The sequence below is a fragment of the Streptomyces humidus genome (assembly GCF_014649655.1).
Classification (GTDB): Bacteria; Actinomycetota; Actinomycetes; order Streptomycetales; family Streptomycetaceae; genus Streptomyces; species Streptomyces humidus.
Genome location: NZ_BMTL01000004.1, coordinates 136,205 through 193,875, shown reverse-complemented (window position 1 = coordinate 193,875; position 57,671 = coordinate 136,205). Strand labels below are relative to the sequence as shown.

53 protein-coding genes and 3 tRNA genes (2 of these 56 running past the window's edge) are annotated in these 57,671 nt (G+C 69.6%); 29 read left to right on the top strand and 27 right to left on the bottom strand.

Features of this window, described 5'->3' with window-relative positions; genetic code table 11:
• Positions 1-548: the 3' portion of a thioredoxin-disulfide reductase gene (trxB, locus tag IE239_RS05990; protein WP_190148197.1), read on the top strand. 421 nt of this gene lie to the left of the window's left edge; only the last 548 of its 969 coding nucleotides appear in the window; the start codon falls outside the window, past its left edge; the stop codon is at positions 546-548.
• Positions 549-587: 39 nt separating this feature from the next.
• A complete protein-coding gene (trxA, locus tag IE239_RS05985; RefSeq protein ID WP_190148196.1) occupies positions 588-920 on the top strand; it encodes a thioredoxin in 333 nt (110 codons plus the stop codon).
• Between the two features lie 92 nt (positions 921-1,012).
• Here the strand turns inward: trxA and IE239_RS05980 are convergent, their stop codons facing one another.
• The 3 genes from IE239_RS05980 to IE239_RS05970 all read right to left on the bottom strand — a co-directional run bounded on the left by IE239_RS05980 (position 1,013) and on the right by IE239_RS05970 (position 4,131).
• Entirely contained in the window at positions 1,013-1,630 is a 618-nt protein-coding gene (locus IE239_RS05980; protein ID WP_190148195.1) for a GNAT family N-acetyltransferase, read from the bottom strand.
• Positions 1,631-1,957: 327 nt separating this feature from the next.
• Positions 1,958-3,058 (bottom strand): ParB/RepB/Spo0J family partition protein, encoded by a 1,101-nt coding sequence (locus tag IE239_RS05975; RefSeq protein WP_190148194.1) that lies wholly within the window; start codon positions 3,056-3,058, stop codon positions 1,958-1,960.
• The gene (locus IE239_RS05970; protein WP_190148316.1) at positions 3,055-4,131 is read right to left on the bottom strand and encodes a ParA family protein; all 1,077 of its coding nucleotides are present in this window, start codon (positions 4,129-4,131) and stop codon (positions 3,055-3,057) included. Before IE239_RS05970 ends, IE239_RS05975 begins: the two co-directional genes overlap by 4 nt.
• Before the next feature lie 385 nt (positions 4,132-4,516).
• On the opposite strand from IE239_RS05970, the gene IE239_RS05965 reads away from it, so the two are divergent.
• On the top strand, positions 4,517-4,672 hold the full coding sequence (locus tag IE239_RS05965) for a hypothetical protein (RefSeq protein WP_190148193.1): 156 nt from the start codon (positions 4,517-4,519) through the stop codon (positions 4,670-4,672).
• Between the two features lie 31 nt (positions 4,673-4,703).
• Here the strand turns inward: IE239_RS05965 and IE239_RS05960 are convergent, their stop codons facing one another.
• The 7 genes from IE239_RS05960 to rpmH all read right to left on the bottom strand — a co-directional run bounded on the left by IE239_RS05960 (position 4,704) and on the right by rpmH (position 8,973).
• Positions 4,704-4,904, bottom strand: coding sequence for a hypothetical protein (locus IE239_RS05960; protein WP_190148192.1), 201 nt, complete (start codon positions 4,902-4,904; stop codon positions 4,704-4,706).
• Positions 4,905-5,425: 521 nt separating this feature from the next.
• On the bottom strand, positions 5,426-6,142 hold the full coding sequence (rsmG, locus tag IE239_RS05955; protein ID WP_190148191.1) for a 16S rRNA (guanine(527)-N(7))-methyltransferase RsmG: 717 nt from the start codon (positions 6,140-6,142) through the stop codon (positions 5,426-5,428).
• A 121-nt stretch (positions 6,143-6,263) separates the two neighbouring features.
• A complete protein-coding gene (locus IE239_RS05950) occupies positions 6,264-6,776 on the bottom strand; it encodes a Jag family protein (protein ID WP_190148190.1) in 513 nt (170 codons plus the stop codon).
• 29 nt (positions 6,777-6,805) lie between these two features.
• Entirely contained in the window at positions 6,806-8,089 is a 1,284-nt protein-coding gene (yidC, locus tag IE239_RS05945) for a membrane protein insertase YidC (RefSeq protein ID WP_190148189.1), read from the bottom strand.
• 3 nt (positions 8,090-8,092) lie between these two features.
• Complete coding sequence (gene yidD, locus IE239_RS05940) at positions 8,093-8,446, bottom strand: membrane protein insertion efficiency factor YidD (RefSeq protein ID WP_190148188.1); 354 nt, start codon at positions 8,444-8,446, stop codon at positions 8,093-8,095.
• Positions 8,443-8,814 (bottom strand): ribonuclease P protein component, encoded by a 372-nt coding sequence (rnpA, locus tag IE239_RS05935; RefSeq protein ID WP_190148187.1) that lies wholly within the window; start codon positions 8,812-8,814, stop codon positions 8,443-8,445. Before rnpA ends, yidD begins: the two co-directional genes overlap by 4 nt.
• Positions 8,815-8,835: 21 nt before the next feature.
• Positions 8,836-8,973, bottom strand: coding sequence for a 50S ribosomal protein L34 (rpmH, locus tag IE239_RS05930; protein ID WP_018846094.1), 138 nt, complete (start codon positions 8,971-8,973; stop codon positions 8,836-8,838).
• A 377-nt stretch (positions 8,974-9,350) separates the two neighbouring features.
• On the opposite strand from rpmH, the gene dnaA reads away from it, so the two are divergent.
• From dnaA to IE239_RS05885, 9 genes are all read left to right on the top strand, one after another.
• Positions 9,351-11,306: a chromosomal replication initiator protein DnaA gene (gene dnaA, locus IE239_RS05925; protein ID WP_190148186.1), complete on the top strand. Its 1,956-nt coding sequence runs from the start codon at positions 9,351-9,353 to the stop codon at positions 11,304-11,306.
• A 1,154-nt stretch (positions 11,307-12,460) separates the two neighbouring features.
• Positions 12,461-13,591 (top strand): DNA polymerase III subunit beta, encoded by a 1,131-nt coding sequence (dnaN, locus tag IE239_RS05920; protein ID WP_109004585.1) that lies wholly within the window; start codon positions 12,461-12,463, stop codon positions 13,589-13,591.
• Between the two features lie 201 nt (positions 13,592-13,792).
• Positions 13,793-14,668 carry a phosphogluconate dehydrogenase (NAD(+)-dependent, decarboxylating) gene (gnd, locus tag IE239_RS05915; RefSeq protein ID WP_190148185.1) on the top strand — a complete coding sequence of 292 codons (876 nt, stop codon included), beginning with the start codon at positions 13,793-13,795 and terminating at the stop codon, positions 14,666-14,668.
• Between the two features lie 51 nt (positions 14,669-14,719).
• On the top strand, positions 14,720-15,841 hold the full coding sequence (recF, locus tag IE239_RS05910) for a DNA replication/repair protein RecF (RefSeq protein ID WP_190148184.1): 1,122 nt from the start codon (positions 14,720-14,722) through the stop codon (positions 15,839-15,841).
• Positions 15,838-16,374: a DciA family protein gene (locus tag IE239_RS05905; protein WP_190148183.1), complete on the top strand. Its 537-nt coding sequence runs from the start codon at positions 15,838-15,840 to the stop codon at positions 16,372-16,374. The genes recF and IE239_RS05905 overlap by 4 nt, the downstream gene beginning before the upstream one ends.
• A gap of 374 nt (positions 16,375-16,748) precedes the next feature.
• Positions 16,749-18,836, top strand: coding sequence for a DNA topoisomerase (ATP-hydrolyzing) subunit B (gyrB, locus tag IE239_RS05900; protein WP_190148182.1), 2,088 nt, complete (start codon positions 16,749-16,751; stop codon positions 18,834-18,836).
• A 42-nt stretch (positions 18,837-18,878) separates the two neighbouring features.
• Positions 18,879-21,473, top strand: a complete 2,595-nt coding sequence (gyrA, locus tag IE239_RS05895; RefSeq protein ID WP_190148181.1) for a DNA gyrase subunit A — start codon at positions 18,879-18,881, stop codon at positions 21,471-21,473.
• Positions 21,474-21,491: 18 nt separating this feature from the next.
• The gene (locus IE239_RS05890) at positions 21,492-22,280 is read left to right on the top strand and encodes a DUF3566 domain-containing protein (protein ID WP_190148180.1); all 789 of its coding nucleotides are present in this window, start codon (positions 21,492-21,494) and stop codon (positions 22,278-22,280) included.
• A 123-nt stretch (positions 22,281-22,403) separates the two neighbouring features.
• A tRNA-Ile gene (locus IE239_RS05885) sits at positions 22,404-22,480 on the top strand.
• A gap of 472 nt (positions 22,481-22,952) precedes the next feature.
• On the opposite strand, the gene IE239_RS05880 is transcribed toward IE239_RS05885, so the two are convergent.
• Positions 22,953-23,336: a DUF6344 domain-containing protein gene (locus IE239_RS05880; protein WP_190148179.1), complete on the bottom strand. Its 384-nt coding sequence runs from the start codon at positions 23,334-23,336 to the stop codon at positions 22,953-22,955.
• 348 nt (positions 23,337-23,684) lie between these two features.
• On the opposite strand from IE239_RS05880, the gene IE239_RS05875 reads away from it, so the two are divergent.
• Both IE239_RS05875 and IE239_RS05870 read left to right on the top strand, forming a co-directional pair.
• Positions 23,685-23,813: a DLW-39 family protein gene (locus IE239_RS05875; RefSeq protein ID WP_003999697.1), complete on the top strand. Its 129-nt coding sequence runs from the start codon at positions 23,685-23,687 to the stop codon at positions 23,811-23,813.
• Positions 23,814-24,069: 256 nt separating this feature from the next.
• Positions 24,070-25,503: a hypothetical protein gene (locus IE239_RS05870; RefSeq protein ID WP_229877832.1), complete on the top strand. Its 1,434-nt coding sequence runs from the start codon at positions 24,070-24,072 to the stop codon at positions 25,501-25,503.
• On the opposite strand, the gene IE239_RS05865 is transcribed toward IE239_RS05870, so the two are convergent.
• Together IE239_RS05865 and IE239_RS05860 are read right to left on the bottom strand one after the other, a co-directional pair.
• The gene (locus IE239_RS05865; protein WP_190148177.1) at positions 25,467-27,185 is read right to left on the bottom strand and encodes a serine/threonine-protein kinase; all 1,719 of its coding nucleotides are present in this window, start codon (positions 27,183-27,185) and stop codon (positions 25,467-25,469) included. The two genes, IE239_RS05870 and IE239_RS05865, sit on opposite strands and share 37 nt — an antisense overlap.
• Before the next feature lie 282 nt (positions 27,186-27,467).
• Positions 27,468-28,016, bottom strand: a complete 549-nt coding sequence (locus tag IE239_RS05860) for a helix-turn-helix domain-containing protein (protein ID WP_190148176.1) — start codon at positions 28,014-28,016, stop codon at positions 27,468-27,470.
• A gap of 182 nt (positions 28,017-28,198) precedes the next feature.
• Here IE239_RS05860 and IE239_RS05855 point away from each other — a divergent pair.
• Positions 28,199-28,271 (top strand) — tRNA-Ala (locus tag IE239_RS05855).
• 135 nt (positions 28,272-28,406) lie between these two features.
• Here IE239_RS05855 and IE239_RS05850 read toward each other — a convergent pair.
• Positions 28,407-29,111 carry a DUF5324 family protein gene (locus tag IE239_RS05850; RefSeq protein ID WP_190148175.1) on the bottom strand — a complete coding sequence of 235 codons (705 nt, stop codon included), beginning with the start codon at positions 29,109-29,111 and terminating at the stop codon, positions 28,407-28,409.
• Positions 29,112-29,453: 342 nt separating this feature from the next.
• Between IE239_RS05850 and IE239_RS05845 the strand changes: the two genes are divergently transcribed.
• On the top strand, positions 29,454-29,987 hold the full coding sequence (locus IE239_RS05845) for a peptidylprolyl isomerase (RefSeq protein WP_190148174.1): 534 nt from the start codon (positions 29,454-29,456) through the stop codon (positions 29,985-29,987).
• Positions 29,988-30,254: 267 nt separating this feature from the next.
• A complete protein-coding gene (locus IE239_RS05840; protein ID WP_190148173.1) occupies positions 30,255-31,154 on the top strand; it encodes a rhomboid family intramembrane serine protease in 900 nt (299 codons plus the stop codon).
• Between the two features lie 251 nt (positions 31,155-31,405).
• Here the strand turns inward: IE239_RS05840 and crgA are convergent, their stop codons facing one another.
• A complete protein-coding gene (crgA, locus tag IE239_RS05835; RefSeq protein WP_190148172.1) occupies positions 31,406-31,660 on the bottom strand; it encodes a cell division protein CrgA in 255 nt (84 codons plus the stop codon).
• 140 nt (positions 31,661-31,800) lie between these two features.
• Between crgA and IE239_RS05830 the strand changes: the two genes are divergently transcribed.
• The 6 genes from IE239_RS05830 to IE239_RS05805 are packed head-to-tail and all read left to right on the top strand — an operon-like array spanning position 31,801 to position 36,154.
• A complete protein-coding gene (locus IE239_RS05830) occupies positions 31,801-32,637 on the top strand; it encodes a DUF881 domain-containing protein (protein ID WP_190148171.1) in 837 nt (278 codons plus the stop codon).
• Positions 32,638-32,669: 32 nt separating this feature from the next.
• Positions 32,670-33,371 (top strand): class E sortase, encoded by a 702-nt coding sequence (locus tag IE239_RS05825; RefSeq protein WP_190148170.1) that lies wholly within the window; start codon positions 32,670-32,672, stop codon positions 33,369-33,371.
• Positions 33,372-33,387: 16 nt separating this feature from the next.
• Positions 33,388-33,585: a hypothetical protein gene (locus tag IE239_RS05820; RefSeq protein WP_176741366.1), complete on the top strand. Its 198-nt coding sequence runs from the start codon at positions 33,388-33,390 to the stop codon at positions 33,583-33,585.
• Positions 33,582-34,220: an aminodeoxychorismate/anthranilate synthase component II gene (locus IE239_RS05815; protein ID WP_190148169.1), complete on the top strand. Its 639-nt coding sequence runs from the start codon at positions 33,582-33,584 to the stop codon at positions 34,218-34,220. The genes IE239_RS05820 and IE239_RS05815 overlap by 4 nt, the downstream gene beginning before the upstream one ends.
• Positions 34,217-35,338: a class E sortase gene (locus tag IE239_RS05810; RefSeq protein WP_190148168.1), complete on the top strand. Its 1,122-nt coding sequence runs from the start codon at positions 34,217-34,219 to the stop codon at positions 35,336-35,338. The genes IE239_RS05815 and IE239_RS05810 overlap by 4 nt, the downstream gene beginning before the upstream one ends.
• A 33-nt stretch (positions 35,339-35,371) precedes the next feature.
• A complete protein-coding gene (locus tag IE239_RS05805; RefSeq protein WP_190148167.1) occupies positions 35,372-36,154 on the top strand; it encodes a class E sortase in 783 nt (260 codons plus the stop codon).
• Between the two features lie 100 nt (positions 36,155-36,254).
• Here IE239_RS05805 and IE239_RS05800 read toward each other — a convergent pair whose 3' ends face one another.
• From IE239_RS05800 to IE239_RS05765, 8 genes are all read right to left on the bottom strand, one after another.
• The gene (locus tag IE239_RS05800) at positions 36,255-37,304 is read right to left on the bottom strand and encodes a restriction endonuclease (protein WP_190148166.1); all 1,050 of its coding nucleotides are present in this window, start codon (positions 37,302-37,304) and stop codon (positions 36,255-36,257) included.
• 295 nt (positions 37,305-37,599) lie between these two features.
• Positions 37,600-37,989, bottom strand: a complete 390-nt coding sequence (locus tag IE239_RS05795) for a hypothetical protein (RefSeq protein ID WP_190148165.1) — start codon at positions 37,987-37,989, stop codon at positions 37,600-37,602.
• Between the two features lie 204 nt (positions 37,990-38,193).
• Complete coding sequence (gene pknB, locus IE239_RS05790; protein ID WP_190148164.1) at positions 38,194-40,185, bottom strand: Stk1 family PASTA domain-containing Ser/Thr kinase; 1,992 nt, start codon at positions 40,183-40,185, stop codon at positions 38,194-38,196.
• 169 nt (positions 40,186-40,354) lie between these two features.
• Complete coding sequence (locus IE239_RS05785; RefSeq protein ID WP_190148163.1) at positions 40,355-41,824, bottom strand: peptidoglycan D,D-transpeptidase FtsI family protein; 1,470 nt, start codon at positions 41,822-41,824, stop codon at positions 40,355-40,357.
• Positions 41,821-43,263: an FtsW/RodA/SpoVE family cell cycle protein gene (locus tag IE239_RS05780; RefSeq protein WP_190148162.1), complete on the bottom strand. Its 1,443-nt coding sequence runs from the start codon at positions 43,261-43,263 to the stop codon at positions 41,821-41,823. Before IE239_RS05780 ends, IE239_RS05785 begins: the two co-directional genes overlap by 4 nt.
• 27 nt (positions 43,264-43,290) lie before the next feature.
• Positions 43,291-44,850 carry a Stp1/IreP family PP2C-type Ser/Thr phosphatase gene (locus tag IE239_RS05775; protein WP_190148161.1) on the bottom strand — a complete coding sequence of 520 codons (1,560 nt, stop codon included), beginning with the start codon at positions 44,848-44,850 and terminating at the stop codon, positions 43,291-43,293.
• Positions 44,851-44,990: 140 nt separating this feature from the next.
• Positions 44,991-45,509, bottom strand: a complete 519-nt coding sequence (locus IE239_RS05770; RefSeq protein ID WP_069769333.1) for an FHA domain-containing protein FhaB/FipA — start codon at positions 45,507-45,509, stop codon at positions 44,991-44,993.
• A gap of 10 nt (positions 45,510-45,519) precedes the next feature.
• Positions 45,520-46,404, bottom strand: a complete 885-nt coding sequence (locus tag IE239_RS05765; RefSeq protein WP_190148160.1) for an FHA domain-containing protein — start codon at positions 46,402-46,404, stop codon at positions 45,520-45,522.
• Between the two features lie 423 nt (positions 46,405-46,827).
• On the opposite strand from IE239_RS05765, the gene IE239_RS05760 reads away from it, so the two are divergent.
• From IE239_RS05760 to IE239_RS05735, 6 genes are all read left to right on the top strand, one after another.
• Positions 46,828-46,914: transfer RNA gene (locus IE239_RS05760), tRNA-Leu, on the top strand.
• A gap of 1,569 nt (positions 46,915-48,483) precedes the next feature.
• Positions 48,484-49,029, top strand: coding sequence for a hypothetical protein (locus IE239_RS05755; RefSeq protein ID WP_190148159.1), 546 nt, complete (start codon positions 48,484-48,486; stop codon positions 49,027-49,029).
• 96 nt (positions 49,030-49,125) lie between these two features.
• Positions 49,126-50,667: an FG-GAP-like repeat-containing protein gene (locus IE239_RS05750; protein ID WP_190148158.1), complete on the top strand. Its 1,542-nt coding sequence runs from the start codon at positions 49,126-49,128 to the stop codon at positions 50,665-50,667.
• Between the two features lie 252 nt (positions 50,668-50,919).
• A complete protein-coding gene (locus tag IE239_RS05745; protein ID WP_190148157.1) occupies positions 50,920-52,380 on the top strand; it encodes a DUF2252 domain-containing protein in 1,461 nt (486 codons plus the stop codon).
• Between the two features lie 201 nt (positions 52,381-52,581).
• On the top strand, positions 52,582-53,379 hold the full coding sequence (locus tag IE239_RS05740; RefSeq protein ID WP_190148156.1) for a hypothetical protein: 798 nt from the start codon (positions 52,582-52,584) through the stop codon (positions 53,377-53,379).
• 84 nt (positions 53,380-53,463) lie between these two features.
• Positions 53,464-53,793, top strand: coding sequence for a rhodanese-like domain-containing protein (locus IE239_RS05735; RefSeq protein WP_190148315.1), 330 nt, complete (start codon positions 53,464-53,466; stop codon positions 53,791-53,793).
• Between the two features lie 270 nt (positions 53,794-54,063).
• Here IE239_RS05735 and IE239_RS05730 read toward each other — a convergent pair whose 3' ends face one another.
• From IE239_RS05730 to paaC, 4 genes are all read right to left on the bottom strand, one after another.
• On the bottom strand, positions 54,064-55,272 hold the full coding sequence (locus tag IE239_RS05730) for an acyl-CoA dehydrogenase family protein (protein WP_190148155.1): 1,209 nt from the start codon (positions 55,270-55,272) through the stop codon (positions 54,064-54,066).
• Positions 55,273-55,353: 81 nt separating this feature from the next.
• A complete protein-coding gene (locus IE239_RS05725) occupies positions 55,354-56,571 on the bottom strand; it encodes a 2Fe-2S iron-sulfur cluster-binding protein (protein WP_229877829.1) in 1,218 nt (405 codons plus the stop codon).
• Positions 56,571-57,158, bottom strand: a complete 588-nt coding sequence (paaD, locus tag IE239_RS05715; RefSeq protein WP_190148154.1) for a 1,2-phenylacetyl-CoA epoxidase subunit PaaD — start codon at positions 57,156-57,158, stop codon at positions 56,571-56,573. The genes IE239_RS05725 and paaD overlap by 1 nt, the downstream gene beginning before the upstream one ends.
• A protein-coding gene (gene paaC, locus IE239_RS05710) for a 1,2-phenylacetyl-CoA epoxidase subunit PaaC (RefSeq protein ID WP_190148153.1) crosses the window boundary here: on the bottom strand, positions 57,152-57,671 show its 3' portion. The gene runs 221 nt beyond the window's last position; 520 of the gene's 741 nt are visible here — the last part of the coding sequence; its start codon lies beyond the right edge, outside the window — the gene reads right to left on this strand; the stop codon is at positions 57,152-57,154. The genes paaD and paaC overlap by 7 nt, the downstream gene beginning before the upstream one ends.

The following is a 57,671-nucleotide window of genomic DNA, read 5'->3' as shown; positions in this document are numbered from 1 at the left end:
GCTTCTTCTTCAAGGACCAGGACATCGCCGTCATCGGCGGCGGCGACACCGCGATGGAGGAAGCAACCTTCCTCTCCCGGTTCGCCAAGTCCGTGACGATCGTCCACCGCCGGGACACCCTGCGCGCTTCCAAGGCGATGCAGGAGCGTGCCTTCGCCGACCCGAAGATCAAGTTCGTCTGGGACAGCGAGGTCGCCGAGATCCAGGGCGACCCGAAGCTGGCCGGACTGAAGCTGCGCAACCTCAAGACCGGCGAGCTCTCGGACCTGCCGGTGACCGGACTGTTCATCGCGATCGGCCACGACCCGCGCACCGAGCTCTTCAAGGGACAGCTCGACCTCGACGAGGAGGGGTACCTGAAGGTCGCCGCGCCCTCCACCCGGACGAATGTGACCGGCGTCTTCGCCGCCGGCGACGTCGTGGACCACACGTACCGTCAGGCGATCACCGCGGCCGGCACCGGCTGCTCCTCCGCTCTCGACGCCGAGCGCTACCTCGCCGCCCTCGCGGACGAGGAGCAGGCCGAGCCCGAGAAGACCTCCGTCTGATCCCCTCCCGCCCCCCGCACAAGAACTAAGGAGCCCCCTGTGGCCGGCACCCTGAAGAATGTGACCGACGCCGACTTCGAAGAGGTCGTCCTCAAGAGCGACAAGCCCGTGCTGGTGGACTTCTGGGCCGAGTGGTGCGGCCCGTGCCGTCAGATCGCGCCCTCCCTCGAGGCCATCGCCGCCGAGCACGGCGAGAAGATCGAGATCGTCAAGCTCAACATCGACGAGAACCCGAACACGGCCGCCAAGTACGGCGTCATGTCCATCCCGACCCTGAACGTGTACCAGGGTGGCGAGGTCGCCAAGACCATCGTCGGCGCCAAGCCGAAGGCCGCGCTCGTCCGCGACCTGGAGGCCTTCATCTCCGAGTGACACAGAAAGCCGTCACGCCGACGGTCAATGTTTCACGTGAAACAGCGAAGGGCCGGTCCGTGGGGACCGGCCCTTCGCTGTGTCGAAGTCTCCTACAGCGGGCGCAACACCGGCTCCTTCTGGACTGCTCCCAGCAACCGGTCCAATGCCATCTCCACATCTTCCTTCCACGAGAGGGTGCTCCGCAGCTCCAGTCTCAGCCGAGGGTGGGCCGGATGAGGACGGACGGTCTTGAAGCCCACTGCCAGCAGGTGATCGGCCGGGAGCAGACAGGCCGGTTCCTTCCAGCGGGTGTCGCCGAACGCCTCGATGGCCCTGAAGCCCCGCCTCAGCAGATCCTTGGCGACCGTCTGAACCATCACACGGCCCAGCCCCTGCCCCTGGTAGCCCGGCATGATGAACGCCGTAATGAGCTGCACGGCGTCCGGGGACACCGGGCTGGTGGGGAACGCCGTCGAGCGGGGGACATAGGCGGGAGGCGCGTACAGCACAAAGCCCACGGGGACGTCATCCACATAGACGACCCGGCCGCACGACCCCCAGTCCAGCAGGACGGCGGAGATCCAGGCCTCCTTCTCCAGAGCTGTTGTCCCCGACTTCAGCGCGGCTTCGCCGCTGACGGGATCGAGCTCCCAGAAGACGCAGGAGCGGCAGCGCTGGGGAAGGTCCTGAAGGTTGTCCAGCGTGAGCGGTACGAGCCGACGCCCCATGAAGGCTGTTCCTCGCTTCCTTCGCCCGCTTCCTCGCGAGCTGCCGTCAGAGCGCTCCGTTCCCTGAGCAGACTGCCGACGAACCCGCCGAGCGCGCCCAGCCCCAGTCCGGCGCTCACCAGTCCGGTCCGGCTCATTGTTCGCATGGCCCCCGCCTCCCGCTCCGAGGTACTGCCAGGTGGATGCGTCCAAGCCCTCTCGCATCGTATCCACGATGCGATTGCCTCGACAGCGCCTGCAAGCAAAGAGCGAGCCGTGTCCGGTACCCACCGGACACGGCTCGCTCCGTACCGCTCACCAACGGTGCTGTCGCTGCCGAGCCTGGGCTCAGCCTTCCGCTTCCTCGGCGTCGCCCTCCATCAGACCCTTCGGCAGGACAGGTCCCTCACCGGGAGCAAGGCTGCCGAGAATACGCTCGAGGTCCTCCATCGAAGCGAACTCGACGGTGATCTTGCCCTTCTTCTGGCCGAGGTCGACCTTCACTCGCGTTTCGAAACGGTCCGAGAGCCGCGTCGCGAGGTCGGTCAACGCCGGGGAGACCCGGCCGCCGGCACGCGGCCCCTTGGCCCGCTGAGCCGCCTGCGGACGCGATCCCATGAGGGTCACGATCTCCTCGACGGCCCGCACCGAGAGCCCCTCGGCGACGATGCGGTGGGCCAGACGATCCTGCTCCTCCGAGTCGTCGACGGAGAGCAGCGCCCGTGCGTGCCCGGCGGAGAGCACACCCGCGGCGACCCTGCGCTGAACCGCAGGCGAAAGCTTCAGCAGCCTCAACGTGTTGGAGACCTGCGGACGGGATCGACCGATGCGGTCCGCCAGCTGGTCATGCGTGCAGTTGAAGTCCTTCAGCAACTGGTCGTAGGCGGCTGCCTCTTCCAGCGGGTTGAGCTGGGCCCGGTGGAGGTTCTCCAGAAGAGCGTCCAGGAGAAGCTTCTCGTCGTCCGTGGCTCGCACGATCGCCGGGATCGCCTCCAGGCCCGCCTTGCGACACGCCCGCCACCGCCGCTCACCCATGATGAGCTCGTAGCGTGCGGTGTCGATCTGACGCACCACGACCGGCTGCAGGAGACCGACCTCCTTGATGGAGGTGATCAGCTCGTGCAATGCATCGTCGTCGAAGACCTCACGCGGCTGGCGCGGGTTCGGCGTGATCTGGTCGAGGGGAATCTCCGCGAAGTGAGCGCCGATGGGCGGTGCCGGCACCTCCAGGAGGTCACTCGCCGACAGTTCCTCTGTTTCACGTGAAACAGACGGCAGCGTGGCGACCTTCGCCGCGGCCACCCCTCTGTCCGCCGTCAGTACCGGGACGGCGGCGGGGGAAGCAGAGCCCCCGCCTCCCACCGCGGCCTGCGCCGGGGTCTTCTCCGTGGGGGCAGCCGGGATCAGTGCCCCAAGGCCCCGGCCCAACCCCCTCCGTCGCTCACTCACTGGATCCCCTCCACCATGTTCGGGTTGTTCTGGGCGCCGTTATGGGCGTGTGTCGCGTCATAGCTGACACCGACGCCTTTCAGCGCAAGTTCTCGTGCAGCCTCAAGGTAGGAGAGGGCACCGCTCGATCCCGGATCGTAGGTCAGCACCGTCTGCCCGTAGCTCGGCGCCTCGGAGATGCGGACCGAGCGGGGAATGCTCGTCCGTAGCACCTCTTCGCCGAAGTGGGTGCGCACCTCCTCCGCGACCTGTGACGCGAGCCGCGTCCGGCCGTCGTACATGGTGAGCAGGATCGTCGACACATGGAGGTCGGGGTTGAGGTGCCCCCGCACCAGGTCGACATTGCGCAGCAGTTGCCCCAGTCCTTCCAGCGCGTAGTACTCGCACTGGATCGGGATAAGGACCTCGGCACCGGCCACCAGAGCATTGACCGTCAACAGGCCGAGCGACGGCGGGCAGTCGATCAGGATGTAGTCCAGCGGCTGTTCGTAGGCCTGAATCGCTCTCTGCAAACGGCTCTCTCGCGCCACCAGGGACACCAGCTCGATCTCCGCACCGGCGAGATCGATGGTGGCAGGAGCACAGAAGAGGCCTTCTACATCAGGGACAGGCTGTACGACTTCGGCGAGGGGACGACTGTCGACCAATACGTCATAGATGGACGGCACCTCGGCGTGATGGTCGATCCCCAGCGCGGTGGACGCGTTGCCCTGGGGGTCGAGGTCGACCACCAGGACACGGCCGCCATGCAGGGCCAAGGACGCGGCGAGGTTGACCGTCGTCGTCGTCTTACCCACCCCGCCCTTCTGGTTGGCGACCACGATCACACGGGTGTGCTCGGGACGTGGCAGGCCCTCGCCGGCGCGGCCCAGAGCCTCCACCGCGAGTTGGGCAGCACGACCGATCGGAGTGTCGTCCATCGGGGGCGGTGTTTCACGTGAAACATCCTCCCCAAACGACGACTCGGCACGGGGACCGGGGACCGGATCGGTCATCGGTCCCGCGATGTTGGCGTCGGACCGCAAGGATTCACTCTCCTCGACTTCAGGCTCGCAATGCACAGAGCCTCCCATGCCTTCGGGGTGGTGAACCAGTGAGGCCTGTCGTTCTGTGGAGAAATCCACCTCTGTGGACAACTCCCGTGCCTCATCGAGTGAACCGAGAGGCTTGCGGTCGCGCGGTTCGGCAGCGGCGCGGCCGCGGCTGATGATGCCGTGGAGCAGGGAGCGACGTTTCACGTGAAACACGATGCACGGCGGCCAGGTTGCCGTCTGCGCGACACCCCGATATGCGCACGTTTGGCTTCTACAGCGGGATATGCCCTCAGCGGGCCATCCGCGAGCAGCAGGTCCGCTGCTTCTGCCCGCATGGCTGTGCTGCCAGCGGCTGTGCCTCTGGGGGTGGGCCACGCGCCAAGACGGCACCGACCCGGAGAACGGCCGCCGTGGGAGGGACGGCGTGCGAACCCGGTCGGCCGGTGGCGAAGCAGCGCGGCGCTCTCTGGTGGGCGCTGTCCTCGCCGCTCTGCCGGTCACCGCGGCCCTGCCGTGGGACATCCGCCTGCCCTTCACCGACTATCTGCTCTCCTCCGCCGACCTGCGCACCGACGGGTGACTGCTCGCTCTCGGACCGGTGGTCGCAGTGATCACCTTGCGTGTGTCGCCATCCCGGCCTCCCCGATCCCGACCCGCACGGCGAGTACGACCCAGCGGCCTTGGTCCAGGTTGGGCACGTCGGCTGTGGCGAGCAGGGTGAGAGCGGTACCGATCACGCACGCACAGACGAAGCCCATGCGCAGTCGCGGGACGGAGACGAGTTCCGGTTCGCGCAGAGTCAGCACGATCACCAGCGGGCACCGCCCCGCCCGGTGGACCACCCGCTCGCCCAGCCAGGAGCGGAGCCGCTGAGCGGCGGGTGCCCTGCGGGGCGCGGCATGTGGACAGTACCGGTCCCTCTCTCGCCACTGTCGGGCTCACCAGCCCGCGTGGGGCCTGGCTGGCTCACGGCACCTGTCGGCGACGGCTGCCCGCTCTATGTCACCACCGGGCTGCTCGTGCGGCGGCGTCATCGTGGCCGTGGCGCTCCTGGCGGGGCTGTACGTGACGCTGATCGTCACACCCACACGCCAGGCGCACGCATGGGCCGAGGCAGCCCACGAGCACCCCTCTGGAGGGCGGACCGCCGACTAACCGCCCCACCGACGAACCGACCCTCGAAGGGTCGGCCCACGGCGGGCAGCTTGCGGACGAGCAGGCCTCCGACGGGCTCCCCGACGGAAAAACCCCGTCGGGGAGCCGACCGCACGGTGGCGGAGCGGTCGGACGGCCGGATCAGCGGCGCGGGGCCGGGACAGGCCACCCGGCAGGATCAGCGGCGACGCCGGGTCCGGCCGGTCCGCGCCGCCTTGGCGCGCTTGGCCGCGAAGCGCACACCGCCGGGGCTCTCGCCGACCTCGACCCGCACCACCGTGGACAGGGGATCGACGACGCCCTCCCCGACATGGAGGATCGAGGTGCCCACCGCGCCGAGCTTGCTCAGTGCCGTACCGGCGCTCTTCAGCTCCTCCTCGGCGGCGTCACCCTTGAGGGCGAGCATCTCGCCATAGGGGCGCAGCAGCGGAATCCCCCACGTGGCCAGGCGGTCCAACGGTGCCACGGCACGGGCGGTCACCACGTGGACCGGTGGAATCTTGCCCATGACCTCTTCCGCGCGGCCTCGCGCGACGGTCACATGGTCCAGGCCGAGAAGCTCGACGACCTCGGCAAGGAAGTTGGTGCGGCGCAGCAGCGGCTCCAACAGAGTGATCTTGAGATCCTCCCGGACGAGCGCAAGGGGGATGCCGGGAAGACCGGCACCGGAACCGACGTCGCACACCGTCACGCCCTCGGGCACGACCTCGGAGAGCACCGCACAGTTCAGGATGTGCCGCTCCCACAGGCGGGGCACCTCGCGCGGGCCGATGAGCCCACGCTGCACACCTGCCTCGGCCAGGAGCTCGGCGTACCGGACCGCATCGCCGTAGCGATCGCCGAACACCTCGCGTGCCACTTCGGGCGCGGGGGGGAGCTCCGCTGCCTCCGTCACGGGGACCGTCCTTCCGTACCGCATCAGCGCTGCTTCGAGCGCCGGCCACCAGAACTACCAGGCTGACAAAGACCGGCCCCGTCTGCGCAACAGACGGGGCCGGGGACGCGTGTATACCGAATCAGTTGGGCAGCACGACGACGAAGCGCTGCGGCTCCTCGCCCTCGGACTCGCTGCGCAGGCCGGCCGCCTTCACCGCGTCGTGGACGACCTTGCGCTCGAAGGGCGTCATCGGCTTCAGCCGGACCGGCTCGCCGTTGTTCTTCGCGTCGGCCGCGGCCTTCGCACCCAGCTCGGAGAGCTCGGCACGCTTGCCGGCCCGGTAGCCCGCGATGTCCAGCATCAGCCGGCTGCGGTCGCCGGTCTCCCGGTGCACGGCAAGGCGCGTGAGCTCCTGCAACGCCTCCAGCACCTCGCCGTCCCGGCCGACCAGCTTCTGCAGGTCACGGGGGCCCGCGTCGCTGATGATCGACACGGCTGCGCGGTCGGCCTCGACGTCCATGTCGATGTCACCGTCGAGGTCGGCGATGTCCAGCAGACCCTCGAGGTAGTCCGCCGCGATCTCGCCCTCCTGCTCGAGGCGGGTCAGGGTGTCTGCACCCTCGGCGGCGGCGGAGGTGGTGCCTTCCGTCACGGGATGGGCTCCTTCTGCTTCTTGGACGGCTACTTCTTGGACGGGGACTTGGGGCGCTGCGGGCCGCCCTTGCGCTGCCCGGACTGGGCCTTGCTGCGGCCCGCGGAACCGGGCTTCGCCGAAGGCTGGGTCCTGGCGGCGCCGGCGGCCCCGGAGGGCTTGTCGTCCTCCGGCTCGTCGGACTTGATCAGCGAGGTGGTCTCGCCGGCCGCCTTCGGCGCCGCGGACTGGCGCTGGGACTTCGACTGCCGCTTGGGCTGCTGGCGCTTCGCGGCGGCCGCGCTCGTGGGCGTGCCGTCCTCGGCCTGGGCGACAGCCTGTGCCTCGCCCCTGATCACGGCGCCGTCGGTCTGGGCCGCGAAACCCGCCTTCGTCAGACCGTTGATGAACTTGCGCTCGGCCTCGTTGCGGTCCCGGCCCTTGGCCACGATGGCCTTGACGATGGCCTTCTCACTGCGCCGACGCGTCTTGCCGTGGTGCGTGACGTGCTTGTACAGGCGATCCAGGTAGGCGGCCTGGGCCTTGGAACCCGGGGTCGGGTTGTTGCGGATGACGTACATCTGCTGGCCCATGGTCCACACGTTGGTGGTCAGCCAGTAGACGAGGACACCCACCGGGAAGTTGATGCCGAAGACGGCGAACATGACCGGGAAGACGTACATCAGCATCTTCTGCTGCTGCATGAACGGCGTCTTCACCGAGGTGTCGACGTTCTTCGTCATCAGCTGGCGCTGCGTGAAGAACTGCGAGGCCGACATCAGGACGATCATGACCGCGGTGACCACGCGGACGTCGGTCAGCGAGGCGCCGAGCGCCTCCACCTTTACCGAGCCGTCGGTGAACTTCGCCGCCAGCGGAGCACCGAAGATGTGCGCCTTGCGCGCGCTCTCCAGCAGCTGCTCGTTGATGACGCCGATCTTGTCGCCCGTCGCGATGCCGTTGAGCACGTGGTACAGGGCGAAGAAGAACGGGGACTGCGCCAGGATGGGAAGGCACGAGGAGAGCGGGTTGGTGCCCGTCTCCTTGTACAGCTTCATCATCTCTTCGGACTGACGCTGTTTGTCGTTCTTGTAGCGCTCCTGGATCTTCTTCATCTCGGGCTGCAGCGTCTGCATGGCCCGGGTCGACTTGATCTGCTTCACGAAGAGCGGGATCAGGCAGATTCGGATCAGGATCACCAGAGACACGATCGACAGGCCCCAGGCCCACCCGGTGTCGGGGCCGAAGATCGACCCGTACACCGCGTGGAACTGGACGATGACCCAGGAGACAGGTGTCGTGATGAAGCTGAAGAGGCTGGCAATCGTGTCCACTAATCATGCTCCTTGGGCATGGGACGGTGTCTCTGCGGCCGGGCTCGAAGAGAGGTCCTCGTCGGTGGCCGTTTCGGCGGCGGAGGTCCCGCCCTTGCGTGCACGCCAGGCGTCACGCAGCATTTCGTGCCACCGCGGGCGCTTGCGCGGCGGGACATGGTCCACGCCACCCAGCGACCACGGATTGCAGCGCAGGACGCGCCAGGCGGTGAGTGCCGTTCCCTTGATCGCGCCGTGCCGGTCGATGGCCGTGTAGCCGTAGTGGGAGCACGACGGGTAGTACTTGCACACCGGCCCGAGCAGCGGACTGATCGTCCACTGGTAGAGCTTGATGAGAGCCAGCAGCGGGTACTTCATCGCGCGCCCCCTCCCAGTAGCCGTTGAACGGCGGCGTCCAGGTCTTGGGCCAGCTGTGCGTGGTCGGCGTCGCCCGCCCCGGGCAGCGCCCGTACGACTACCAGGCTACCGGGGGGGAACAGGGTGACTCGATCGCGCATCAGGTGACGCAGTCTGCGCTTCACCTTGTTGCGCACGACCGCACCGCCCACAGCCTTGCTGACGACGAAACCCGCACGCGTCGGGGGAGCGCTCTCCCCAGGCGCGTGCGGGTCCGTGGCACCGCTTCGAAGGTGGACGACGAGAGTCGGGCGTCCGGCCCGACGGCCCCGTCGTACCGCGGTCGCGAAGTCCTCGCGCCGCCTCAGCCGATGCTCGGTAGGCAGCACGACGTCATGACCTGATCAGGCTCAGGCGGACAGATTGGCGCGACCCTTGCTGCGGCGGTTCGCAAGAATCGCGCGGCCGGCACGGGTGCGCATCCGCAGGCGGAAGCCGTGGGTCTTGGCGCGACGACGGTTGTTCGGCTGGAAGGTGCGCTTGCTCACTCGGGGGCTCCAGAAATCAATCGGTGGTGGCGGGGTGCCGTCCTGGCTGTCACCGTGCGCCCACGAGGTAGCTCGCGGTCAACGCCCGAGTGCACCGCTTCCCGATCACCTGACGCGATCTGTGCCCATCGGAGGCAGGCGGCAGCAGCCATCGACAACTCGACCTGGTTACGGTACGCGCGGCTACGCCATCCGGTCAAACCGGCGGTCACGGGGAGACACTGTCCACAGGCTGGGGACAACAACTTGAACCGTACCCGCCGCCCTGACTACCGTGGCCGGACTCCGATTCGTTCCTTTGTCCCTGCCCCCGCCCGATATGAATCCCCACCGTCCCACCACCACACGAACGTGGGACCCACGAGAGAGCGTGCCCTGTGGCTGACGTGCCTGCCGATCTTGCCGCAGTGTGGCCACGAGTACTGGAACAGCTCCTCGGTGAGGGCCGTGGCCAGGGCGTCGAGGTGAAGGACGAACACTGGATCCGGCGCTGCCAGCCGCTCGCGCTGGTGGCGGACACCGCCCTTCTCGCCGTCCCGAACGAATTCGCGAAGAACGTGCTCGAAGGACGCCTCGCCCCGATCGTCAGCGAGACGCTGAGCCGCGAGTGCGGCCGTCCGATCCGTATCGCGATCACCGTCGACGACTCGGCGGGCGAGCCCGCCCCGACGTCGAACGCCGTCCGCCAGCAACCGCGCTACGAGGAGCCCGAGCTCCCCGCCGGCCCCTACGAAGGACAGGACGGCCGGTACGACGCCCCGTACGAAAGCCAGTACGAGGGCTACGGCCGGCACCGCGCCGACCAGCTGCCCCCGACGCCGGGCGACCAGCTCCCCGGCTCGCGTGCGGACCAACTGCCCGCCGCGCGGCCCGCGTACCCCTCGGAGTACCAGCGCCCGGAGCCCGGCGCCTGGCCGCGTCCCCAGCAGGACGAGTACAGCTGGCAGCAGCAGCGGCTCGGCTTCCCCGAGCGGGACCCCTACGCGTCGCCGTCGTCGCAGGACTCCTACGGCGGGCCCGGCGCCCAGGACCCGTACGCGTCCCCGTCACAGGACTACCGCCCGCAGTCGGCGGAGCGGCCCCCCTACGACCCCTCGCCGTACGAGCAGAAACGCCCGGAGTACGACAAGCCCCGCTCCGACTACGACCAGCGCGACGGAGGCCGCCGGGAGCTGTCCGACCCGTCGCCCGGGCCTGGCCGTCCGCACCGCGGCGGTCCGGGAGGCCCGGGCCAGCCCGGCATGGGCGGCCCCGGACCGTCGGCCACCCAGTCGTCGCCGACGCCCGGGCCGGGTGAACCGACCGCGCGGCTGAACCCGAAGTACCTGTTCGACACCTTCGTCATCGGCGCCTCCAACCGGTTCGCGCACGCGGCCGCCGTGGCCGTCGCCGAGGCGCCCGCCAAGGCGTACAACCCCCTCTTCATCTACGGGGAGTCGGGTCTCGGCAAGACGCACCTGCTGCACGCCATCGGGCACTACGCGCGAAGCCTCTACCCGGGCACGCGGGTGCGCTACGTGAGCTCGGAGGAGTTCACCAACGAGTTCATCAACTCCATCCGTGACGGCAAGGGCGACAGCTTCCGCAAGCGGTACCGCGAGATGGACATCCTGCTCGTCGACGACATCCAGTTCCTCGCGGACAAGGAGTCGACGCAGGAGGAGTTCTTCCACACCTTCAACACGCTCCACAACGCGAACAAGCAGATCGTGCTGTCCAGCGACCGGCCGCCGAAGCAGCTGGTCACGCTGGAGGACCGGCTGCGGAACCGTTTCGAGTGGGGCCTGATCACCGACGTCCAGCCGCCCGAGCTGGAGACGCGTATCGCCATCCTGCGCAAGAAGGCGGTGCAGGAGCAGCTCAACGCCCCGCCGGAGGTACTGGAGTTCATCGCCTCGCGGATCTCGCGCAACATCCGTGAACTGGAGGGCGCGCTGATCCGGGTGACGGCGTTCGCGTCGCTCAACCGGCAGCCCGTCGACCTGGGCCTGACGGAGATCGTCCTGAAGGACCTGATCCCCGGCGGCGACGACTCCACGCCGGAGATCACCTCGACCGCCATCATGAGCGCGACCGCCGACTACTTCGGCCTCACCATCGAGGACCTGTGCGGCAGCTCGCGGGGCCGCCAGCTCGTCACGGCCCGGCAGATCGCCATGTACCTGTGCCGTGAGCTGACGGACCTCTCGCTGCCGAAGATCGGCGCGCTGTTCGGCGGACGGGACCACACGACGGTCATGCACGCGGACCGCAAGATCCGCAATCTGATGGCCGAGCGGCGTTCCATCTACAACCAGGTGACCGAGCTGACCAACCGCATCAAGAACGGCTGACGGCGCGCGGCGGCGCACGGAGCGCGGCGCACGGAGGCCCGGACGTCGGCTGAGGGCGTCCCCGGAGGAGTTCCGGGGACGCCCTTCGCCGTTCCCGCGACCGCCGCCGCAGGCCCACACGACGGCCCGCCCCAGGCCGCTACGGACCACCACTGACCACGAACGGCCACGCCGGCCACGACGGCCGTGACGGACCCGTCACGGCACGGGAAGCCGGTGGAAGGGGCCGGCCCGCAGAAGAGCCCTCCTGCGGGCCTTCCGGAGGGCCCACCAGGGGCCTGTGCGAGGGGTCCGGGGGGTCTTTCGTGGCCCGAAGGGGCCCGGCGCGGGCCACGAGGCATTCGTACAGCGGTCGCTCACCGCTCACCGGGTGTTCGAGCAACGGCCGGGGTTACGGCCGCCCTCCACAGATTCGGTGACTTTTTCCCGTCCACACCCTGGGGACTGCGAAGTTGTCCAGACTGTGTCCACAGGGGTCTTCGGTGCGGGACGATCTGAGCAGGTCACCTGGCTGTGGATTCGTGGACAAAGGTTATCCACAGCCTGTGGACGAAGAAGTGATCCACAGGCTGTGCGCGAAGTTGTCCACCGGCAACCCACAGGCTGAGCCCAGTTGTCCCCAGCGATCCCCGGCTTCTCCACATGTCTGTCCACTGTTCGGCAACAAGACGCGCCACCTCAGCACGTCGAGTGAAAGGCGTCACACGAAGTTGCCGAGGTGGCCTGTGGGTAAGACGGCGAAACCTGGGGACGACGCTGGGGACAAGTCGCCCCTCCCTGTGCACGGAGTGTGCAGAACTTTCCGTTCTCCACAGAAGGGCCTGGTTATCCACCGGCTCCGCCCACAGGGTCGGTGGATAAAAAATCGCCTCTGAGCTGGGAAAACGGGGTTATCCACGGTATCCACAGGCCCTACTACTACTGACAACTAGAGAGAGCGAGGAATCCGTTTCGAAGTGGGTCCTGTGCACAACTCGCTGTTCGGCGTCCGGCTGCCCCTCGTCACGACTTGACCCCGAGGGGCACCGACTGTCAGTGCGGTGCGTCAGACTGGTCCCCGATGGTTCTTCCCCTCACCGGGGCCGACCACACCGAGACAGACGACGAAGGCCAGGCAGGGCGAGAAGCGCCGGCAACAGCAGGAGGCGGCAAGAGTGAAGATCCGGGTGGAACGCGACGTACTCGCGGAGGCCGTGGCCTGGGCGGCGCGCAGCCTCCCGGCCCGTCCGCCGGCGCCTGTCCTCGCCGGCCTGCTGCTGAAGGCCGAGGACGGCCAGCTGAGCCTGTCGAGCTTCGACTACGAGGTCTCCGCGCGCGTCTCCGTGGAGACCGAGGTCGAGGAGGAGGGCACCGTCCTCGTCTCGGGCCGCCTGCTCGCGGACATCTGCCGCGCACTGCCCAACCGCCCGGTCGAGATCTCCACAGACGGTGTACGGGCGACGGTGGTCTGCGGCTCCTCGCGCTTCACCCTCCACACCCTGCCCGTGGAGGAGTACCCGTCCCTGCCGCAGATGCCGAACGCGACGGGCACGGTCCCCGGCGACGTCTTCGCCTCCGCGGCCGCCCAGGTCGCCATCGCCGCCGGCCGTGACGACACGCTGCCCGTGCTCACCGGCGTGCGCATCGAGATCGAGGGCGACACCGTCACGCTGGCCTCCACCGACCGCTACCGCTTCGCGGTCCGCGAGTTCCTGTGGAAGCCGGAGAACCCGGAGGCCTCCGCGGTCGCCCTGGTGCCCGCCAAGACGCTCCTGGACACCGCCAAGGCGCTCACGAGCGGCGACAGCGTCACCCTGGCGCTGTCCGGCGGCGGCTCGGGCGAGGGCCTGATCGGCTTCGAGGGCGCCGGCCGTCGTACGACGACCCGGCTCCTGGAGGGCGACCTCCCGAAGTACCGCACGCTGTTCCCGACCGAGTTCAACTCCGTCGCCGTGATCGAGACCGCCCCCTTCGTGGAGGCCGTCAAGCGCGTGGCCCTGGTCGCCGAGCGCAACACCCCGGTGCGGCTCAGCTTCGAGCAGGGCGTGCTCATCCTGGAGGCCGGCTCCAGTGACGACGCACAGGCTGTGGAGAGGGTCGACGCGCAGCTGGAGGGCGACGACATCTCGATCGCCTTCAACCCGACCTTCCTGCTGGACGGCCTGAGCGCCATCGACTCGCCCGTGGCCCAGCTGTCCTTCACGACGTCCACCAAGCCCGCGCTGCTCAGCGGCAAGCCCGCCCTGGACGCGGAGGCGGACGACGCCTACAAGTACCTGATCATGCCGGTGCGGCTCAGCGGCTGACCGGTCCCGGCGCCGGAGTCGGAGGTCGTCCACAGGCTGTGGTCGAGCGGGCCCCCGTCTGTGGACGAAGCCGCAGGTGAGCGGCGGGATGGGCGCCACGTTTGAGCGCCTGTGCCCACAGGTGTGCGTGACGGTCCGGGTTTAGGCTCGGAGGTGGGCACGAGGTGCCCCGCACGCACACAGCGACCTAAGGAACAACTGATGGAGCTCGGTCTCGTCGGCCTCGGCAAGATGGGCGGCAACATGCGCGAGCGGATCCGCCGCGCCGGCCACACCGTCGTCGGATACGACCGCAACCCGGACCTCGCCGACGTCCACAGCCTCGAAGAGCTGGTGGGCAAGCTCAAGGGCCCACGCGTGGTCTGGGTGATGGTCCCGGCCGGCGCCGCCACCCAGTCGACCGTCGACGAGCTCGCGGAGCTGCTGGAGCCCGGCGACGTCGTGGTCGACGGCGGCAACTCCCGCTGGACGGACGACGAGAAGCACGCCGGGGAACTCGCCGCCAAGGGCATAGGCTTCGTCGACTGCGGAGTCTCCGGCGGCGTCTGGGGCCTGGAGAACGGCTACGCGCTGATGTACGGCGGCGAGGCGGAGCACGTCGCCACGGTGCAGCCGGTCTTCGACGCTCTCAAGCCCGAGGGCGACTTCGGCGCGGTGCACGCCGGCAAGGTCGGCGCCGGCCACTTCGCCAAGATGGTCCACAATGGCATCGAGTACGCCATGATGCAGGCCTACGCCGAGGGCTGGGAGCTGCTGGAGAAGGTCGACTCGGTCACGGACGTACGCGAGGTCTTCCGCTCCTGGCAGGAGGGCACGGTCATCCGGTCCTGGCTGCTGGACCTGGCCGTCAACGCCCTCGACGAGGACGAGCACCTCGACAGGCTGCGCGGCTTCGCCCAGGACTCCGGCGAGGGCCGGTGGACCGTGGAGGCGGCCATCGACAACGCCGTGCCGCTGCCGGCGATCACGGCCTCCCTGTTCGCGCGGTTCGCCTCCCGTCAGGACGACTCGCCGCAGATGAAGATGATCGCGGCGCTGCGCAACCAGTTCGGCGGCCACGCGGTCGAGAAGAAGTAATCCACAGGGTCGCCCCGCGATCCACAACCCTGGGGGAGGTCGGCGACGACCATGCACGTCACGCATCTGTCGCTGGCCGACTTCCGCTCGTACGCCCGGGTCGAAGTCCCGCTCGACCCGGGCGTCACCGCGTTCGTGGGACCCAACGGGCAGGGCAAGACCAACCTCGTCGAGGCCGTGGGGTATCTCGCCACCCTCGGCAGTCACCGGGTCGCCTCGGACGCGCCCCTGGTGCGGATGGGCGCCGACCGCGCGATCGTGCGGGCGCAGGTCAGGCAGGGCGAGCGGCAGCAGCTGGTCGAGCTGGAGCTGAACCCGGGCCGGGCCAACCGGGCGCGCATCAACCGGTCTTCGCAGGTCAAACCGCGTGACGTGCTGGGCATCGTGCGGACGGTGCTGTTCGCGCCCGAGGACCTCGCGCTGGTCAAGGGCGATCCCGGAGAGCGCCGCCGGTTCCTCGACGAGCTGATCACCGCGCGCTCCCCGCGGATGGCGGGGGTGCGCTCGGACTACGAGCGGGTGCTCAAGCAGCGCAACACGCTGCTCAAGTCGGCGGCGCTGGCCCGTCGGCACGGCGGCCGTTCCATGGACCTGTCCACGCTGGACGTGTGGGACCAGCATCTCGCGCGCGTGGGCGCGGAGTTGCTCGCCCAGCGGCTCGACCTGGTGGCCGCGGTCCAGCCGCTCGCCGACAAGGCGTACGAGCAGCTCGCGCCCGGAGGCGGCCCCGTGACCCTGGAGTACAAGCCGTCCGCGCCGGGCGAGGCGCACACGCGTGAGGACCTCTACGGGCAGTTGACGCAGGCGCTCGCGGAGGCGCGCAAGCAGGAGATCGAGCGGGGCGTCACCCTCGTCGGGCCGCACCGGGACGATCTGACGCTCAAGCTGGGGCAGCTGCCCGCCAAGGGGTACGCCTCGCACGGGGAGTCCTGGTCGTACGCGCTGGCGCTGCGGCTGGCCTCGTACGACCTGCTGCGGGCGGAGGGCAACGAGCCGGTGCTGGTGCTGGACGACGTCTTCGCCGAGCTGGACGCCCGGCGGCGGGAGCGGCTGGCGGAGCTGGTGGCGCCCGGCGAGCAGGTGCTGGTGACGGCGGCGGTCGACGACGACGTGCCGGGGGTGCTCGCGGGGGCGCGGTACGCCGTGTCCGAGGGGGCGGTGGAGCGCGTATGAGCGGCGACGAGCCTGCCGCGAAGCGGGCGACGGAGCCGTCCGGCGTCGATCTCGCGCGCGTGGCGCTCAGGGCGGCGCGGGAGCAGGCACGCGCGCGGGGGGACGCGGCGCAGCAGAGGAAGCAGGCCCGGCGCGGGGGCGGACTGCGCTCCGGGGCGGGGGCGGACGGCCGGGACCCGATGGCGCTGGGCGCCGCGATCAACCGGCTTCTCACCGAGCGGGGCTGGGAGGCGCCGGCGGCGGTGGGCGGGGTGATGGGCCGGTGGCCGCAGATCGTCGGCGAGGACGTGGCCAAGCACTGTGAGCCGGAGAGGTACGACGAGGAGGAGCGGGCGCTGATCGTGCGCTGCGACTCCACGGCGTGGGCGACGAACCTGCGGCTGCTCGCCCCGACGCTCGTGGCGCGCCTGAACGAGGATCTGGGCCATGGCACGGTCCGGCTGATCAAGGTTCTCGGTCCCGGGGGCCCCACGCGTCGCTACGGCCCTCTGAGGGCCCCTGGAAGCACCGGTCCCGGCGATACCTACGGGTGACGTGCATCACGTCTTCGCTCGGCCGGGCGGTCCTGTCGGGACCGCCCGGCCTTCTTTTCGCGCGCCTGCGTGCGAGTGCGAATCGGGACCTGACTCCCAAGTAGCCAAGGGTTGACACCTGGAAGCGCTGAGTGCCTCCGTGAGCCTCTTGGAGCCCCCTTCCGTATATCGGGACCCGGAAGAGACCGGTTGAGGGCGGCACATGCGGACTCAGGTACCGGCAAACCCCCATCAGTGTCAGTGCTACCGGTAGACTGGAAGCCAATCCCGCCCCGAACGTGGGGACCGCCCGGGAAAAGCTGAGCAACGCTGATCAAGGCTTACCAACGCAACATGCCGCAGCCGCTCCGGCAACCCGCCGACGAGCCTGGCTGGTGCTGTGCCAGAAAGGGCGCTTCGTGGCCGATTCCGGCAACCCCAACGAGAACATCCCGTCCACCGACGCCGGCGCGAACAGCGAGGCACCCGCCTCGTCTGGCCACGAGGTCACCGCCTCGTACGACGCCAGTGCCATTACCGTCCTCGAGGGCCTGGACGCAGTCCGCAAGCGACCCGGTATGTACATCGGTTCGACCGGTGAGCGCGGTCTGCACCACCTCGTCTACGAGGTCGTCGACAACTCGGTCGACGAGGCGCTGGCCGGTCACGCGGACACCATCGACGTGACGATCCTGGCCGACGGCGGCGTACGGGTCACCGACAACGGCCGTGGCATCCCCGTGGGCATCGTCGCCTCCGAGGGCAAGCCGGCCCTCGAGGTCGTGCTGACCGTGCTGCACGCGGGCGGCAAGTTCGGCGGCGGCGGCTACGCGGTCTCCGGCGGTCTGCACGGCGTCGGCGTCTCCGTCGTCAACGCGCTGTCGAGCAAGGTCGCGGTCGAGGTCAGGACCGACGGCCACCGCTGGACGCAGGACTACAAGATGGGCGTCCCCACGGCGCCGCTGGCCAAGCACGAGGCCATCGAGGACACCGGCACGTCGGTCACCTTCTGGGCCGACGCCGACATCTTCGAGACGACCGAGTACTCCTTCGAGACGCTGTCGCGGCGCTTCCAGGAGATGGCGTTCCTCAACAAGGGCCTGACGATCAAGCTCACCGACGAGCGCGAGTCGGCGAAGGCCACCGCCGGGGCGGACGAGGCGGGTGCGGACGAGAAGGACGAGGTCAAGACCGTCACGTACCACTACGAGGGCGGCATCGTCGACTTCGTGAAGTACCTCAACTCCCGCAAGGGCGAAGCGGTGCACCCGACGGTCATCGACCTGGAGGCGGAGGACAGGGACAAGAGCCTGTCCCTCGAGGTCGCCATGCAGTGGAACAGCGGTTACAGCGAGGGCGTGTACTCCTTCGCCAACATCATCCACACGCACGAGGGCGGCACCCACGAGGAGGGCTTCCGCGCGGCGTTGACGAACCTGGTCAACAAGTACGCGCGCGACAAGAAGCTGCTGCGCGAGAAGGACGACAACCTCACGGGCGACGACATCCGCGAGGGTCTGACGGCGATCATCTCGGTCAAGCTGAGCGAGCCGCAGTTCGAGGGCCAGACCAAGACCAAGCTGGGCAACACGGAGGCCAAGACCTTCGTGCAGAAGGCGGTCTACGAACACCTCAACGACTGGCTGGACCGCAACCCGGTCGAGGCGGCGGACATCGTCCGCAAGGGCATCCAGGCTGCCACCGCGCGCGTGGCGGCCCGCAAGGCCCGCGACCTGACGCGCCGCAAGGGTCTGCTGGAGTCGGCGTCCCTGCCGGGCAAGCTCTCCGACTGCCAGTCGAACGACCCCACCAAGTGCGAGATCTTCATCGTCGAGGGAGACTCCGCCGGCGGTTCGGCCAAGTCCGGCCGCAACCCGCAGTACCAGGCGATCCTCCCGATCCGGGGCAAGATCCTCAACGTCGAGAAGGCGCGGATCGACAAGATCCTGCAGAACCAGGAGATCCAGGCGCTGATCTCCGCCTTCGGCACGGGCGTGCACGAGGACTTCGACATCGAGAAGCTGCGGTATCACAAGATCATCCTGATGGCGGACGCCGACGTCGACGGCCAGCACATCAGCACCCTGCTGCTGACCTTCCTGTTCCGCTTCATGCGGCCGCTGGTCGAGGCCGGGCACGTGTACCTCTCCCGCCCGCCGCTCTACAAGATCAAGTGGGGCCGGGACGACATCGAGTACGCGTACTCCGACCGCGAGCGCGACGCGCTGATCGAGATGGGCCGTCAGCGCGGCAAGCGGGTGCGCGAGGACTCGATCCAGCGCTTCAAGGGCCTCGGAGAGATGAACGCCGAGGAGCTGCGCATCACGACGATGGACCAGGAGCACCGTGTCCTCGGCCAGGTCACCCTCGACGACGCCGCCCAGGCCGACGACCTGTTCTCGGTCCTCATGGGCGAGGACGTCGAGGCGCGGCGCGCCTTCATCCAGCGCAACGCCAAGGACGTCCGCTTCCTCGACATCTGAGTCGGTCTCAGCTGACCGCACCAGGAAGGATCCCCACCAGCAATGACCGACGAGAACACTCCCCTCACGCCTGAAGAGGGCGGCGACATCGCCATGCGCATCGAGCCCGTCGGGCTCGAGACGGAGATGCAGCGCTCGTACCTCGACTACGCGATGTCCGTCATCGTCTCCCGCGCGCTGCCGGACGTCCGCGACGGCCTCAAGCCCGTCCACCGCCGGGTGCTGTACGCGATGTACGACGGCGGCTACCGGCCCGAGCGCGGCTTCTACAAGTGCGCCCGAGTCGTCGGCGACGTCATGGGCAACTACCACCCGCACGGCGACAGTTCGATCTACGACGCGCTGGTGCGCCTCGCCCAGCCGTGGTCGATGCGCATGCCGCTCGTGGACTCCAACGGCAACTTCGGATCGCCGGGCAACGACCCGGCGGCGGCCATGCGGTACACCGAGTGCAAGATGGCGCCGCTGTCGATGGAGATGGTCCGCGACATCGACGAGGAGACCGTCGACTTCACGGACAACTACGACGGCCGCTCCCAGGAGCCGACCGTCCTGCCGGCCCGTTTCCCGAACCTGCTGATCAACGGCTCGGCCGGCATCGCCGTCGGCATGGCGACCAACATCCCCTCGCACAACCTGCGCGAGGTCGCGTCCGGCGCCCAGTGGTACCTGGAGAACCCGGAGGCCTCGCACGAGGAGCTCCTGGACGCGCTGATGGAGCGCATCAAGGGCCCCGACTTCCCGACCGGCGCGCTCGTCGTGGGCCGCAAGGGCATCGAGGAGGCGTACCGCACCGGCCGCGGCTCGATCACCATGCGGGCGGTCGTCGAGGTCGAGGAGATCCAGAACCGCCAGTGCCTGGTGGTCACCGAACTGCCCTACCAGGTCAACCCGGACAACCTCGCGCAGAAGATCGCCGACCTGGTGAAGGACGGCAAGATCGGCGGCATCGCGGACGTCCGCGACGAGACGTCGTCGCGCACGGGCCAGCGTCTGGTCATCGTGCTCAAGAGGGACGCCGTCGCCAAGGTCGTCCTGAACAACCTGTACAAGCACACGGATCTGCAGACGAACTTCGGCGCCAACATGCTGGCGCTCGTCGACGGCGTTCCGCGCACCCTGTCCCTCGACGCGTTCATCCGCCACTGGGTGACGCACCAGATCGAGGTCATCGTCCGCCGTACGCGCTTCCGGCTGCGCAAGGCCGAGGAGCGGGCGCACATCCTGCGCGGCCTGCTGAAGGCCCTGGACGCCATCGACGAGGTCATCGCGCTGATCCGGCGCAGCGACACCGTCGACATCGCGCGCACGGGCCTGATGCAGCTCCTGGAGATCGACGAGATCCAGGCCAACGCCATCCTCGAGATGCAGCTGCGCCGACTGGCCGCCCTGGAGCGGCAGAAGATCATCCAGGAGCACGACGAACTCCAGGCGAAGATCACCGAGTACAACGCGATCCTCGCGTCCCCGGTGCGTCAGCGCGGCATCGTCAGCGCCGAACTCGCCGCGATCGTCGAGAAGTACGGCGAAGACCGCAAGACGATGCTGGTGCCCTACGACGGCGACATGTCCATCGAGGACCTCATCGCCGAGGAGGACATCGTCGTCACCGTCACGCGCGGGGGCTACGTCAAGCGCACCAAGACCGACGACTACCGCGCCCAGAAGCGTGGCGGCAAGGGCGTGCGCGGCGCGAAGCTGAAGGAAGACGACATCGTCGACCACTTCTTCGTCTCCACCACGCACCACTGGCTGCTGTTCTTCACCAACAAGGGCCGCGTCTACCGGGCGAAGGCGTACGAGCTGCCCGACGCCGGGCGGGACGCGCGCGGTCAGCACGTCGCGAACCTGCTGGCCTTCCAGCCGGACGAGGCGATCGCCGAGATCCTCGCGATCCGCACCTACGAGGTGGCGCCGTACCTGGTCCTGGCCACCAAGGGCGGACTGGTCAAGAAGACGCCTCTGAAGGATTACGATTCGCCGCGTTCCGGTGGCGTCATCGCGATCAACCTCCGTGAGACGGAGGACGGTTCCGACGACGAACTGATCGGAGCCGAACTCGTGTCGGCCGACGATGATCTGCTTCTGATCAGCAAGAAGGCGCAGTCGATCAGGTTCACCGCCACGGACGAAAGCCTGCGGCCCATGGGCCGTGCGACCTCGGGCGTCAAGGGCATGAGCTTCCGCGAGGGAGACCAGCTGCTCTCGATGAATGTTGTTCGACCCGGTACGTTCGTGTTCACTGCCACAGACGGCGGGTACGCGAAGCGGACCGCCGTCGACGAGTACCGCGTCCAGGGTCGCGGCGGTCTCGGCATCAAGGCCGCCAAGATCGTCGAGGACCGTGGTTCCCTCGTCGGCGCGCTGGTGGTCGAGGAGACGGACGAGATCCTCGCCATCACGCTGGGCGGCGGTGTGATTCGTACGCGAGTCAACGAGATCAGGGAGACGGGCCGTGACACCATGGGCGTCCAACTGATCAACCTGGGCAAGCGCGATGCCGTCGTCGGCATCGCACGTAACGCCGAGGCGGGGCGCGAGGCGGAGGAGGTCGACGGCGACATCGCCGTCGACGAGACCGCCGACGGCGCCACGACCGCCGGCACGGACGAGGGTGAGGCGCCCTCGGACGAGTAGCACGAGGAGTGAGTCATCGTGAGCGGAGCCACGGGCGCCGGTACGTCTGCCGGTACGGACAAGAGCGGCGGCGGCCGTGGCTCCGCCTCGCCCGAGAGGGACGCGCGTACGACCGACGCGCGGGGCGCCGGGGGCGTCGAGGGGGGTGCGGCGGACACCCACACCACGCAGCTGAAGGCCATCAAGGCGCCCGTGGCCGGCTCGCCCTCCTCGCCCTCGACCGACACGCAAGGCTCGAAGGGATCCCAGGGGGGAACCGTGACGGACACCCGAGGCTCACAGGCCAAGCAGCCCGAGGCGTCGCCGCTCCCCGGTGAGCGGCAGCCGCAGCAGCCCGCCGGGCCCTACCACCCGCCGCAGGCCTACCCGCCGCAGGCGGCCCCGGCGACCGCCGGCGCGGTACGAAGGCCTCGGACCGGCGTCCGCACCGCGCCCCGCGTACGCAAGGCGCGTCTGCGCGTGGCCAAGGCCGACCCGTGGTCGGTGATGAAGGTCAGCTTCCTGCTCTCCATCGCGCTGGGCATCTGCACGATCGTGGCGGCGGCCGTGCTGTGGATGGTCATGGACGCGATGGGCGTCTTCTCGACGGTCGGCGGCACGATCTCGGAGGCGACCGGCTCCAACGAGTCGAACGGCTTCGACCTCCAGTCGTTCCTGTCGCTCCCCCACGTCCTGATGTTCACGGCGATCATCGCGGTCATCGACGTCGTCCTCGCGACGGCCCTGGCGACCCTCGGCGCGTTCATCTACAACCTCTCCGCGGGCTTCGTCGGCGGCGTGGAACTGACGCTGGCCGAGGACGAGTGACCTGGCCCTCCTGGCGGCCCCGCACCCGCGCCGAGAGCCCCGCGACTATCGATTTTGGGACTGCCCAGGTCGTGCGCTAATCTTCAGGAGTCAGCGCGCGGGACACACACCGCACAGCGCGGCGGGGCTATAGCTCAGTTGGTTAGAGCGCATCCCTGATAAGGATGAGGCCACAGGTTCAAATCCTGTTAGCCCCACCAGCCAGAAGACCCCCGGACCATCGGTCCGGGGGTCTTTTGACACCGTCAGCCGACACCAACGGGGCTCGGACGGCTGCGATCAACCGACGAGCGGGCCTTCCCGGCAGCTCTGCGGCGTAGCCAGGGCCTGCCGCTAGCTGTCCCCCAAAGACGTGGCGGGCGAGCCGGACCGTGATGCGGCGGACGCCGGCCTGCCTCACGAGGCGATCGAAGGTCGGGCGCAGCCCGACGCCACTTCTGAGCTCCTGCCGATGATTCCGTTCGGCAGGCCCTCGGCGAAGAACGGACATCGCGTCGTCCGTCTGCGGGCTCGGTGTGGGGCGGGGAGTCCGGAGTGTGGATATGGCGAAGGCCCGGGGGCTCCTGGGGGAGCTGCCGGGCCTGTCCATGCGGGCTGTACGCAAGTTCGCCGTTACGTCTACGTCTACGTCGGTGCCGGGGTCTGTTTCGGCGTCGGGAAGACGCCGGGGGATCAGCGCTGGAGAGGGATGGCCGGTTCGGCGAGGTCGGCCGACTCGCAGGAGGCCTCGTTCTGCTCGGCCTGTTCCGTGTCGGGGAGACCGCGGTGGCGACAGCTGGGGGACTTCCCGTGGGCCTCGGCGCGAATGCGCTGCTTCATCGTCGGGGGAAGAGAGCGGGCCTGGGACCAGAGCCAGGGCGACGAGGCCGTCGGCCAGGCCGGCGTGTGCACGGTGGCGGTCCCGCTTCCGCTGGTGTGCGCCGGCTCGCTCTGCGTCGGCTCGGTCCTCGCCGTCGCCGTGGCGGCGGTCGTCGTGATCAGTCCGAGCGCCGTGCACAGTGCCAGAACGGCGGTGACGACGGCGGTCCACAGCTTCATGACCCGGTTCTCGGTCATGGCCCCTCACTTTCGGGTTGGTCGATTTGCGTACTTTCCTCATGATGTGTATGGACGCCGTGAAGTGGTGGACCGACGCTCGCGGCGTGGCGTTGTTCTGATGAACACCACTCGGATGGCCGCAAGAGGGCAGAAAAGGGGAGGAGGCGGGTCTTCGAGGGTGATGTCGGGCGAAAATCACCGTCCGTGGAGGTGTGATCACCCTCCGATCGGAGCGGCGCCGCCTGCGTCTACTGAGCTGCCGAAAGCGGGAGTTGAGGGCGGGACGCAGGTCACCGATCGGTATCGGCCGGTGTGTATAGTCGGGCGCCAGAGGTCCCCAACGTCAAGGAAAGACGAGGTCGCGCGGTGAAGAAGCTTCTCCTGGTCGCACTGGCCGCTATCGGCGGGCTCCTCGTGTACCGCCAGATCCAGGCGGATCGCGCCGAGCAGGATCTGTGGACGGAGGCGACTGACTCCGTGCCCACGGGTTCGTGAGTATCGATACCGAAAACTGAGCAGACCCCGGCCGCCGTAGCGGTCGGGGTTTTGTGTTGCACGAGCGCCCGAGCGGAGTTAGAAGCGGGCTTTTCGGACGCCTGTCCGCAATGCACGGGTGCCGTGGATGCGGGCGGGGCAGGATGGCCCACGTTCGGTCGAAGACGAGGGGGCGGGGTCGATGGACCGGCGTGCGGGGCGGCGGAGCGGGCGACGCGGGGCTGCCGGGTGGCGGACCGTCGTACGGATCACGGCCGTGGGCGCAGCGCTCTGCGCGTCGTCGGCGCCGCTGCCCGGACCGGCCGCCGTGGCCGCGCCGGACGTCACGGCATACGCCTACTCCGACGACGCCCGCACCGTCCAGGCCGCCACGGGCACCACCGGCGCCGCAGGGCTGGAACCCGGCGCGACCTACCGGAGTTCCCTCTCCCTCTCCTCCCCGGCCGGAAATCAGGGCCGGAGCCCGGACGAGAGTCAGGGGCAGGGCCACGGGCAGGGGGAGAATCAAGGGAGAGGGACGGGGGGAGAGGCCGCGAAGGCCTACTTCCGGCTCGAGCTCGACGACGTCTCGAACGTCTATGTCGCCGTCACGGCCATCCCGCGCGCGGGATCCGAGCTCGCCGTCGGCGACGGGATCAGCGTCTCCGTGCAGGACGCCGACAGCACCGCCTGCTCCCGCGACTCGGCGATCATCGGGGCGTCCAAGAGCCCGCAGCCGATCACGGCATGGGGGGCACGCGAGCTTCTGCCGGGCAGGGGGTCGTGCCACGGGGCCGGGACGTACTACGTCGTCGTCGAACGCACCAGAACCAGAGCCGGAGCGAGTGCCGGTACCGGTGCGAGCGCCCGTGAGGAACCGTGGGAGCTGGAGATCGCGCCCGTCTCCGAGCCGGCGCTCAGGACGGCCGTCGCCACGAGCGTGCCCGAGGAGTGGGACTCCGCCACCCCCACGCCGCCCACCGGTGCGCCGGTGACCGTCCGGGGCGGGGCCGGCTTCGCCAAGGCGACCGCCGTGGAACAGGGCGTCTGGCGCGACGAGATCGTCCCCGGACAGACCCTGTTCTACAAGGTCCCCGTCGACTGGGGCCGTCAGATGTCCGCCTCCGTCGACCTGGGCAGCGCGGACAAGGACTCCGGCTATGTGGTCGACGCCCTGGACATGACGCTCTACAACCCGGTGCGAGCCGAGGTCAAGGACGTGAGCGTCGGCTACGGCGGCCGCCAGAAGTCGGCGGCACTGGCGCCGGTACCGCCGGTCCGGTACGTCAACCGGTACGCGTCCGCGAGCGCGACGAAGGCACTGCGGTTCGCCGGCTCCTACTACCTGGTGGTGCACCTCGCCGCCCAGGTCGACGACCGTTTCGGAGCGGGCCCCTACGGGCTGACCCTGCGCGTGCGGGTCGGCGGGAGCACACAGGCCGCGCCGGGCTACGCCGGGCGGTCGGCGCCGCGAGGGTTCTTCGACGTCGGCGCACGCGATCCCGAGCTCTCGGCGGGTCCGGGGCTGACGAGCGGTAACGCCTCCGGAGGCGCCGGCGCGTCGGACGGCGAACCCGCGATGAAGGCGGTCGCCGTGGGCGGCATCGGTGCCGGAAGCGTGCTGCTGGCGGTGCTCGGAGCCTGGACGCTGACCGCTCGGCGCAGGGCCGCGGCTCAGATGCGCGCCAACGCCCAGAACCCCACGGCGTAGCAGACCAGCGCGAGGAGCAGCATCGGCACCGCGATCTTCGCAGGCGGGCCGGGACGCCCACGACGCACCGCGCGGTGCCCTCGCCGACGTCCGCCGTACTGCGAGGCCTGTGGGGCTGGTGGGACCGGTGGGGCTTGAAGGGGCTGTGGGGACTGGCCGGACTGGGGGCTTCCGGGGTCCTGCGCGGTGTACGAGGCGGTGGAGGAGTCCGGGTGGGGGCCGCCGCGCGAGGGCGGCGCGAACGGCGGCTCCGGCGTGTAGGAGGGCGCGGGGGAGCCGAGGGGGGCCTGGTGCGGTGGGGTCGGCAGGGACGCGGGCGGGGGTGCGTAGGCGGGTGGACGAGGGGCGGGGGGCAGCGTTGGCGTGGGCGACTGCACGGGCGTGGGGGAGGAGGTTCCCGTCGGTTGCGGCGGCGGCAGGTGGAAGCTCCCGGTGTCCGACATGGAGGGATGCGCGGCCCGCCGTGGATCGATCGGCACGGAGTCGGTGCCGGGCCACGCCGATTCGGAACCGCTGCCGGTGCCGGTGCCGCTTCCGGTGCCTGGGGCTGTGCCGTTGCCGGTACCGGGAGCGGCGCCGAACCCGAACCCGGGGCCGGGGCCGACGTCGGCAACGGCCGGAGCACTGGTTCCGGGCCACGCCGCACCGGACGGAAGGGATCCGCTGCCCGCAGGGGCCGACTCGGGGGCGATCATCTCCGGCCGCGAGGGCAGAGATCCGGCGTCCGGACGGGCCGCACCGGAGGAGGCGCCGGAAGCGAGGCCCGGCCGGGCGGGCGCAGAGCCGACGCCCCGCGCGGGAGCCGAGGGGCCCTCGGGTCCGAACCCCATGGGAAGAGGCCCCAGTTGGTCGAAGATCTCGATCGTCTCGTCGTCCGGGCCCGGCTCGGGCAGCAGCTCGACGGCGGCGGCGAGCGCCTTGCGCGCCCCCGTGGCCGAGCGGAAACGTGCCTGCGGATCCGGTTGCAGCAGAGTCGCCACGACCTGCCACAGCGGTTCCGGAACGGTCTTGGGGGCGCTCGGAGTCCCGTGTTCCGTGAAGTACTCGACGAGCGCCTTGGCGTCCGGCTTGGCGCCTTCCAGCAGATACAGCGCCACCAGACCGACGGCGAACAGGTCGGCGGGGAAGTCCGGATCGGCGCCCAGCATCTGCTCGGGCGCGAGGTAACCGGGCGTCCCCACCACGAGGTTGGTGTCCGTCAGGCGCGGCTCGCCCAGCCGCATCGCGATGCCGAAGTCGGAGAGCCGCAGGCGCGGCCGTCCGGTGCCGGTGGCCTCCAGCAGGATGTTGGCCGGTTTGATGTCGCGGTGCACGACCCCTTCCGCGTGAACCGCCGTGAGCCCGGCGAGCAACTGGTCGAGCAGGGTGCACACGAACAGCGGTGCCAACGGCCCGTAGTCGTTGACGAGATGGACCAGCGAACCCCCCGAGACCAGGTCCATCGTGAACAGGACCTTGTCGTCGTCGGCGGCCCAGCTCGCGGGGGCCAGCACATGGGGATGGTCGATCCGCAACGCCTGTTCGCGCACGAAGCGCAGCAGCGCGTGCGCGTCGCTCTGCTGGAGCACCTTGGCGGCCACGTAGCGGCGTCGGCGGTGGTCCCAGGCGCGCCAGACCGCGCCGACCCCTCCTCGACCGATCGGATCGGCCAGTTCGTACCGTGCGGCGAAGACCTCACCCATGGCAGTGCGTCGCTCCTCCCCCTCGGTGCCCCTCGGTCCCCCTCATACCCCTGACCCGCTCACCCCCTGGCCGCACCGGCCCCTCTTCGAGGAGCCCCTCTTCTGCGACTTCCCCCGTGAGCAGCGATACGACCCCCCGTGGCGAGCTGCACGACCCCCCGTGCCTGCTGCCGTGCGTGCCGCGTCGCACCTTCCCCCGACCGCTCGTCCCCCGCTGCTGGTCCCCCGACTGCTCGTCGCCCGCCCGGCTGCCGAACCCCCTTCGGCGACCGGGCCGAGGGCTCAGTTCTGGTGGGACTGGTAGTGCGCGACCGCGTCAGAGGTCCGGCCGGCGCCGTACACCCGGAGGAACTCTGCCAGTTCCGGGTGGGTCGGGGCGAGGGTGTCGGCGGCCTCGATGATGTCGCCCGCGGCGGCCACCGAGCGCAGCAGGGACTGGATCTCGCGGACCACCCGCTTGACCGTGGGCGCCCCCGAACTGTTCGTCGTGTGTGTGGTGTTGCTGAGCACCGAACCCCCTTGGGACCGCTTGATCTCGTCCATGCGCTCGGTCGCCTCGGCGGCGCTGACGCTGCCGTCCGCGACCTGCGCCGCCAACTCCTGCAGCAGCTGCACCCGTTGCACCACGGCCGGGTTGCCGATCTTCGCCCGCTGACCGCTCATCAGCTGCGACAGCATCGGCGCCGACAGTCCCAGCACCCCCGCGAGACGAGCCTGGTTGAGACCAAGATCGTCGATGAGCTTACGGAAGAGCGCCCCCAGCGGCTCCCCGTACCAGTTCCGCTGCAGTTCCCGCGCTCTCGCGGTCGCTTCCTGCTGTGCGGCGTCCATTTGCGTCTCCCCATCGCTTCCCCAGAAACGCGGTTCGCTGTAGCGAACCGCGTTTCTGCATCCTACGGAGAGTGGTCATCCGCGGGGACCCCCCATCTTTTTGCGAGATACCCGGGGTGACCCGGTACTCTGGTCTGCGACGCCCGCCGGTACGAGGTCTGCACCGGCCGGACGTCTGTCGAGGGGCCTTAGCTCAGTTGGTAGAGCGCTGTCTTTGCATGGCAGATGTCAGGGGTTCGACTCCCCTAGGCTCCACACGAAGAAGACCCCTCCTGCCTGCGTCTACGCAGGTGGGAGGGGTCTTTTCGTCGTAGCAGGGGCCGGTGCGGCAGGGGAGGCGTGCGCGAGCCGCTTCGCCGTCCGCGCCGCGCAGTGCCCGGCGGCGGCCGCTCAGCTGCGGTCGTCGCGATTCGCGGCCTCCTCCTCGTTCTGCTTGGCCTGCACATCCGGGTCCAGGACGGCGGGGTTCTCGCTGCCGTCGACGGCGGTCAGGCCGCCCGAAGCGGGAACCTCCGTGGCCGCGGGCGGCTCGACGAGCCAGTCCGGGTTGGCCTGCTTGTCCCACCACTTCCAGGCCGCGAAGGCACCGCCGCCGATCACGCCGAGCACGGCGAGGGCCTTGGCGAGCTTGCCCGCCTTGGCGCGACGCCGGTGCTTGCGCACCAGCTTCTCGATCTCCTTCGGCGTCACCTGACCGCGCAGGGCGGCCAGCGCGGCGACGCCACGGGCGGCGGCCTCTTCCTTCACGGGTCCGGCCGCGGCGACGGCCTGCTCGATCCGCGGCCGGGAGTACTCGGCGGCCTGCCGTGCGGCCAGGCGGGTGCGGGCGGCCGCTTCCTGTGCGACATGGTCGACCTTCGGCGGGACATGCGTCTTCGCCTGCTCCAGGCGCGGGGCGACGTGGGCGCCATACTGCACGCGGGCCTGTTCGGCGGCCTGCGACACCTTGGGCGCCAGCCGTACGCGGGCCTCATGCGCGTAAAGCGCGGCCCGCTCCTTGGCCGTGTCGGCGTAGGGCGCCACCACTTCCGCGGCGTGCAGCACGCTGTCCTTCGCCGAGCCGGTCGCGGCGCGCACGCTCTCGATGCGGGTCACGTGTTCCTCCTCCTCGGTGGCGTACGGTATTTCGACTTTCCACCCTTTTACGGATCATGCCTGCCGAGGGCCTTCTCGGCATGTGCGGACACGCATCCGGGTGCTCATACCGGGCAATGGCATACGCATTCGGGTCAGGTTCCGGGCAATGGCAACAGAGCGTCGACAGAACGACAAATCCGACGATGCCACGGATCGGCCCCGACCGCTCCCGGCCCGGGCGACCCGGACGCGATGTGCGTACCCGATCCGTCGGTTCCGGTTCCGGAACGAGCCGTCCGGCGTCGCCTGCCCCGGACCGTGCGAGGATCGGGGCGTCACAGGAACAACGGAAGGCAGATCGTGGCCGAACAGCTGTACGCCACCCTGAAGACCAACCACGGCGACATCCAGATCCGGCTCTTCCCGGACCACACCCCGAAGACGGTCAGGAACTTCGTCGAACTCGCCACCGGTGAGCGGGCGTGGGTCAACCCCGAGACGGGTGCGAAGTCCACGGACAAGCTGTACGACGGCACGGTCTTCCACCGGGTGATCAGCGGATTCATGATCCAGGGCGGTGATCCGCTCGGCAACGGCACCGGCGGTCCCGGCTACCAGTTCGAGGACGAGTTCCACCCCGATCTGCGCTTCGACCGGCCCTACCTGCTGGCCATGGCCAACGCCGGTCCGGCCACCAACGGCTCGCAGTTCTTCATCACCGTCTCGCCCACGGCCTGGCTGACCCGTAAGCACACCATCTTCGGCGAGGTCACCGACCCGGCGAGCCGGAAGGTAGTGGACGCCATCGCCGCCACCCCGACCAACCCGCGCACCGACCGCCCGCTGACAGACGTCGTCATCGAGTCGGTCGTCGTCGAGACCCGCCAGGTCTGAGCGGGCCCAAGCGCTGATCCGAGGCCCAGGGGCTGGTCAGGGCCGGTCCGAGCGCCCAGGCGCCGGGTCCGGCGGGCCGAGCCGCCGGGGCCGAGGCCGGGACCGGCGTCCCGCGCGGAACCCGCCGGCCCGCCCGGCCCTCCGCCCCCGGGAACGCCGCCCGGGAACATCCCCACCCCCGGGAACCATGCGCCCTGCTCGTCCGTAAGGATGGGCAGGGCGGTTCCTTTCCGACCCCGCCCTCGCACGACTCATCTGGGGGAGCCCATGGACCAGGCGCCTGGCAGCCGGCAGAACGACGCCCACAACGGCCTGCCCGTCTGCTACCGGCACCCCGACCGGGAGACCGGCGTCCGCTGCACCCGTTGCGAGCGCCCGATCTGTCCGGCCTGCATGGTCAGCGCCTCCGTCGGCTTCCAGTGCCCGACCTGCGTCCGCGAGGGCTCCGGCACCGGGCACGCGCCCGACGCCTCGCGGCCCCGCACCCTCGCGGGCGGCACGATCGCCGCCGACCCCCACCTCGTCACCAAGGTCCTCATCGGCCTCAACCTCGCACTGTTCCTGGTCCAGCAGGCCGTCGGCGACAACTTCACCGACCGCTTCGACCTGATCGGCCGCGCGATCATGCCCGCTCTCGGGTACGGCACGCTGCAGGGCGTGGCCGAGGGTCAGTGGTACCGGCTGCTGACCTCGATGTTCCTGCACCTGAGCTACATCCACATCCTGTCCAACATGCTCAGCCTGTGGTGGATCGGCGGTCCGCTCGAAAAGGCCCTCGGCCGGGCCCGCTACATCACGCTGTACCTGGTGTCCGGCCTGGCCGGCGGCGCGCTGACGTATCTGATCGCCGCTCCCAACGAGGCCTCGCTCGGCGCGTCCGGCGCCATCTTCGGTCTCTTCGGGGCGCTCGCCGTGCTGGTGCGCCGGCAGCGCTATGACATGCGGCCGGTCATCGCCCTGCTGGTGATCAACCTGGTCATCACGTTCGGCTGGGCGGGAATCGCCTGGCAGGCGCACATCGGCGGCCTGGCCGCCGGTCTGGTCGTCGGCACCGCCATGGTCTACGCCCCGCGTGAGCGCCGTGCCCTCATCCAGTACGGGGCCTGCGCGCTGATGCTCGCGGCGGTCCTGGTCGTGACGCTCCTGAGGACTGCTCAGCTCACCTGAGCGGTTCGTTGTCCACAGACTGTGCCGAATCTTGTGCACAACGTGCGGGAACAACTGTGCCCCCTGACACTGACCGATGTTCATGCAGGTCAGGCAGGGGGCGAACAGTCTTTCGAGTGAGGGTGGCGGCCAGTACTTCTGTCACACCGGCGTCAACCTCCGATGAGTTATCCACAGATCGTCTTTCTTTTCCCCATGTGGAAAACTGCTGTGGATAACTCAGTGGATAGCCCTGGGCAGAGCTGCTCGCACTACTTCCACTGGGTGGAGACGCCGAAGCCGGCGGCGATGAACCCGAAGCCCACGACGATGTTCCAGTTGTCCAGCTGGTCGATGGGCAGCGAGCCGTCGGTGACGTAGAAGACCACGATCCAGGCCAGTCCGATGAGGAACATGGCCAGCATCACGGGTGCGACCCAGGCGCTGCTGTTCAGCTTGATCGCGGTCGCCTGCTTCGCGGGAGGCGGCGTGTAGTCGGCCTTCTTGCGGATACGTGACTTCGGCACGAGGGTCTCTCCTGTCGATGCGCTGCGTGGCCGCGCAGGTGCTGGGTCGGGCTCGGGGGCTGCGTACTAGGGGACTGAGGGGCTCCCCCGGGCGTCCGTTAGCGTAGTGCTTCTACGGCGCTGAAGGAGATAAGGGTACGTTGAGCAATTCTGCCGACTCCCCCCGGACGGGATCAACGGGTTCCACCCCGGATCCCACCCCCGTTTCCCCTCCCGTCCCCTCCCGCGCCCCCTCGGCCGACCGCAGGGGCGGCTTCCGGCCCGTGCGCGTGCTCACCGTGGGCGTCTTCGCGCTCGCCGGACTGCTCTTCTTCACCAGCTTCACCACCGCCAAGGGCACCAACATCCGCACGGACGCCTCCCTGCTGAAGCTGTCCGACCTGATCCAGGAGCGCAGCAAGAAGAACGGCGAGCTGGACGAGACCAACGGCGCCCTGCGTGACGAGGTGGAATCGCTCGCCGAAGCCGACGACGGCAGCACGAAGGCCCAGGACGACAAGCTCGCCGGACTGGAGAAGAGCGCGGGCACCCAGAAGCTCCGGGGCGAGGCGATCACCGTGACGCTCAACGACGCCCCGCCGAACGCCACCGCCAAACTCCCGGGCTATCCGGAGCCGCAGCCCGACTACCTGGTCATCCACCAGCAGGACCTGCAGGCCGTGGTGAACGCGCTGTGGCAGGGCGGCGCCCAGGGCATCAAGGTCATGGACCAGCGGTTGATCTCCACCAGTGCGGTCCGCTGCGTCGGCAACACCCTGATCCTCCAGGGCCGTGTCTACTCGCCGCCGTACAAGATCCAGGCGGTCGGCGACCCGCGGAAGCTGCAGCAGGCGCTCGCGGACGCCCCGTCGATCCAGAACTACATGGTGTACGTGAACGTCTACGGCCTCGGCTGGAAAGTCACGGAGGACGGGACGGTGACTCTGCCGGGTTACTCGGGCACAGTGGATCTGCACTATGCCAAGCCTGTGGAGTAGTCGAGCGACGGCCGCCGGGGGCGCCTGTGTCGGTGCGGGTCATCGTCAGGACGTTCAGCGAGCTGTGCATCACGGCCGGAGCGGTCATCGTCCTGTTCGTCGCCTACGTGCTGTTCTGGACCGGCGTGCGGGCCGACCTGGCCATGGACGACCAGATCGACGCCCTGCACGACCAGTGGGCCCGGCAGGCGCCGCGAGCAGCCCCGAGCACGAGCCCGGCCGCCGGCGCCGGCAGCGGGAAGGCAGCCCCGGCGGCGCCGTACCGTGACGGCCGGCCCTTCGCGGTGGTGTACATCCCGCGTCTTGGTTTCACGTGGAACAAGCCGGTGCTGGAGGGCACGGCGACCGGCACCCTGAAGAAGGGGCTGGGGCACTACAGCGGGACCGCCCGGCTCGGGCAGACCGGGAACTTCTCGGTCGCGGGCCATCGCCGGACCTACGGCGACCCCTTCAAGGACTTCCCCGAGCTCAGGCGGGGGGACGCGGTGGTGCTGACGGACGGGACCACCTGGTTCACGTATCGGATCGACAAAGGCCCTGACAAAACCGTGCCCTCGGACGTCGAGGTGATCGACGCTGTGCCACGTAAGTCGGGGTATACGCGTCCGGGCCGGTATCTGACGTTGACCACGTGCGATCCGGAATGGGGGCACAGTCACCGGCTGATCGTCTGGGCGCACCTGGACTCCACACAGCCCGTGGAGGCAGGCGAACCGGAGGCCTTGCGCCGTTAGTCTGGTGGCGTACGGCGTGAGTCAGGTGCCGTGGTGCGACGGAAGGGACGGCATGTACGGCTGGATCTGGCGGCATCTGCCGGGAAACGCGTGGGTGAAGGCGCTGATCTCGATCATGCTGATCGTGGCCGTGGTGTACACGCTCTTCCAGTACGTCTTCCCGTGGGCCGAACCGCTGCTTCCCTTCAACGATGTGACGGTGGACAACCAGTGAGCGCGCGCATTCTCGTCGTCGACAACTACGACAGCTTCGTCTTCAACCTGGTCCAGTACCTGTACCAGCTGGGCGCCGAGTGCGAGGTTCTGCGCAACGACGAGGTCTCCACTTCCCATGCCCAGGACGGGTTCGACGGCGTTCTGCTCTCGCCCGGTCCGGGCACGCCCGAGGAGGCCGGTGTCTGTGTCGAGATGGTCCGCCACTGCGCGGCCACCGGGGTGCCCGTTTTCGGCGTCTGTCTGGGCATGCAGTCGATGCAGGTGGCGTACGGCGGGGTCGTGGACCGGGCGCCGGAGCTGCTGCACGGCAAGACCTCGCCGGTGGAGCACGAGGGCAAGGGCGTCTTCGCGGGTCTGCCCAGCCCCTTCACCGCGACCCGCTACCACTCGCTGGCCGCCGAGCCGGGGACTGTGCCGGCCGAGCTCGAGGTGACCGCCCGTACGCACGACGGGATCATCATGGGTCTGCGCCATCGTGAACTGCTCGTCGAGGGCGTCCAGTTCCACCCGGAGTCGGTGCTGACCGAGCACGGGCACCGGATGCTGGCCAACTGGCTGGAGGAGTGCGGCGACCAGGGCGCGGTGGCGAGGTCGGCGGGGCTCGCCCCGGTGGTGGGCAGGGCCACGGCGTGACCGCGCTGCGCCCCGAGCGCAAGGACTCGTACGGCGCCGCGCCGTACGAGTCCTTCGGCGGTGACCCTTACGGAGGATCCGGAGCCGCGGGCGGGGCCGGGCCCGAGGCCGGCCTCGGGCCCGGGGCCGACCCCCGTGCGGGGGAGCCGTACCGGCCGCCGCTCGACGACGAGACGGTGGCGCTGCGCATCCCGCCGGCGCCGGCGTTCGGCGGTGGCCCCATATCCGCCTCTGGCGCGCCCGTGGCCTCTCCGGTCCCTGGAACCCCGGCGGGCGGACGTGCGGCCCGCAGGAAGGCAGCCAAGGGCCGTCATGGGCGTCATGGCGTGCATGGCGGCCACGGCCATGGTGAGGTCTCCGAGGCATACGACGGGCCCGACGCGCCGTCCCAGGACGAGCGGCCCCTGTCCCGCGTCGAGGCCCGGCGCCGGCAGCGGGCCCGCAAGCCGAGCGCGGCGGTCGTCGCCAGCCGGGCGGTCGGCGAGGTGTTCATCACCACGGGTGTGCTGATGCTGCTGTTCGTCACGTACCAGCTGTGGTGGACGAACGTGCGGGCCCACGCGCAGGCGGACAAGGAGGCCAGTAGCCTCCAGGACGACTGGGCGAGCGGCACGCGGGCCCCGGGGGCCTTCTCGCCGGGGCAGGGCTTCGCCATCCTGCACATCCCCACGCTGGACGTGGTGGTGCCGATCGCTGAGGGCGTGAGCAACAAGAAGGTGCTCGACAAGGGAATGGTGGGGCACTACGGAGAGGGCCCGCTGACGACGGCGATGCCGGAGGCGAAGACGGGAAACTTCGGGCTCGCGGGCCACCGCAACACGCACGGCGAGCCGTTCCGGTACATCAACCGGCTGCAGGCGGGCGACGACATCGTCGTCGAGACCCAGGACGAGTACTTCGTCTACAAGATGACGTCCTTGCTGCCGGTGACCGCGCCGAGCAACACCAGCGTGCTCGATCCCGTCCCGCCGGGCTCCGGGTTCACCCGTCCGGGCCGGTACATCACACTCACCACCTGCACCCCGGAGTTCACCAGCAAGTACCGGCTGATCGTCTGGGGCAAGATGGTCGAGGAACGGCCGCGCAGCAAGGGCAAGCCGGACGCGCTCGTCGAGTAGGCGCGGGGACCGGGTGGCATGCCTCGGGTGGGCATGCAGTCGAGTAGGGGCAGATTGAACGTGGCAGCGACCACCGGCGACACCGATCACGAAGAGCATGCGCGCCTGGAGGCGTCCCGGCCCGGGCCGCGGCGCCGAGGGCGCGGCCGGATCGCCTTCGCCGTCAGCGTCTTCGGTGAACTCCTCATCACGGCAGGCCTGGTGCTGGGCCTGTTCGTCGTCTACTCCCTGTGGTGGACCAACGTCGTCGCCGACCGGCAGGCGCACCGGCAGGGTGACAAGGTGCGCGACAGCTGGGCCCAGGAGGACACCGGTCCTGGGGCGCTCGACACCAAGGACGGCATCGGCTTCCTGCATGTGCCCGCGATGAGGAACGGCGAGGTGTTGGTCGAGAAGGGCACGTCGTCGAAGGTTCTCAACGAGGGCGTGGCCGGCTACTACACCGAGCCCGTCAAGTCCGCCCTGCCGATGACGGGCAGGAAGGGCAACTTCACGCTCGCCGCGCACCGTGACGGCCACGGCGCGAAGTTCCACAACATCGACAAGCTGGAGAAGGGCGACCCGATCGTCTTCGAGACGAAGGACGACTGGTACGTCTACAAGGTGTACGCGGTCCTGCCCGAGACGTCGAAGTACAACGTCGAGGTGCTCGGTGGGATCCCGAAGGAGTCCGGCAGGAAGAAGGCCGGCCACTACATCACGCTGACGACCTGCACGCCGGTGTACACGAGCCGCTACCGGTACGTGGTCTGGGGCGAGCTGGTCCGGGTGGAGAAGGTGGACGCGCACCGGACGCCGCCGAAGGAGCTGGGGTGAGGCGATGGGCCTCTATCGGTGGGGTGTCTGTCGCTAGCATGACGAAGGCCCGAAGCCGCAAGTTCCCGTTGCGGCTTCGGGCCTTCGCCATGCTGTCCGGTCACTCGAGGGCGGCCAGCGGCGTTCCGGCGCTCCACTGCTCCAGCAGCCCGCGGTGCACGGCGGTGATGCCGGTCTCGGCGGCGATGTCGAGGGCGTCACGGGTGAAGGGGCAGGTCGCCACGAACAGGGCCACCTCGGAGTCGTGGAGGACTTTGGCCGCCCCGACGAACTTCTGGAGCTCGGGGCTGGTGATGGAGATGTGGGGCGAGAACCTCTTGCACTGGACGACGAGGCGTCGTCCGTGGGCCGTGAGGGCGGTGATGTCGACGCCGCGGTCCCTTCCGCCGCCTTGCACGACGACGCCGGTGCAGCCGTCGCGGCGCAGCAGGGCGGCGACGTGCTCCTCGAACTCGCGCCCGTTCATGGCGTCCATGGAGGCCATGACTCCGGCGAGGGGCCGGTCTTCGCGCGGGGCCTCCAGCCGCTGCAGCCGGGCGTGGTGCTGCCGGAGTCGCTTCTCGATCCGCTGGACGCCTGACCGGAGAGCGATCAGCTCCCGCTGATGCTCGCCCGATGTTTCGATCAGGGCGGAGAACATGGGGACGACGGTCCTGCCGAGGATGTGGGTGATGCGCTGGTCGATGCGGTCGTCGAGGGACGCGGAGTCCGAGGGGACGGGGTTGTCCACAGGGTGCGTCCGCGCCCGGTACTCCATGTCGAGAAGGTACCTGCGCACCTGACGGGCGACTTCGCTGTCGCGGAGGAGCATCGCGACGTTGAGGACTGCGCGGCGGGAGTACAGCGTGAGGCTGGAACGAGGCTGTGGATAACCTCCCGGATAGCGTGACAGGACGTCACGCTTGAATTCTGCGAGGTCAGGGCCTTGCAGGGTGACCATTCCGTTGCCTGACAACTCCCCGTGGTGGCGTGCTTTGAGCTGGCGGACGGCCTCGTTGGTGACGCCGAAGTACGCCGCCACCATCGCCGTGGTGACGTGCAGGCCGTCCGGGAGCAGGGACAGGGCCTTCACCCTGTCGAGGACGTCGGTGCGTTCGAGTACGCCGTCGCGCAGGCTCCTGGATTCCACGAGTGCCGATTCGTTGATCATGTCTGTCCCTCTGCCGTTGATCGGGCCGTGTGGCCGGGGCAGAGCTGTGCCATGACACCCCGCCCCAGAGGGGTAACGAGTGGACGCAAGGGAAGACGCGATCGATTTGCGCATGGGCCTGCGGTCCGGGGCGAAGTGACGGTCCCGAAGGATTCGAGCAGTGAGATGCCGGGTTAACGGGTCACGCGCCCGTGTACGCCGACGTGCCCGAGCCGATAAGACAGGACGCCGAGGTGCCGGAAGCTCGGAGCCGCCGCACTTTCGCGCGGCGGCTCCGGGTATCGGCTTGTGTCTGTCAGCTCCAGTCGACACACGAGTTCAGCTTGGTGTCACCTTCGTATCGGGCCACCTCGGCACCGATGTCGAAGATGCCGTAGCTGTCCGTGGCCGTGGTGGCCGCGTATTCGTGGTCCCCCTTGCCACCTACGGCCTTGTGCCACGGCCAATAGTGAATCGTTCCGTCATGTTGCTTCGACAGAAAACGGATTCGTGCGTGGTGCCCGTCGGCGAGTGTGTCGGTGATGTGCCACTCGAGCTTGAGCGCGGTCACCGGCCCGTTGAAGCTGGGGATGTAGATGAAGCCGTCCGCGCCCGTTGTGGTGCAGCCCGGGCTGAAGGCGTCCGCCTGGGCGGGGCTTGTGGTCAGGGTTGCTGCGAGCATGGCAGTCACCGCCACGCCGAGCATCTGGGCTGTCCTCTTCAATGTCTTCCCCCTAGAAGCATTTTGTGAGCTCTCCTGAGAGGCCTGTGAGCTCTGGTCGAGGCCTCAGCGATACAGACGCCGAGGTTTCCGGCATGGACATGCTAGTGGTTTCTGATCACGGTTGCACGAAGTGCGGTGCGGGTCTCCCTCGACCCGCACCGCACTTCTTGCAATGTGTTCCTACGGTCAGCCGCCGCCTCCGCCGAAGAAGCCGCCGCCGTTGTTGTTGCCGCCGCCTCCGCCGTTCTTGATGGCGATCAGGTTGACCGTCTGTCCCTTGTTGACGGTGCTGCCGGGGGCCGGGTCCGAGCTGATGACCTGGGCGTCGTCGTCCGAGGAGCCGGCGATGTTGCCGACGTTCAGGCCCGCGTTCTGCAGTGCCTGCTTGGCGTCCTTGACGGACATGCCCTGGAGGTTGCCCGGGACCTGCGTCTGCTCGGGCTGGCTGCTCTTGCCGATCTGGATCTGGACCTTGGAGCCCTTGTCGGCCTGGGAGCCGATGGACGGGACGGTCTGGACGACCTTGCCGACCTGGTTCTGGTCCTGGGTGTCGACCTCGACGCAGTCGCCCTTGAGGCTGTTCTGCTCCATCTGGGCCTTGGCTTCGTCGCAGCTCTTGTTGGAGACGTCGGGGACGGTCGCCTTCTCCTCGGCCTTGGCGACGGTGAGGGTGATGGTGGTGCCCTTCTCCACCTCCGTGCCCAGCCTGGGGTTCTGCCCCGTGACGGTGCCCTCCTTCTCGGTGGACACCTCTTCCTTCGTCTTGATCTCGAACTGGTACTGGTCGCCTTCCAGGAGCGCCTTCGCTTCGTCCAGGCTCTTGCCGAGGACCGTCGGCACGACCACCTTCGGCGCCCCCGTCGAGACGACGAGGTTGATCGTGTCGCCCTTGTTGACGGTCTTGCCCAAGGCCGGGTCCTGCGAGCAGATGTTGCCCTTGGCGGTGCTCTCACAGGGCTTCTTGGTGAACACCGGTTTCAGCTCGGAGTTCTTGGCCATCGTCAGGGCCTCGGCCTGTGACTTGTTCACGAAGTTCGGGACGGGGAAGGCCTTGTCGGCGGCGCCGTCGCCGGTGAACACCCACTTGCCGATCAGGATCGCGCCGACGAGCACCAGGACCGCGGCGAGGACCAGCAGGATCGTCGAGGTGTTGGACTTCTTCTGGCGGCGCCGGTCGGGGCGGTCGTCGTAGCCGTAGCCGCCGTCGTCCGGGTTCATGGGCGGCAGCATCGACGTGGCGCCGGCGTCCGCGCGCAGGGCGGTGGTCGCCTGGTCGTCGCCGTAACCGCCGTAACTGCCATAGCCGACCGAGCCCATCGCCGCCGTGGCCGCGACCGGCTGGCCGTCGAGGCAGGCCTCGATGTCCAGGCGCATCTCGTCGGCCGACTGGTAGCGGTAGTTCGGGTCCTTGACCAGTGCCTTGAGGACGATGGCGTCCATCTCGGGGGTGATCTCGGGGTCGAAGACGCTCGGTGGCTGCGGTTCCTCCCGCACGTGCTGGTAGGCCACCGCGACCGGGGAGTCCCCGACGAAGGGCGGCCGGACCGTCAGCAGTTCGTAGAGCAGGCAGCCCGTCGAGTACAGGTCGGAGCGTGCGTCGACCTGCTCGCCCTTCGCCTGCTCGGGCGAGAGGTACTGGGCGGTGCCGATGACCGCGGACGTCTGCGTCATCGTCATCCCGGAGTCGCCCATGGCGCGGGCGATGCCGAAGTCCATGACCTTGACCTGGCCGTTGCGCGTCAGCATGACGTTCGCGGGCTTGATGTCGCGGTGGACGATGCCGGCTCTGTGCGAGTACTCCAGGGCCTGCAGGATGCCGATGGTCATCTCCAGCGTCCGCTCCGGCAGCAGCTTGCGGCCGGAGTGGAGCAGCTCGCGGAGTGTGGAGCCCTCGACGTACTCCATGACGATGTACGGGATCGAGACCCCGTCGATGTAGTCCTCGCCCGTGTCGTACACCGCGACGATCGCGGGGTGGTTGAGCGAGGCGGCCGACTGGGCCTCCCGGCGGAACCGGGCCTGGAAGGAAGGGTCGCGCGCGAGGTCCACGCGCAGCGTCTTCACCGCCACGGCGCGGCCGAGGCGGGTGTCATGCGCGAAATAGACCTCCGCCATGCCACCACGACCGAGCACGTGGCCCAGCTCGTACCGGCCGCCGAGGCGACGCGGCTCTTCCATAGCTACCTACCAGCCCTCTCCGTCGGTCCCGACCGGCACACGTGTGCGGTCGGAGGCTGCCGTCCGGGCTTACCGTACCCGGACGGCGCTGTGTGACCTGGCCAAGCCCGTCACCCGATACGAGACCGGTATCGCAACGTGCACCGATGTGTAGGCGACGTGATGGGGGTCACTTCTTGCTGTCGATGACTGCCTTCATCACGTCCCTTGCGATCGGCCCGGCGAGACCGCCGCCGGTGATGTCGCCGCGGTCGGCCGCGCCGTCCTCGACGACGACGGCCACGGCGACCGGGGCGCTGCCGTCGGAGAGCTTGGCGTACGAGATGAACCAGGCGTACGGCTTCTCGCTGTTGTTGAGGCCGTGCTGTGCGGTGCCGGTCTTGCCGCCGACGACGACGCCGTTGATCTTGGCCTTGCCGCCGGTGCCCTGCGGGTCGTTGACGACCGTTTCCATCATTTCCTGGAGGGCCTGCGCGGTCTTGGAGGAGACGGCCTGGGACAGCTGCTGCGGCTGGGTCGTCTCCAGGGTGTCCAGGTTCGGGGCCTTGAGCTGGTCGACCATGTACGGCTTCATCAGCTTGCCGTCGTTGGCGACCGCCGAGGCGACCATGGCCATCTGGAGCGGGGTGGCGCGGTTGGAGCCCTGGCCGATGCCGTCCAGCGAGTTCTGCGGCCGGTTGTCCTGGGGGAAGATCGACTCGGCGGCGCGCACCGGGGTGTCCAGTTCGGCCTCGTTGAAGCCGAACTTCTCCGCCTGCTCGATCATCTTCTTGTTGCCGACGTTGTCGGCCATCTTCGCGAAGACGGTGTTGCAGGACACCATGAGCGCGTAGCGCAGGGTGGCGTTCTCGCAGTCGCCGTGCTCGTTGGTGAGCTTGCTGGAGGACTGCGGCAGCGGGAACGGGTCGGGGGTCTTGGTCTTCTCGTCGACGCCGGCGACCTCGCCGTTCTCCAGTGCGGCGGCGGCGGTGACGACCTTGAACGTGGAGCCCGGCGGGTAGGTCTCGCGCAGTGCGCGGTTGAGCATCGGGTCGTCGGGGTCGTTCTTCTTCTGGACCTTGCTCCATGCCTGGGCGTCGGCGTCGGAGGAGCCGGCGAACTTCGACGGGTCGTAGGAAGGGGTGGAGACCAGCGCGAGGATCTTGCCGGTGGACGGCTCGATCGCGGCGACCGCGCCCTTCTTGTCGCCGAGTCCCTGGAAGGCGGCCTTCTGGGCGGCGGCGTTGAGGGTGGTGAGGACGCTGCCGCCCTCCTTCTCCTTGCCCGTGATCATGTCCAGGGTGTTGCGGAAGAAGAGCCGGTCGTCGTTGCCGCTGAGGATGCCGTCCTCGAGCCTCTCCAGCTGGTTGGCGCCGAAGGCCTGCGAGGAATAGCCGGTGACCGGCGCCCACATGGCGCCGTTGGACCAGGTGCGCTTGTACTTGTAGTCGCCGCTGGTCTCGACCGAGCCGGTGATGGCTTTGCCGTCGACGATGATGTTGCCGCGTGGGGTGGAGTAGCGGGTGATGTTGACGCGGCGGTTCTTGGTGTCGCTGGCGAGGCTGTCGGCCTTGACGTACTGCAGGTAGTTGTCGCGCAGCAGCAGGGTCAGGACGAGGATGCCGCAGAAGATCGCGATCCGGCGCAGGGGCTTGTTCATGACGGGCGGACCACCTGGGTCATCTCGGCGTCGGGGTTGGAGGCGGGCGCGGGCGCCGGGCGGCGCGCGGTGTCGCTGATTCTGATCAGGATGCCGATCAGGGCCCAGTTGGCGATGACGGAGGAACCGCCGTAGGCGAGGAAGGGCATCGTCATGCCGGTCAGGGGGATGAGGCCCATGACGCCGCCGGCGACGACGAACACCTGGAGGGCGAAGGCGCCGGAGAGGCCGATGGCCAGCAGTTTGCCGAAGGGGTCGCGGGCGGCGAGGGCGGTGCGCACGCCGCGCTCGACGATCAGGCCGTACAGGAGCAGGAGCGCCATGATGCCGGCGAGGCCGAGTTCCTCGCCGAAGGTGGCGAGGATGAAGTCGGAGTTGGCGGCGAAGCGGATCAGCTCGGAGTGGCCCTGGCCCCAGCCGGTGCCCAGCGTGCCGCCGGAGCCGAACGCCCACAGGGCCTGCATGGCCTGCTCGGAGTGGATGCCGGGGGCGCCGGACTGGCTGAGCTTGTACTCGCGCATCGGGTCGAGCCATGCCTGTACGCGCTGCTGGACGTGGCTTTCGAAGCTGGCCACGCCGACCGCGCCGACCGCGGACATCAGCAGGCCGAAGACGATCCAGCTGGTCCGCTCGGTGGCGACGTACAGCATGATGACGAACATTCCGAAGAACAGCAGCGAGGTGCCGAGGTCCGTCTCGAAGACCAGGATCAGGATGGAGATGAGCCAGACCACGATGATCGGGCCGAGGTCGCGGCCGCGCGGCAGGTACAGGCCGAGGACGCGGCGGCTGGCGAGGGCGAGTGCGTCGCGCTTCACCATCAGATAGCCGGCGAAGAAGATCGCCAGGACGATCTTGGCGAACTCGCCGGGCTGGATGGAGAAACCGGCGACCGAGATCCAGATCTTCGCGCCGTAGATGTTCTGGCCGAGGCCCGGGACGAGCGGGAGCAGCAGCAGGAGGACCGCGCCGACCATGGAGATGTAGGTGTAGCGCTGCAGGACGCGGTGGTCCTTGAGGAAGATCAGCACCACGACGAACAGGGCGATGCCCAGGGCCGTGTACAGCAGTTGCCGTGGCGCGGCGGTGCCGGCCTGGTGGATCTGCTTCAGCAGTCTGGACTGGTCGAGGCGCCAGATGGCGACCAGTCCGAGCCCGTTGAGCAGGGTGGCCACCGGCAGCAGCAGTGGGTCGGCGTACGGCGCGAACTTGCGCACGACGAGGTGCGCGACGCCGGCCAGCAGTCCGAGGCCGAGTCCGTAGCTCAGGAGGCCGGACGGCACCTGGTCGTTGATGGCCAGACCCACGTTGGCGTAGGCGAAGACCGGGATGACGACGGCGAACACCAGCAGCGCGAGCTCGGTGTTGCGTCGGCTCGGGGTGCCGATCGAGCCGATCGTGGACGTGTGGTGCGTCGGCGAGTTGGTAGTACTGCTCATCGTGTGACGGGGCCTCTCACGGCTTGCCTACTGCTCACCGCACCGCGAGACGACCTTCTGCTCCTCCTCCGACAGGCTCGGGCCGGGGGTGGGTGCGGGGGTCTTCGGTGCGGTCGGGGACGCGGTTGCCGAGGGGCTCGGCGATGCCTTGGACGTGAGGGAGACGGAGGTGGTTCCCGTGGTGGCGCCCGCCTGGCCCTCCCCGGTCTTCGAGCCGGTCTTCGAGCTGGTCTTGGAGCCGGTCTTCGAGCCGGTGGCTCCCGCTGCGGCGGAACCGGCCTGCTTCTTGCAGGCGGAGGCCTGGACGGCGAGTTCGTCGACCTTCTTGCGGGCGGTGGACAGGTCGCCCTCGGCGATCGTGGCCTCCACCAGCTTGCGCTGGTACTCCGGGAGGTACTTGAGTTCGATCTCGGGGTGGTCCTTCTCCATCTTCGACAACGACACCCACGCCAGGTCCTGGCTGATGCCCCGGTACAGCGCGACGTGCTCGCCCTTGGTGCCGACGTAGTACTGCGTCTGCGTCCAGCGGTAGCCGCCGTACAGTCCGCCGGCGACGACCGCGAGCGAGAGGACGCCGTAGAAGGATCTCTTCAGCCAGCGGCGGCCCTTGCGCGGCTTGACGAAGTCGTCGTCGGTGTAGTCGCCGAAGCCGTCGGTGGGGATGAAGCCGGTGATGTCGCCGCCGGAGCCGGGCGGGCCGAACTCGCCGCCTCCGCCGTGCCCCTGCCGTCGGCGGCCGAGGCCCGAGGCGCGGCCGGCGGGGGTCTGCATGATGCCGTTGTCGTGCTGCTGGAGCTGGTTCTCGGCGACGGCGCCGACCACGACCGGGGTGTCGGAGAGCTGCCCGGCGAGGGTGTCGCCGGTGTCCAGGTCGAGGACGTCGGCGACGATCACGGTGATGTTGTCGGGGCCGCCGCCGCGCAGGGCGAGCTGGATCAGCTCCTGCACGGTCTCCTGCGGGCCCTGGTAGCTGGCGAGGGTGTCCTCGAGCGTCTGGTGGGAGACGACGCCGGACAGGCCGTCGGAGCAGATCAGATAGCGGTCGCCGGCCCGGACCTCGCGGATCGACAGGTCCGGCTCGACGTGCTCACCGCTGCCCAACGCCCGCATCAGCAGGGACCGTTGTGGGTGGGTGGTGGCCTCTTCCTCGGTGATGCGGCCCTCGTCGACGAGGCGTTGCACCCAGGTGTGGTCCTGGGTGATCTGGGTCAGGACGCCGTCGCGCAGCAGGTACGCGCGTGAGTCGCCGACGTGCACGAGACCGAGGCGCTGCCCCGTCCACAGCAGGGCGGTCAGGGTCGTCCCCATGCCTTCGAGCTGGGGGTCCTCTTCGACCAGGGCGCGCAGCTGGTCGTTGGCGCGCTGGACGGCGGTGCCGAGCGAGGTGAGGACGTCGGAGCCGGGGACGTCGTCGTCGAGGGCGACGATGGTGGAGATGGCCTCGGAGGAGGCGACCTCGCCGGCGGCGGCGCCGCCCATGCCGTCGGCGATGGCGAGCAGGCGCGGACCGGCATAACCGGAGTCCTCGTTGCCCTCCCGGATCATGCCCTTGTGCGATCCGGCGGCGAAGCGCAGTGACAGACTCATGCGCACCTCGCCCGTCGGCCCCGGGTACAGCCGGTCGTGTCGAGCCACACTGCCCACCCTCCGGTCGGGAGCACACCGGGGCCCTGGGTGCCGGCCGCCGCCGCGTGCTCGCTCCGCTCGCGCTCACTCATGATGCAGCACTACTTCCGAAGCTCGATGACGGTCTTGCCGATACGGATCGGCGCACCCAGCGGGATCGGTGTGGGAGTCGTCAGCCGCGATCGGTCGAGATACGTGCCGTTGGTGGAGCCCAGGTCCTCGACGATCCACTGGCCGTCGCGGTCCGGGTAGATCCTGGCATGGCGGCTGGAGGCGTAGTCGTCGTCCAGCACGATCGTGCTGTCGTGCGCCCGGCCCAGCGTGATGGTCTGGCCCTGGAGCGCGACGGTCGTGCCGGTGAGGGTCCCTTCGGACACGACCAGCTTCGTCGGTGCGTTGCGGCGTGTGCGGCCGGCGGCGGCCGGCTGCTGGCGCTGCTGCGGTGGCGCCTGCTGGCGCTGGGCCTGTTGCTGGGCCCGTCCCGCTTCCCGGCGCGAGCCGCGCTGGGTGACACGCGTACCGAAGAGGTCGCTGCGGATGACCTGCACGGCCACGATCACGAACAGCCACAGTACGGCCAGGAAACCCAGCCGCATGACCGTGAGGGTCAGCTCTGACATTGCCCCCGCTTCACCCTTCGGCTTGCCGGTAAATGATGGTGGTGCTGCCCACGACGATCCGCGAGCCGTCGCGGAGCGTAGCGCGGGTGGTGTGCTGCCCGTCCACCACGATGCCGTTGGTGGAGCCGAGATCCTGGATCGTCGAGGGCGAACCGGTCCGGATCTCGCAGTGCCGGCGTGAGACGCCGGGGTCGTCGATCCGCACGTCGGCTTCGGTGCTGCGGCCCAGCACGAGCGTCGCGCGGGAGATCTGGTGGCGGGTGCCGTTGATCTCGATCCAGTGGCGGGTGCGGGACCCGGGCTGCGGAGCCCCGGCCAGTCCTGCGCCTGCCCCGCCGGGGCGCTGGGCGCCCGCGGCGGGCGGGTAGCCGTAGCTGCCGGGCCGGGCGCCGGGGGCGCCGGGGGGCGGAGCGGCCGGCATGGGCGGAGCGCCTGCCCCGCCGGGGCCGGGGTAGGCGGCGCCGCCCGGTCCTGCGGGGCGCGGCCGGCCGCCGGCGGGCGCGTCGTCCGTCTGGCTGCTGGAGGAGGCGAGCGTACGGCTGCGCACCCGGTACAGCCCGGTGTCGAGATCGTCGGCCTTCTCCAGGTGGACCTTGATCGGTCCCATGAAGGTGTAGCGCTGCTGCTTGGCGTAGTCGCGCACCATGCCGGCGAGTTCGTCGCCGAGCTGGCCGGAGTAGGGGCTGAGCCGCTCGTAGTCGGGCGTGCTCAGCTCCACGATGAAGTCGTTGGGGACGACCGTGCGGTCGCGGTTCCAGATGGTGGCGTTGTTGTCGCACTCGCGCTGGAGCGCGCCGGCGATCTCCACGGGCTGGACCTCGGACTTGAAGACCTTGGCGAAGGTGCCGTTGACCAGACCCTCGAGACGCTGCTCGAATTTCTTCAGGACTCCCATGGGGCACCTCCTCCGTAGTGGCTGCCGTCCCGAACCGTGCTGCTTACCTGGTACTGCTTACTGATCGTATCCACGCGCCGGTGAATCGGCTGGTTCCCCCTGTCGGCCTCGTCGACGGATGTCGACGTCCTCCCGTTCACCTGCTTCCCGCACTCGCTTCTGCCCTGGATCGTAGAGGCGGCCGTGGACCAGTGTCCCGCACCTGGCTGTGCTCCTCGTCCTGCTCCCGGGGAGACGGTCGCCATAGGTACGAGGTTGATACGTGAACCAGTCATGGCCGAGACCTGCGGGGCCGCGGACGGGTCCCCACCTGCTCCCTGCCCGCCAGAAAGGGATGTGAACGCACCCTGGACCGCGTGCTAATGTTCTGCATGTCGGAAGGCGGCAGGCCGAAAAGCCCACAAGCTCGACGACACACCCAATGCGCGGGTGGCGGAATAGGCAGACGCGCTGGATTCAGGTTCCAGTGCCCGCAAGGGCGTGGGGGTTCAACTCCCCCCTCGCGCACCAGGGAGCACCGAGGATGGTGCTCTGGTAGCAACGACGGAACGGTCGGCATCGTGATCACGATGCCGACCGTTCTGCTGTGTGGGCAGAAACACGTGGACCGCCGACGGCTGGGGCCGTCGGCGGTCTGTTTTTCTCAGGTCTGGATCTTCGGTCGCCCCGCCGCGGGCAGGCCGTTTCGCCGCAGGCCACTGAGGGCTTGTGAGGAAGATCTCAGGGCCGGGTGGCGCGCCGGATGAGGCATCCCGACCCGTGGCGGTGCAGGTGCCCAGTGGCTCGGCCGTGCGGCGGTGCAGGCCGACGACGAGGCCGGCCGCCGCGGAGGGTGATGGGGTCCGGCCGGGCGGTGAGCTTGCGGCGGCCGGCGTGGGCCGGCCGGAAGACCGGCAGAGTCGTTTGGGCGGCGGTGCGGCGGATGCGGCCCGACGCCGGCGTCTTCGAGACGTTCGTGGACGGGGTTCTCGGCGCGACGGGAGGCCCGGGCGGCGGTCCCGTGAGAAACGGGGCCCCGGGCGCTGCGGCACAGCACCGCACGGGCACGCTGCCCTCGGACCGCTACGGCCACAGCCCTGTGGGACGCGCCGCGGACGTCGTCGCCCCATGTGCCGAGGCCTCGGTAGGCGTCATCGGCCGGTGCCAGGGTGGGCCTGCCGACGATCTGGAGAACTGTGTGCGCGGGCGATCAGTGCGGGGAGCATTCACCGTGCGACCGAAGCAGGCCCATTCTGTTTTTCCTGGGCCGTCACATTTACCCCAGGGAAATTGCCGTTGCTGGTGGCATGACGGGCGTCAGCGATCGTCGATCCGGAGGATTTCGAGCGCTGGGAGACGTCCTTCGGCAACGTCGAGGCCCGCGGTTGGTGTGCGCGGTCCGGGGCGCGATGCCGCCGCGGTGGTGGTCTCGCGGATCGTCTCCTCGCCACGCCTGATCCGGCCGCTCGGCGGCGTGGCCGACGGTGTGCCTGCTGAGGATGTCGGTGATTCCGTAGGCCTGGAACCAGAGGTCCTCGACCGGGCCCTCAGTCTTGGTGGTGTCCCACGTGGGCCCCTGTGAGGGCCCGGTGGCGGCCATCTCCGGCGCCGCCCGGGCGGGGTGGTCTGGCTGCTGTCGGTGCTTGCGCGTCGGCCCTGTTCCGGCAGGATCCGGTGCATCGTTGAGACCTCTCCTGACATCGACTTGCCTGATAGAAGGACTCGTTGTGAAAGGTGATTGATCAACGTCGTCGGCGGCGAGTACCTCTGACGGTGCATCAGTAGTGATCCGTACGTCCTGTGCAATCTGCCGCGCGGCCCTCGCGTGGTGTGACGTAGGTCATGGCTGTCTCATGCGGAATGTCGCGGCATGCGTGGTTTTGTTCACTCGACCTGGAAGTCGCTTCGTGTTGGTATGGCAAAGCGGATGACGATGACCGAGACGGGGGGCCTCTCGCTTCGAGAGGCAGGGGACCGCTTTTCATGGGGTTGGGGAACACCCGGCGGAGCGATGTCGATATCGCATTCCTGCGCCCCCAATTCGAGCCCGGTGATGAACATCCGGCCGTCAGCGACGAACGTGGGGATGAGGAACCGTCGATGAAGAAATACAGCACAGTGTTCGTGGATCCGCGGCGCAGGCGGCTCGCCCGGCGTGCACTGGGTGCTGCCGCGGTCGGCGCCCTGGCGTGGATCACGGTGACCACGGGCGTCCTCGGTGGGGCGTCACGGCAGACGGGCTCCACCGAGCTGGTCGTGGACGGTGCCCCCGGTTACGCGGTGGAGCACTTCGACTACCCGCAGGCGGACAAGATCCTGGCCGAGAAGAAGATCCTGCTCAAGCGCGGCGACGGACACATCACTCTGGCCGACTGCGCGGGTGGGACCGGTCTCCTGGAGATCATGGCCCGCAACAAGACGGACCGGATCTGCTTCAAGGTGGTGGGCGACTCCGGCTGGCTGACCCTGGAGATCCCCGCGGTCTACGCGATCAAGGGCAACGACTACACGACCGCGGTCGACATGACCGTGGGCGCCGAGGAGAAGTCGTTCGACGTCGCCAAGAACACCTGGACGGCGGTGGGCGAGTCCGCGGACCCGGAGGGCCGCGAGCACATGCTCGTCGAGATCAGGTCCTCCAAGTAACCGCAGGCCGACACCGACACCGACACCGACACGCTCACCGTTCCGCGGTCCGGTGCCCCCAGGACGCGCGGCCCTCGTGACTAGGAATCCACGTTCATGTACCTCGCCAGACGCCCCCGTCTCTCCGTGCTGGCCGCTGCCCTCGTCGCGGCCCCCTTCGCGCTGAACTCCGCCGACGCCACCGCCCTCGCCGGACCCGAAGCCCCGGCCCGGCTGAACTACGTCGCGAAGATCAACGTCGGTGAACAGAGTGGCTGCACCGGCACTCTCGTCGACCCGCAGTGGGTCCTGACCGCGGCCACCTGCTTCGCCGCGGACGGCAAACCCCCCGCGGGCAGACCCGCCGTCCCCACCACCGTCACCGTCGGCCGCACCGACCTGACCCAGGCCGGCGGCAGCGTCCTGTCGGCCGTCCGGCTCGTCCCCCACGCCGACCGGGATCTGGTCCTGGTCGAACTCGCCGCCAGGATCACCGATCCGAGCATCACGCCCGTCCGGTTGGCGACCACGCCCGCCGCTGCCGGTGAGGAGCTGGTGAGCGCCGGATTCGGACGCACCAAGACCGAATGGGTGCCCGACAAGCTCCACACCGGCACGTTCACCGTCGCCTCCACCACGGACGCGACAGTGGAACTCAACGGCTCCGACACCGCGACCGTCTGCAAGGGCGACGCCGGCGGCCCCGCCCTGCGCACCGTCAACGGCGCCACGGAACTCGTCGCCGTCAACTCCCGCTCCTGGCAGGGCGGATGTCTCGGGATCGATCCCGCGGAAACCCGTACCGGCGCCGTCGACACCCGTGTCGACGACATCGGCGACTGGGTCGGTCGCGCCGTCTCCCGCAACCCCGACGACCTCACCGGTGACGGCAAGGCCGACATCGCGGCCGTCAAGAGCGACGGCATTCTGTGGATCTACCCGGGCACCGGGAACTCCGGTATGGGCACCCTCGGCACCCGCTACCAGGCCGGCACCGGCTGGCAGAGCCAGGACGCCGTCACCGTCGGAGACCTCGACAACGACGGCATCGGTGACCTCCTGTCCCGTCAGGCGTCCGACGGAACGCTGTGGGTGTACCCCGGCACCGGGAGGCCCGGGATGGAGACCTTCGCGGCCCGCTATCAGGTCGGCAGGGGCTGGCAGAGCCAGGACGCCATCCGCACCGGGGACTTCAACAGTGACGGGCTCACCGACGTGCTGTCCCGTCAGGCGTCCGACGGAACGCTGTGGGTGTACCCCGGCACCGGGAATCCCGGTATGGGCACCCTCGGCACCCGCTACCAGGCCGGCACCGGCTGGCAGAGCCAGGACGCCGTCACCACCGGCGACCTCAACAACGACGGGCGCACCGACGTGCTGTCCCGTCAGGCGTCCGACGGAACGTTGTGGGTGTACCCCGGCACCGGGAGGCCCGGGATGGAGACCTTCGCGGCGCGCTACCAGGTCGGCAGGGGCTGGCAGAGCCAGGACGCCATCCGCACCGGGGACTTCAACAGTGACGGGCGCACCGACGTGCTGTCCCGTCAGGCGTCCGACGGAACGCTGTGGGTGTACCCCGGCACCGGAAAGTCCGGCATGGAGACGCTCGGCACCCGCTATCAGGCCGGTACCGGCTGGGGACCGTACCGCATCATCTGAGGAGGGGTGGGAGACGATCCCTGCAGATTCCTCTGCGCACCCCCTGCACACCTCCTGCGGATCCCCTGCAGAGCCTGGCCGGCGGCCTCCGTCGGTGACTCACCGGCCCGAAAGCCCCGCAGGTCCAGGTCCGCCGGGGGAAAGACCGGGCCCTCCGGAGCCTGACGGGTCCCCGTCCGCGGCTGTACGGTCTGCACGAGTTGATGTTCAGCTCGTCGGGTCGACGGGCGTACGTGTGCGGGGGAGGCGGTCATGTCGACCGAGGCCGAAGGTGCAGTGGCGGGGACGGGCGAGGCGCGCAGGCTCCCCCGGGTGCGAGGGTTCGCCGAGTGGCCCGTCGGGCGTCCCGCCGGGGCGGGACCGGACGCGGCTCCCGTGACGCCCAAGACGGAGGGCCGGCAGCTGCGCCACAGGGTGCCGCGGTCAGCGCATGCCGAACTCGTCCTGGACGCCTCCAGGCCGGACGCGGTGGCAGCGGTCGAGGAGTCCGGCCGGGGCCGGATCCCGGAGCTCACGCCGATAAGGGTCGGCCGGATGGCGGCGACACCGTTCGCCTTCCTGCGCGGCTCGGCGGGGCTCATGGCGTACGACCTGGCCCGCACCCCCATGACCGGCGTGCTCGCCCAGATCTGCGGGGACGCCCACGCCGCCAACTTCGGTCTGTACGGCGATGCCCGGGGCGGTCTGGTCATCGATCTCAACGACTTCGACGAGACGGTCGAAGGCCCCTGGGAGTGGGATCTCAAGCGCCTCGCCGCCTCCCTGGTGCTCGCGGGCCGGGAGGCCGGCGCGGACGAGGACACTTGCCGCCGGGCGGCGCACGGCGCGGCCGGTTCCTATCGGCGCACCATGCGGTTGCTGGCCAAGCTCCCGGTGCTGGACGCGTGGAACGCCATCGCCGACGAGGAGCTCGTCTCCCACGCCGACGCCCACGACCTGCTGGGCACCCTGGAACGGGTCTCGGAGAAGGCTCGGGCCAACACCAGCGGGCGGTTCGCGGCCAAGTCGACCGAGGCGACGCAGGACGGCGGTCGTCGCTTCGTCGACGCGGCGCCGGTGCTGCGCCGGGTCCCGGACGCGGAGGCCCATGAGGTGGCCGCGTCCCTGGAGCATTACCTGACCACGCTGTCCGAGGACCGTCATCCCCTGCTGTCCCGCCACGCGGTGCACGACGTCGCCTTCCGCATCGTCGGCACGGGCAGTGTGGGGACGCGGTCGTACGTGGTCCTGCTGCTGGACCACCGGGGCGAGCCGCTGATCCTGCAGGTGAAGGAGGCACGCTCCTCGGCGCTGGTCCCGCACCTGGTGACCGCCGGCCTCGACGCGCCGGAGGTGGACCACGAGGGCCGCCGGGTGGTGCTCGGCCAGAAGCGCATGCAGGTCGTCAGCGACATCCTGCTGGGCTGGACGACGGTCGACGGTCGCCCCTTCCAGGTGCGGCAGTTCCGCAACCGCAAGGGCAGCGTCGACCCGGCCGCGCTCGCCGCCGACCAGGTCGACGACTACGGCCGGATGACCGGCGCCCTGCTGGCCCGTGCCCACTCCCACAGCGCCGACCCCCGGCTGATCGCCGGCTACTGCGGCAAGAACGAGGAACTCGACGAGGCGATCGCGGCGTTCGCCGTGGCCTACGCCGACCGTACCGAGGCCGACCACACGGACCTGGTCGCGGCGGTACGGGCGGGAAGGATCGCGGCCGAGACCGGGGTCTGAGCCGTGCCGGTCCTCAGGGCGGTGCGCGGCGGATGCGCCGCATGTGTGCTGCGCGCCGCGGCCTGTGTGTGGTGTGTGGCCTGCCGTGTGCCGTGTGCTGCGTTCTGGGGGCCGCGTGCCGCGTGCGCAGAAGGGCTCGGCGCGGCGTACGGGCGGGGGCCTGTCCGGCACGATCCGCCGGAGAGGCCCTAGGCTGGTCGGGTGACGACCCCCGAAGCTGAGCAGCCCCGGCCCGAGGCACGGCTGGAGCAGGCCGTGCGGGCCGCCGAGCAGGCGTTGATCGAGTTCGAGATCGCGGTGGAGACCTTCCGCGTCGAGGTCGAGAACTTCTCGCGGCTCCACCACCAGAAACTCGGTCCGATGTACGCCCGGCTCGACGAGCTGGACGCGCAGATCGCCGAGGCCAGGGCAGCCCGCACCGGTGACCCCGAGGATCTGCGCAGGGCCGCCGAGGCGCGGGCCCGGGTGCTGCCGATGCCCGGGGTCGAGGAGCTGTTCCACGGCTGGATGGACGGCGAAGGGCTGTTCCCCGAGGCCGCGGCGATGCTCACGGACCAGTCGGTACGGCCCCCCGAGCGGGTGCGGCCCAGCGAGGAGGCCCGCAAGCTCTACCGCGAGCTGGCCCGCAAGGCTCACCCCGACCTGGCCCAGGAGGACGAGGAGCGGGCCCGGCGCGAGGAGTTCATCACCCGCGTCAACGCGGCCTACGCGCGGGGCGACGAGGTCCTGTTGCGCGAGCTGGCCGAGGAGTGGGCGGCCGGTCCGGCGCCTGCCGAGCGCACCCCGAGCCCCAGCGAGGAGCTCTACGCTCGCCTGGAGTGGCTCGCCCAGCGCAAGGAGATGCTCACGCTGGTCGCCCGTGAACTGGAGGACAGCGCGATCGGCTCGATGCTCCGGATGGCCCCCGACGACCCCGATCGTCTGCTGGACGAGATCGCCGACAAGCTCCTCGCCGACGTCGCGGCGCGCGAGGCGGAGCTGGCCGAGCTGGTGGGCTGACGCTGTCGGGGAGTGCCGTCGGGGAGTGCCGTCGAGGCGTGGCGTCGGTCGGGTAGCGTCGGGGCCATGAGTTTCGGAGCTGGAGTGCCCACGGTCGAGGTCGGGGACCTCAAGGACGACGACTTCCTGCTGGACGTCCGCGAGAGCGACGAGTGGCTGGCGGGGCACGCCGAAGGGGCCCTGCACATCCCCCTCAGCGACTTCGTGGCCCGCTACGGAGAGCTGACCGAGGCGGCTCCGCAGGACGGGCGGATTCATGTGATCTGCCGCTCCGGCGGTCGTTCGGCCCAGGTCACCATGTACCTCGCGCAGCAGGGCGTGGACGCCGTCAACGTCGACGGCGGCATGCATGCCTGGGCCGCGACGGGCCGTCCGGTCGTCACGGACGACGGCGAGCCGGGCTTCGTCCTCTAGATCCTCTGGAAACGTCCCCCGCCGCCACGGTCCCGTGGGACGGCTCCGTGGGACGGAGTTGTGCAACGGCCCTGCGGGAGGGGGCTTGTGGAACGGCTGCGCGGGGGCGGGTCTGTGGAACGGCTGCGCGGGGGCGGGTCTGTGGAACGGCTGCGCGGGGCTGGCTTGTCGGGTTGTCCGGTGTGATTGTCCGGTGGGGTGGTCGCGTCGGACGGCGGGCTCCGGACGCGGCGCTCGCATTCCGGGCGCCGGGACGGCCTCAGACACGGGTCAGCCGAGAGGGTGGGCGGCGAGCAGATCGCCCAGCGCCTCCTCGTGCGCCGCGGCGGGTCCCAGCGACAGCTCCAGGTGTTTGGCCCAGGCGTGGTAGCGGTGCAGCGGGTAGTCGGCGTCGGCTCCGAAGCCGCCGTGCAGATGCTGTGCGGTCTGCACGATCCGCCGGACGCCGTCCGAGGCCCAGATCTTGGCCACCGCGACGTCACCGGACGCCGGCAGCGCACCCGGTGCGCCGGAGGCGATCCGCCACGCGGCCTGCCACAAGGTGACCTCCATCGCGCGCAGGTCGATGTAGCGGTCGGCGGTCTGCACGGCGACCGCCTGGAAGCTGGCGATGGGGTGACCGAACTGCTCGCGCTTGCTCGTGTAGTCGCCGGTCATCCGCAGGACGCGCTCGCCCAGCCCGAGGGCCAGGGCGCACGTCCCCGTGGCGAGCAGGGCGCGCAGACGCTCCCAGGCGCCGTCGGCGGTGATGACGTCCCGAGCGGGGATCCGCACCGATTCCAGGCGCAGTTCGCCGAGCCGTTCACCGGTGGTGGAGATCTGCTCGGCGAGCACGACCCCTTGGTGCTCGCGCGGCACGAGGGCGAGGACGCTGCGGTCGTCCCCGGTGCGTGCCGGTACGAGGGTGAAGTCGGCGTCGTACGCCCACGGTACGGCCGTCTGCACGCCGTCCAGCACCCATGAGCCACCGCCCGTGCCGCCCGCACCGTCCCCGGAGCCTGTGCCTGTGCCTGTGCCTGTGTGGGTGTCCGCGTCGTCTCCGTGTTCCAGCCGGGCCGTCACGGCGAGTTCGGCCGGATCGTGGCCGGTGCGGCCGTTGGCGGCGACCGTCAGGACGACTTCGCCCCGACCCGCCCGGGCGAGCAGCGCGGATCTCGCCTCCGGGCCGCCGTCGGCCTGTACGGCGGCCAGGGCGGCGCTGTGCTCCAGCAGCGGTACCCGTGCCAGCACCTTCGCCGACTCCCGCAGCACGAGGCAGAGCGCGACCGCGTCGAGTCCGGCGCCGCCCGACTCCTCGTCCAGCAGCAGACTCAGCAGGTCTGCCGCCGCGAGCCTGTCCCACAGCGCGCGGTCGAAGGTGTCGGCCACGGCGCCCCTGGTGAGCGCGGGGCTCGGCACGGCGTCGGGGGCCACCCCGGCGCACACTCCCCGCGCCGCCTCGGCCGCGGCCTGCTGCTCCTCGGTGAAGGTGAAGTCCACGGCCTGTCCTCCCGACGGGTCAGCTGATCTGACGGTTCGTCAAGATAGAACAGGTTCTAGGAGAAGGGAACGGATGGTCGCTCAGCGGTCGAAGTCCACCTCCACCGCCTCCGTCACCGGGTGCGACTGGCAGGCCAGTACGTACCCCGCTTCCGTCTCCTCCGGCTCCAGCGCGAAGTTGCGGTCCATGCGCACCTCACCGGAGACCAGGAAGGCCCGGCAGGTCCCGCACACCCCGCCCTTGCAGGCGTAGGGCGCGTCGGGTCGGTTGCGCAGCACCGTCTCCAGAACCGACTCCCCGTCCTGCACGGGCCAGCTGCCGCCCCGGCCGTCGAGCCGGGCGGTCACGGTGCTGTGGGCGGGGGCCGCCGTGCGCGCGGGAGGTGCTGCGACGTCGACGTGGAAGATCTCCTCGTGGATCCGGGACCGCGGGACTCCGATCTCGCGCAGCGCCTGCTCAGCCCCCTGCACGAGCCCGAACGGCCCGCACAGGAACCACCCGGCCACCTGCCGCACCGGCAGCAGCGAGGGCAGCAGCCCGGTCAGCCGAGCCCGGTCCAGCCGCCCGGAGGGCAGCCCCGCCTGCTGTTCCTCGCGGGAGAGGACGGTGACCAGCTGGAGACGCTCGGGGAAGCGGTCCTTCAGGTCGGCGACCTCCTCGAGGAACATCGTCGAGGCGGCCGTACGGTCGCTGCGCAGGAGGCAGAAGCGGGCGGAGGGCTCGCGGGCCAGCAGCGTCGCGACGATCGAGAGCACCGGAGTGATGCCGCTGCCGCCGACGATCGCCGCGTAGAGGCCGGGTGCCGGGTCGAGGGTGAAGCGGCCCGCCGGAGTCATCACGTCGAGCTCGTCGCCGACGCCGATCTCCTTCATCGCGTATGTCGAGAAGGCTCCCCCCTCGACCAGCCGCACGCCCACCCGCAGGGTGCTCGGTCCCGGTCCGCCGGGGTCGGGCGCGGGCGAGCAGATCGAGTACGTGCGCCGGACCTCGAACCCTTCGGCCATGTCGGCTCCGTCGGCTCGGTCGGCTCGGTCGGCTCCCCCGGTCATGTCGGCTCCGGCGGAGCCGGCGGCCGCGTCGGAGCTGAGGGCGGCGTCGGAGCCGGGGGCGGGGACGGAGCCGGGGGCGGGGGCGGGGACGGGGCCCGTTCTCCGGGCAGCCCGGCGCAGGGCGAGGTGCTGGCCCGGAGCGTGCCGGAACTCCTCGCGCAGCGCTTCGGGGACCGTGAGGGTGAGGGCGACGGAGTCGTCCGTGAGGGGGTCCACCGCGGCCACCCGGAGCGGGTGGAAGCGCGCCATCACAACTCCTTGAAGTGGTCGAAGGGTTCACGGCAGGCCAGGCAGCGCCGCAGCGCCTTGCAGGCCGTGGAGGAGAAGCGGCTCAGCAGTTCGGTGTCGGCGGAGCCGCAGAGCGGGCACCGGACCGGGTCCGGCGCCGTCTGCCCGGCACCCGGACCGGTACCAGGCCCGGCACTCGGCGCACAGGGGCGACCGGCGGCCCCGACGGTTCGGGTCGGTCCGAGTTCCAGCGGGACAGGTCCCGCGTCGCGCACGGTGCGAGGCGGTGCTATGCCGAACTCCCGTAGTTTGCGGCGCCCTTCGTCGGAGATGTCGTCGGTCGACCAGGCGGGGGTGAGCACGGTGCGCACCGTCACCTCGCGCACCCCGTGCTCGTGCAGCGCCCGTTCGATGTCCAGGGACATCGCCTCGATCGCCGGGCAGCCGGTGTAGGTGGGAGTCAGCTCCACCTCGACGGCGTCCTCGTGACCCAGGCGCACCGAGCGCAGCACACCGAGTTCCTGGAGGGTGAGCACAGGCAGTTCGGGGTCGGGCACCGAGCCGGCGACCTCGAACAGTTCCGCCTCCAGTGCGGTGGGCGTCACCATGTCGCCCCCGGGTGGCTGCGGTGCAGGTGCTGCATCTCGGCGAGCATCCAGCCGAACGGTTCGGTGTGCAGGCCCTCGCGGCCCGCGCCGGCGGTCCACGCTCCGGTGCGCGGCCCGTCGGGCACCGCCAGACCGGCCCGCCCCAGTATGTCGCCCACCGACTCCAGCCAGGCCGGTTCCAGGTCCGCGGGGTCGAGGTCGAGGCCGTCCAGGGGGCGGAACAGCTCGCCGGTGAACCGCCACAGGGCCGTGCAGGCGCGCCCCATGCGCTCGTGGCCGGTCTCGGTGCCGTCGCCGAGCCGGAGCGTCCACTGCTCGGCGTGGTCGCGGTGGTAGGCGACCTCCTTGACGGCCTTGGCGGCGAGCCCGGCGAACGGGCTCCGTCCGGCCGCCAGCCGGTCGTACAGCAGGTGTTGGTACGTGGAGAAGTACAGCTGGCGGGCGATGGTGTGGGCGAAGTCGCCGTTGGGCTGTTCGACCAACTGGACGTTGCGGAAAGCGCGTTCCTCGCGG

Bases quoted from the DNA above. Each gene is read 5' to 3' on its own strand.
- yidD (WP_190148188.1), bottom strand. From the start codon at position 8,446: ATGAAGTACCCGCTGCTGGCTCTCATCAAGCTCTACCAGTGGACGATC.
- IE239_RS05785 (WP_190148163.1), bottom strand. From the start codon at position 41,824: ATGAACAAGCCCCTGCGCCGGATCGCGATCTTCTGCGGCATCCTCGTC.
- IE239_RS05775 (WP_190148161.1), bottom strand. From the start codon at position 44,850: ATGAGTCTGTCACTGCGCTTCGCCGCCGGATCGCACAAGGGCATGATC.
- IE239_RS05725 (WP_229877829.1), bottom strand. From the start codon at position 56,571: ATGGCGCGCTTCCACCCGCTCCGGGTGGCCGCGGTGGACCCCCTCACG.
- gnd (WP_190148185.1), top strand. From the start codon at position 13,793: ATGGAGCTCGGTCTCGTCGGCCTCGGCAAGATGGGCGGCAACATGCGC.
- IE239_RS05805 (WP_190148167.1), top strand. From the start codon at position 35,372: ATGCAGTCGAGTAGGGGCAGATTGAACGTGGCAGCGACCACCGGCGAC.
- IE239_RS05800 (WP_190148166.1), bottom strand. From the start codon at position 37,304: ATGATCAACGAATCGGCACTCGTGGAATCCAGGAGCCTGCGCGACGGC.
- IE239_RS05755 (WP_190148159.1), top strand. From the start codon at position 48,484: ATGAAGAAATACAGCACAGTGTTCGTGGATCCGCGGCGCAGGCGGCTC.
- paaD (WP_190148154.1), bottom strand. From the start codon at position 57,158: ATGGTGACGCCCACCGCACTGGAGGCGGAACTGTTCGAGGTCGCCGGC.
- IE239_RS05970 (WP_190148316.1), bottom strand. From the start codon at position 4,131: ATGGGAGGCTCTGTGCATTGCGAGCCTGAAGTCGAGGAGAGTGAATCC.
- IE239_RS05795 (WP_190148165.1), bottom strand. From the start codon at position 37,989: ATGCTCGGCGTGGCGGTGACTGCCATGCTCGCAGCAACCCTGACCACA.
- recF (WP_190148184.1), top strand. From the start codon at position 14,720: ATGCACGTCACGCATCTGTCGCTGGCCGACTTCCGCTCGTACGCCCGG.
- IE239_RS05865 (WP_190148177.1), bottom strand. From the start codon at position 27,185: ATGGGTGAGGTCTTCGCCGCACGGTACGAACTGGCCGATCCGATCGGT.
- IE239_RS05905 (WP_190148183.1), top strand. From the start codon at position 15,838: ATGAGCGGCGACGAGCCTGCCGCGAAGCGGGCGACGGAGCCGTCCGGC.
- IE239_RS05840 (WP_190148173.1), top strand. From the start codon at position 30,255: ATGGACCAGGCGCCTGGCAGCCGGCAGAACGACGCCCACAACGGCCTG.
- IE239_RS05980 (WP_190148195.1), bottom strand. From the start codon at position 1,630: ATGGGGCGTCGGCTCGTACCGCTCACGCTGGACAACCTTCAGGACCTT.
- IE239_RS05780 (WP_190148162.1), bottom strand. From the start codon at position 43,263: ATGAGCAGTACTACCAACTCGCCGACGCACCACACGTCCACGATCGGC.
- gyrA (WP_190148181.1), top strand. From the start codon at position 18,879: ATGACCGACGAGAACACTCCCCTCACGCCTGAAGAGGGCGGCGACATC.
- pknB (WP_190148164.1), bottom strand. From the start codon at position 40,185: ATGGAAGAGCCGCGTCGCCTCGGCGGCCGGTACGAGCTGGGCCACGTG.
- IE239_RS05770 (WP_069769333.1), bottom strand. From the start codon at position 45,509: ATGTCAGAGCTGACCCTCACGGTCATGCGGCTGGGTTTCCTGGCCGTA.
- IE239_RS05765 (WP_190148160.1), bottom strand. From the start codon at position 46,404: ATGGGAGTCCTGAAGAAATTCGAGCAGCGTCTCGAGGGTCTGGTCAAC.
- IE239_RS05750 (WP_190148158.1), top strand. From the start codon at position 49,126: ATGTACCTCGCCAGACGCCCCCGTCTCTCCGTGCTGGCCGCTGCCCTC.
- IE239_RS05745 (WP_190148157.1), top strand. From the start codon at position 50,920: ATGTCGACCGAGGCCGAAGGTGCAGTGGCGGGGACGGGCGAGGCGCGC.
- IE239_RS05860 (WP_190148176.1), bottom strand. From the start codon at position 28,016: ATGGACGCCGCACAGCAGGAAGCGACCGCGAGAGCGCGGGAACTGCAG.
- IE239_RS05880 (WP_190148179.1), bottom strand. From the start codon at position 23,336: ATGACCGAGAACCGGGTCATGAAGCTGTGGACCGCCGTCGTCACCGCC.